Source organism: Kitasatospora sp. NPDC018058 (genome assembly GCF_044327205.1).
Taxonomy (GTDB): Bacteria; Actinomycetota; Actinomycetes; order Streptomycetales; family Streptomycetaceae; genus Kitasatospora.
Genome location: NZ_JBIRFA010000003.1, coordinates 1 through 56,123, shown reverse-complemented (window position 1 = coordinate 56,123; position 56,123 = coordinate 1). Strand labels below are relative to the sequence as shown.

The window sequence follows — 56,123 nt, the reverse complement described above, 5'->3', positions numbered from 1 at the left end:
CGCCCCGGGGGGCCCGGGGGGGGGGGGGCGGGGGGGCGGGCGGGGGGGGGGGGGGGGGCCCCCCCCCGGGGGGGGGGGGCCCCGGGGGGGGGGGGGGGGGCGGGGGGGGGGCCCCCCCCCCCACTCCCCGGGAGACACCGCGTCAGAGCTCGGTCCGGCGGCGCCGGATGACCACCACGAGATCGACGGCGGCGAACAGGGTGAGCAGGCCGAGGGCCACGGCGAAGCCGGTGAGGGTGCCCCGGCTGGGGGCGCCGTCGACGGGCGAGAAGGCCGCCCAGACGGCGAAGCCCGCGGTGGCCAGCGCGAACAGCGGGGTGAAGGTGAGCGAAAGCAGGTACCGGAGCTTGAGGTCGCTGCGGGCGGTGGCCGGCTCGGTGCCGCTGCGCCACCGCCGCGGGGTGGTGGTGCCCATGGCGGATCACCTCCGGGCCGCGCGGGTGGGGGCTACGATTCCAGCGTACGTCCGAGGGGGCGAGCCGGGGGAGGCACGATGACGGGGTCGGACACCGTGGGGGCGGGTGCGATGGGGGAGGACGCCGAGGGGTACGCGGGGCTGCGGATCGAGCGGGCCCGGGAGCTGGCCCGGCGGCACGGCTGGGCCTCGGTCCGGGTACTGGAGCCGGAGCAGATGATCACCATGGAGTACCGGCAGGGGCGGCTCAACCTCTTGGTGCGGGACGGTGTGGTCGAGCGCAGCTGGGAGGGGTAGCACTCCTGTCCGGCAGGGCGCGCGGGCCGGGCTCAGCGTGCGAACCGGCGGTGCAGACGCTGCTCGGCGGCGGCGACCAGCGGTTCCAGCAGCGGCAGCGAGAGCAGCACCAGCAGTCCGGCGGCCCAGCCGGCCAGGACGTCGGTGACCCAGTGGGTGCCCAGGTAGATCGTGGTCAGGCCGATCGAGCAGGCGGTGGCGGCGGCGATCACCGCGCCGGTGCGCCGCCAGCGGACAGCGAGGTAGGCGAGCACGCCCCAGGTGACCACGGCGTTGGCGGTGTGGCCGGAGGGGAAGATGGTGCCGCCGGAGAACAACTCGGGTGAGCCGACGTACTGGGCGTAGTGCGGGCCGAGCCGGCCGGTGACGATCTTGACCGCGCCGACCGTGATGTTGAGCAGCAGCAGCGCGATGCCCATGACCAGCAGCGGGCGCAGCCGGCCGAGGCGGTGGGCGCGCCAGGCGAGCCAGACGAAGGCGGCGATCGCGCTGGGCCCGCGCTGCCCGGCGACCACCCAGGTGGCGAGCAGTGGCTCCAGGCTGGGCCACCGGTCGTAGGGGCGGAGCAGGCGGACCGACCAGTCGAGGTCGACCAGGCCGGTGTTGAGCAGCACACCGGCCAGCACCAGCAGGTAGACGCCGCAGGTGGCGGCGAGCAGGGCGGCCCGGCGGCGGCTCATCGGGGGCCAGCCGACCTCGCCGCCGTGGGGGGTGGCGGGCGCGGGGGCGCGGGCGGGGCCCCGGAGGTCCCGGGGGTCGGCGGTGCGGCGTTCCGGCTCCTGTCGCGGAATGCGGGCGGGGGTACTTCTGGATTGCACGGGGGTGACCTTACCCATCCGACCGGGGCCATTCCGGAGGGAATTGTCATCTTCCCGGGAAATCGACAATTGAGTCGCCCCGGGGTGGCCCGGGGAGTGATTTCCAGTATTCCGGAGTCGAATGCCAGTGTGGTCTTCGAATGATTCTCCAAAAGCCCCGGTAAAGAAAACGGAGCGGGATGCCGGTCCGGCCGGCCTCCCACTCCGTGGTCACCCTGTGTAGGTCCGGTGCTCAGTCGAGGGGGCCGCCCGCCACGTAGATCACCTGTCCGGAGACGAAGCCGGCTCCCTCGCTGGCGAGGAACGAGATGGTGTGGGCGACGTCCTCGGGCTCACCGACCCGCTGGACCGGGATCTGAGAGGCCGCAGCCCGCTTGAAGTCTTCGAAGTCCATGCCGACCCGGGCCGCGGTGGCGGCTGTCATGTCCGTGGCGATGAAACCGGGGGCGACCGCGTTGGCGGTGATGCCGAACTTGCCCAGCTCAATGGCCAAAGTCTTGGTGAAGCCCTGCAGGCCGGCCTTGGCGGCGGAGTAGTTGGCCTGGCCGCGGTTGCCCTGGGCCGACGAAGAGGACAGGTTGACGATGCGGCCGAATCCGGCGTCGACCATGTGCTTCTGCACCGCGCGGGTCATCAGGAAGGCGCCGCGCAGGTGGACGTTCATGACCGTGTCCCAGTCGGACTCCGACATCTTGAAGAGGAGGTTGTCGCGGAGCACGCCGGCGTTGTTGACCAGCACGACCGGCGCGCCGAGCTCGGCGACCACGCGGTCGACGGCGGCCTGGACCTGCTCGGCGTCCGAGACGTCGGCGCCGACGGCCAGTGCCCGGCCGCCCGCGGCGGTGATGAGGTCGACGGTGTCCTTGCCGGCGGTCTCGTCCAGGTCCAGCACGGCGACCGCGTAGCCGTCGGCGGCCAGCCGGACGGCGGTGGCGGCGCCCAGGCCGCGGGCGGCGCCGGTGACGACGGCGACCCGGGGGGCGGTGCTCTGCTCGGTCATGCTCGCTCTCGTCTCTCTCGGGGATGCCTCCGGGGGAGTGCCCCCGGAGAGGGTGCCCACACCCTACCGGCGGGTAGGGGAGGCGGCCAGGGCGGAGAGGCGCAGGTGACGGTCGGTAAGGACCGACCGGTCGGCTTTCTGCTGAGAACGGGTTACCGCAAGGGCTCGGCGGCGCGTAAATATGCCAATGTTGCCGAACCTGCGTCTACTATCCGCCCCTGCCTGCCAGCGAGGGCCCGCCGTTTGTATAGTGTCCGCCAGCAGCCACCGGCTGCACGGCTGGAGCGCCCTCCCTCATAGCTGGACGCCCACTCGCCGTTACTGCCCCACCCGGGTGTCCCACACACACCGGGTGTGACATCGGGACGGATACATGGTGCTGGGGGAGATCCCGACAACCCGCGTGTCCGCGCGACTGCAGCAGTCGCCCGGACACCTGATTCGCGTTGCGCAGCAGGTTCACACCCGGCTGTGGTCCGAGCACGTCGGAGCCGATCTCACGGCTCCGCAGTTCGCGGTCCTGCTGGTGCTCGCCCTGGAACCGGGCGCGGACCAGCGCACGGTGGGCGAGCGTGCCTCGCTCGACAAGGCCACGATGGCGGAGATGGTCGCGCGGCTGGTCCGCCGCGGCCTCGTGCTGCGAAGGCGCGACCCGGCCGACGGTCGGCGCAAGCTGCTCGCGCTCTCGCAGAGCGGTGCCCAGGCGGTGCGCGAGGCCACCGGTGGTGTGGTCCGCGTGCAGCGGGTGCTGTTCGAGCCGCTCACTCCGGACGAGCAGATCGAGATCGTCCGGGTGATGGCCAAGATAGCCAGGCTGGAGCCCGCCGCGGTCGCCGTCTTCACGGACGCGCGGCCGATACTGGACGCCCAGCGGGCGATCGGTTACCTGATCAGGGTCGGCCAGCAGGTGCACACCAAGCTCTGGTCGGAGCACGTCGGCGCGGAGCTGACGGCCCCGCAGTACGCCGTGCTGGACGCGCTGGAGCTGGAGCCGGGCGCGGACCAGCGTACGGTCGGCGAGCTGGCCTCGCTGGACAAGGCCACGATGGCCGAGATGGTCAGCCGACTGGTGCGCCGCGGTCTGGTGCAGCGCCGGCGCGACCCCTCGGACGGTCGCCGCAACCTGCTCTCGCTCTCACCGGCGGGCCAGGACCTGCTGCACCGCTCGGCTGCCGGGGTGGCCGAGGTTCAGCGGCTGCTGCTCGCACCGCTGGCGGAGGAGGAGCACGAGGCCGCGCTCACGCTCATCGCCAAGGCCGCCAGGCTCTAGGCAAAGCCTCTGTAACTCCAGCCAAAACGATTCGCCAACACACCGAAGACCCGTGGCTTTTCGCGTGGTGAATCACGGCATGCCGAAGTGCCGCCCGTCCCTGGCCGGGGCGGGCGGTTCTTCGACGTGACTGGCGGTCAGCCAGTGATCGCCCTGACGGGGCGCGGCGCCGTGGGTGCCGGCGCCCCCGGGGCGGGCGTCAGTTCCAGTCGAACCCCTGCGGGTCCGGGCCGATCCGCTTGCCGGTGGCCACGGCGGCGATCGCCGCGAGGTCCTCGGCGTCGAGCTCGAAGCCGGTGACGTCCAGGTTCTCCCGGATGCGGGACGGGGTGACGGACTTCGGGATGGCGATCACGCCGCTCTGGAGGTGCCAGCGCAGTACCACCTGGGCGACCGTGCGGCCGTGCTTCTCGGCGATCTTCACCAGTGCCGGCTCGGCCAGCAGCTCACCGCCCTGGCCCAGCGGGCTCCACGCCTCGGTGGCGATGCCGTGCTGGGCGTGGAAGGCGCGCAGCTCCTCCTGCGGGAAGTACGGGTGCAGCTCGACCTGGTTCAGCACCGGGACGATCGAGGCCTCGTCCAGCACCCGGGTCAGCTGCTCGGTGCCGAAGTTGGAGACGCCGATCGACTTGACCCGGCCGTCCGCCTTCAGCTGCTCCAGGGCCTTCCAGACGTTCAGGTAGCTGCCGTGCATCGGGCGCGGCCAATGGATCAGGTACAGGTCGATGTAGTCGAGGCCGAGCTTGGCCAGCGAGGCGTCGAACTCGCGCAGCACCGCGTCCCGGCCCTGCTCGCCCGACCAGTCACGTGTGCCCGAGTTCCAGAGCTTGGTGGTGATGTAGAGGTCCTCGCGGGCGACGCCGCCCGCCAGGGCCTCGGCGATCGCCGCGCCGGTGCCGGCCTCGTTCTCGTAGATCGCCGCGGTGTCGATGGAGCGGTAGCCCGCCTCGATCGCGGTGCGGACGGCGGCGGTGGCCTCGCTGTCCGGGACCTGCCACACGCCGAAGCCGAGCTGCGGGATGGTAGCGCCGTCGTTCAGGGTGACGCTGGGGATGTTGCTCACGGGAAGGGATGCCCTCCTGGTCGTCCGCTGGTTCCAGTGGGGGCAACTGGTGCCCCGACATGATTGTTCCCGCCGTCCGGGCGAATCTTTGGCGAAGCTTTACGGCGGCGTGGCGTACTCCTCGGGCCGTCGGTGGCGGCCCGCGGCCGTCCGGGGTGGGGTACCGGGGCCGGGGCGGCGAAAAACCTGTTGCGTGGATCACATCGGGCTTGGCAGGCTCGCTGGCATGACCTCCTGAGATCCGGGCGCTTCGTGCCCAACCCTCGTCCGTCCGGCCCCTCCCTCCGGACGTGTGGACGTTGCCGCGCCGCTGTGCCGCGCGTCCTTCGCCCGTCCCGTCGTGTCCGTGCCCGTGGGCCCTCTCGGCCCTCCGCGCGCGCTCGCGGCCTCGCACCCTCGCACCCCCGTACCTCCGCGCCTTCCGTATCGGAGTGTCATGCCGCTCACCCCCCTGCCGTTGGCCGACCCCGGCAGTCCCGACCTGTCCTCACCCCTGGCCTTCCTGCGCTGGCTGCAACGCGCCCAGCGGCGCGGGCAGGTGCGAGCCACCTGCTGGGCGCTGGTGGAGATGGGCGCCCAGGCCGCGTTGCCGATACCGCTCGGGCGCGGCGTGCAGGCCGCCGTCGACGGCGACGCCGCCGGGATCTGGCAGGCCGGCGCGCTCGCGCTGCTGCTGGCCGCGACCGCCTCGCTCGGCACCGTGCTGTTGCACCGGCAGGCGGTCTGGAACTGGATCCACGCCGCCTGCCACGTACGGCAGTTGGTCGCCGGGCAGGCCTCCCGCCTGGGAGCCGGGCTGTCCCGACGGATCGCCACCGGTGAGGTGGTCGCGGTCGGCAGTGGGGACGTCGAGCGGATCGGCTGGTACGTCGAGCTGGTCGCCCGGGTCCGGGCCGCGGTGATCGTCTGGTTGGCCGTCAGCTCGGTGGTGCTGGTGGTCGAACCGGTGCTCGGGATCGGGGTGCTGCTCGGCGTCCCGGTGCTGGCCGCCTCGGTCTGGCCGCTGATCGGGCCGTTCGAGCGGCGCTACGAGAGGCAGCGCGCGCTCGGTGGCAAGGCCACCGAGCTGGCCGCCGACACGGTGGCCGGGCTGCGGGTGCTGCGCGGCATCGGCGGCGAGGAGCTGTTCCTGGAGCGGTACCGGGCGGCCTCCCAGAAGGTCCGGGCGGCCGCGGTGCGCTCGGCCCGGGTCTGGTCGCTGATGCAGGCCCAACAGGTCCTGCTGCCAGGCCTGTTCGTGGTCGGGGTGACCTGGTACGGCGCCCGGTTGGCGGCCTCCGGCGAGCTCGCCGTGGGCACTCTGATCGCGGTGTACGGCGCGACCGCCTTCCTGGCCGCGCCGCTGCGGATCCTCGGTGAGGCGGCGCACGCCTGGAGCGTCGCCCGGGTCTCCGCCGGGCGGGCCGTGCGGGTGCTCTCGCTCAGCCGGACCAGTGGAGCGGCCGAGGCCGCGCTGGCCCGGCCCGGCAAGTCCGACCTGCACGACCCGGCGACCGGGTTGACCGCCCGGGCCGGCGAGCTGACCGCGGTGGTCTGCGGGGACCCGGACTTCGCCGGGGCGCTCGCCGAGCGGCTCGGCGGGCACGTCCCGCTGGCCGAGGGCGAGGAGCCGCTTCCCTACGTCCGCCTCGGCGGCACCGAGTTGGACGCGGTGCCGCTGGCCGAGGCCCGGGCGGCGGTGCTGGTCCACGACAAGGAGCCGGTGCTGCTCTCCGGCACCCTCGCCGAGCTGTTGGACATCCCGTCCTCGGGCCGGGTTCCGGCGGCCGAGGCGCTGGCCGCGGCCCGCTGCGAGGACGTGCTGGAGGCGCTGGCGGACGGCTCGCCGGACTGCGGGGGCGACGCGATGCTCGCCCGCGTCACCGAGCGCGGGCGCTCGCTCTCGGGTGGCCAGCGCCAGCGGCTGGCCCTGGCCCGCGCGCTGCTGGCGGACCCGCCGGTCCTGGTGCTGGACGAGCCGACCAGCGCGGTGGACGCCCACACCGAGTCCCGGATCGCCACCGGGCTGCGGGAGACCCGGGCGGGGCGCACCACCGTGGTGTTCGCGACCAGCCCGCTGCTGCTCGACCAGGCGGACCGGGTGGTGCTGTTGCAAGGCGGCCGGGTGGTCGCGGCCGGGCGGCACCGCGAGCTGATGCGCACCGAGCCGGCGTACCGGGCCGTGGTCACCCGGGACGAGGAGAGCGCCCCGGTCCCGCCCCGAGTCGCAGGGCGCGCCGGTGCCGAGAGCGAGGGGCGGCAGGCGACCGACGAAAGAGGGAGCGCCGGTGCGAAGGGCGTCGGCACCGGACCGGAAGCGCCCGGAGACGAGCGGGCGAGTCACGGAGCCGATGTGACCGCCCGCGTCGACTGCCCGGTACCGCACGTGAGGAGTACGCCATGAAACCCCCCGTCCATCAGGAGCAGGGGCCGGCCACCACCCTGCCGGTCGGCTCCCCGGCCGCCGTGCGCGGGTACCTGCGGCTGCTCGCGGAGCGGCACCGGGGCGGGTTCGCCGGGGTGGTGGCGCTGCACTCGGTGGCCACCCTGGCCGGACTGGTCGGGCCCTGGGTGCTCGGCAGCCTGGTCGAGTCGCTGGTCACCGGCACGGCCGGGGCCACCATCGCGGTGGCGGTCGGCTGGTACCTGCTGGCGCTGGTGGTGCAGTCCGCGTTCACCGGCTGGTCGCGGATGCGCGGCGCCGTCCTGGGCGAACGCGTGCTGGCCGACCTGCGGGAGGACTTCCTGGTCCGCTCGGTCGCGCTGCCCACCGGCGTGCTGGAGCGGGCCGGCACCGGGGACCTGGTCTCCCGGGGCACCACCGACATCGACCGGCTGGACAAGTCGGTGCGCGAGGCCGTGCCCGAACTCGCCGTCGCCGTCGTGTCGTTGCTGCTGGTGCTCGGCGCCCTGCTGGTCACCTCGCCCTTGCTCGCGCTGACCTCGCTGGTCGGACTGCCGCTGCTGCTGGTCAGCTCCCGCTGGTACTTCCGGCGTGCGCCGCAGTCCTACCGCAACGAGTCGGCCGGGTACGCCGCGGTGAGCAACGTGCTGGCCGAGACGGTGGACGCCGGGCGGACGGTCGAGGCGCTGCGGCTGGGCGAGCAGCGGGTCCGGCTGACCGACCGCAAGCTGAGCGAGTGGCTGGCCTGGGAGCGGTACACCCTGTGGCTGCGCTCGGTCTGGTTCCCGACCATCGACGCGGTCTACACCGCGGCGGTGCTGGCCACCCTGGTGGTCGGCGGGCTGTTCACCCTCCAGGGCTGGCTCACCGTCGGCCAGCTGACCACCGGTGTGCTGTACGCGCAGATGCTCACCGGCCCGGTGGACCTGATCCTGCGCTGGTACGACGAGCTGCAGATCGGGCAGGCCTCGCTGGCCAGGCTGGTCGGCGTGCACGAGGTGCCGGAGCACGAGGGGGACGAGTCCGTCCAGCCGGACGGCCGGAGGGTCGAGGCCCGGGACGTCCGCTTCGGCTACCGCGAGGGCGCCGACGTCCTGCACGGGATCAGCCTGGACGTCGCCCCGGGCAGCCGGGTCGCGCTGGTCGGTCCGTCCGGGGCGGGCAAGTCCACCCTCGGGCGGCTGCTGGCCGGGATCTACGCGCCCGGCCGGGGCAGCGTCACTCTGGGCGGGGCGGCGCTGTCCCGGATGCCGGCCGAGCGGGTGCGCGCCCAGGTCGCGTTGGTCAACCAGGAGCACCACGTGTTCGTCGGCACCCTGCGGGACAACCTGCGGCTGGCCGCACCCGAGGCGGACGACACCGAACTGCGGGCCGCGCTGGACGCGGTGGATGCCGGGGCCTGGGTGGACGCCCTGCCGGAGGGGCTGGACACCGAGGTCGGCTCCGGCGGCAGCTCGCTGACCCCGCCGCAGGCCCAGCAACTGGCCCTGGCCCGGCTGGTGTTGGCCGATCCGCACACCCTGGTGCTGGACGAGGCCACCTCGCTGCTGGACCCGCGCGCCGCCCGGCACCTGGAGCGTTCGCTCTCCCGGGTACTGGAGGGGCGGACGGTCATCGCCATCGCGCACCGGCTGCACACCGCGCACGACGCGGACGTGATCGCGGTGGTCGAGGGCGGTCGGATCAGCGAGTACGGCAGCCACCCGGAACTGGTCGCGGCCGGCGGCCCGTACGCGGCGCTCTGGCGCTCCTGGCGGGACGAGCGGTAGCGGCCGGAGGAGTCGACGCCCCAGGAGACCGGTAAACCCGCACGGGGTCGGATTGCCCCGTGCGGGTTACTCCCTCACCCGTAAGGGCGCGTAACCGGGCAAATCACCGTCCAGGACAGCAGACTGCTCCGGTGACCAAGATTTCAGACGGCTCGTCCCGCTCCCGGCGCAGCGAGATCGGCGGGATCCCCACGCGGTACATCGGGATCGGCGTCATCGTGATCCTCGCGGTGTGGTTCCTGTTCGCCAACCTCGACAAGGTCGAGATCCAGTTCTGGGTGTTCACCGTCACCGCGCCGCTCTGGATCGCACTGCTGGCCACGTTGGTCGCCGGCGCTGTGCTGGGCTGGTTGATGAAGGGGCGGCGCGGCCGGTGACCACCGCCCCCGGGCCGGCCCCGACCGGCGCCTCGGCCTTCACGCCGTTGATCGAGATGCGCGAGGTCAACAAGCACTTCGGGGACCTGCACGTGCTGCAGGACATCGAGCTGACGGTCGGCCGCGGCGAGGTCGTCGTGGTGATCGGCCCGTCCGGCTCCGGCAAGTCCACGCTCTGCCGGGCGATCAACCGGCTGGAGCCGATCGAGGGCGGCACCATCCTGATCGACGGCCAGCCGCTGCCCGAGGAGGGCAAGGGCCTGGCCAAGCTGCGCGCCGAGGTCGGCATGGTGTTCCAGTCCTTCAACCTGTTCGCGCACAAGACCGTGCTGCAGAACGTCTCACTCGCCCAGATCAAGGTCCGCGGCCGCCCCAAGGCCGAGGCGGACGCCAAGTCCCGCTCACTGCTGGAGCGGGTCGGCCTCGCGGCGCACGCCGACAAGTACCCGGCCCAGCTGTCCGGAGGCCAGCAGCAGCGCGTGGCGATCGCCCGCGCGCTGGCGATGGAGCCCAAGGCGCTGCTGTTCGACGAGCCGACCTCGGCGCTCGACCCCGAGATGATCAACGAGGTGCTGGACGTCATGCGCCAACTCGCCAGCGAGGGCATGACGATGGTGGTGGTCACTCACGAGATGGGCTTCGCCCGGGCCTCCGCGAACCGGGTGGTGTTCATGGCCGACGGCCGGATCGTCGAGGACCGCGCCCCGGAGGAGTTCTTCAGCGCCCCCGAGAGCGAGCGCGCCCGGGACTTCCTGTCCAAGATCCTGAAGCACTGAGGCGGCGCCGTGACCCGTAAGAGGACGCCCGTCGCGCGGGCGCGCCACCGAGTGCTCGCCGCCGTCCTGCTGCTCACCGCGCTGGTGGCCGGCTGCGGCAAACCCGGCACCCCGCCGCCCAAGGGCCCGCAGCCCAGCGCGCTGCCCAGCTACCAGGTGCAGGACGCCTCCTCGATCGCCGGCTCGCCGACCCTGGACGCCGCCCGCAGCCGGGGCTACCTGGTGGTCGGCGTCAAGGAGGACCAGCCGTACCTGGGCCAGAAGAACCCGGCCACCGGCGTGTACTCCGGCTTCGACATCGAGATCGCCAAGATGCTCGGTGCCTCCCTCGGCTTCGGACCGGACAAGATCCAGTTCAAGACCATCGCCTCGGCCAACCGCGAGACCGCGCTGCAGAACGGCCAGGTGGACTACTACGTCGGCACGTACACCATCAACGACAACCGGAAGAAGCTGGTGGGCTTCGCCGGGCCGTACTTCGTCGCCGGACAGTCGCTGCTGGTGCGCAAGAACGACAACAGCATCCACGGGCCGCAGGACCTCGACGGCAAGAAGGTCTGCTCGGCGGCCGGCTCGACCCCGTACCAGCGGATCCAGTCGCAGTTCCCCAAGGCGCACCTGATCGGCTACGACACCTACTCGGCCTGCGTGGACAATCTGATCACCGGCCAGGTCGACGCCGTCACCACGGACAACGCGATCCTGCTGGGCTACGCGGCCAAGGTGCCGGACGAGCTCAAGGTGGTCGGCCCGCTGTTCTCGACCGAGCCGTACGGGATCGGGACGCCGAAGAACGACACCGTGCTGCGCATGGCGCTGAACGACGCACTGGCCCACCACGAGCAGAACGGCGACTGGAAGAAGGCCTTCGACGCGACCCTCGGCCTGTCCGGGGAGCCCGCGCCCGCCCCGCCGCCGATCAACCGGTACTGAGAGGGCCGCCCTGTGAAAACGCTGATCGACAACTGGTCGACCTACTGGGAGGGCTTCCTCGGCACGCTCGCGCTGTTCGTGGTGAGCGCCGTGCTGTCGTTGGTGCTGGGTGTGCTGGTCGCGGGCTTCCGGGTCTCGCCGGTGAGGCCGCTGCGGGTGTTCGGGACGGTCTGGGTGACGGTGCTGCGCAACACGCCGCTGACCCTGCTGTTCTTCATCGTGGTGCTGGGCCTGCCCCGGTTCAACATCATCCTGCCCTTCTACACCTTCGCGGTGCTGGCGCTCGGCTGCTACACCTCGGCCTTCGTCTGTGAGGCGATGCGCTCAGGCATCAACACCGTGCCGTCCGGGCAGGGCGAGGCGGCCCGCAGCCTGGGTATGAGCTTCGGGCAGACGATGAGCCTGGTGGTGCTGCCGCAGGCGTACCGCTCGGTGGTGGCGCCGATCGGCAGTGTGATGATCGCGCTGGCGAAGAACACGGCGATCGCCGGCTCCTTCAGCGTCACCGAACTGCTGGGCACCTACCGGACCATCAACGAGCTGGGCTACAGCATCGTCTGGACCTTCGTATGGATCGCCGTCGGCTACCTGATCATCACCCTGGCCATCAGCGCCGTCTTCAACCTGCTGGAGCGACGAGTGGCGGTGTCCCGATGACCGTTGAATCCTCGGCGCTGTACGACATCCCCGGCCCGAAGGCGTTGGCCCGGCACCGACTGTACGGCGGGATCGCGCTGGTGGTGATCGCGGCGCTGATCGGCTGGGTCGTCTACATGCTCTTCCACACCGGCCAGTTCACCTACGCCAAATGGGAGCCCTTCGAGTACCGCGGCGTGCAGGAGCTGCTGCTGCGGGGGCTGGGCAACACCCTGAAGGCCTTCGGCTGGACGGCGCTGTTCGCGCTGCCCTTCGGCGCGCTGTTCGCGGTCGGACGGCTGTCCGACCACCGGGTGGTGCGCTGGTTCGCCACGCTGGTGGTGGAGTTCTTCCGGGCCATGCCGGTGCTGGTGATGATCTTCTTCGTCTTCGTCGCGCTCAAGGCGCAGCCGCTCTGGGCACTGGTCGCCGGGCTGGTGCTCTACAACGGCTCGGTGCTGGCCGAGGTGTTCCGGGCCGGTGTGCTCGCGGTGCCCAAGGGGCAGCGCGAGGCGGCGTACGCACTGGGCATGCGCAAGACCCAGGTGATGGCGTACGTGCTGGTGCCGCAGGCCAACCGGGCGATGCTGCCGGCCATCATCAGCCAGCTGGTGGTCGCCCTCAAGGACACCTCGCTCGGGTTCCTGATCACCTACGAGGAGTTCCTGCACGCGGGCAAGCTGATCGCCACCAACCTGGACTACGACCTGCCGTTCATCCCGGTGGTGATGGTGATCGCGCCGATCTACATCGGCATGTGTCTGCTGCTGTCCTGGCTTGCCCGCTGGGTCGAGCGGCGCAGCCGGCGCAGCCCGAGCATGCGCGGCGGGGCGCCGGTGGTGAAGGCCGAGGTCGCGATGGGGTTGCCGCCCTCGGTGCAGTGAGCCCGCAGTGGTGGGAGGCTTGGTTCGGGACTGAACCATAGGTGCGGGTGAGGCCTGGGTCGATACCTCCAAATTCCTCTTATGATTGCGGGGAAGGCGACGACGACCGGGCGGAGGGGCCATGGAGCCGGTGTTCGACTCACGGCACATCAGGACGTTCCACGAGGTGGTCCGGGCCGGTTCGTACTCGGCCGCGGCCCGGGAACTCGGCTACACCCAGCCCGCCATCACCCAGCAGATGAAGGCGCTCGAACGCAGCGTCGGCGTTCCGCTGTTCACCCGCGCCGGGCGCGGTCTGCGGCTCACCGAGGCGGGCGAGGCGCTCTCCCGGCACGCGGAGCTGATCCTCGGCAGCCTCTCCGCCGCCCAGCAGCAGCTCGCCGCGCTCGCCCGGCTGCGCGCCGGGCGGGTGCGGGTCTGCGCCTTCCCCAGCGCCAACGCCACCCTGATACCCGAGGCGATGGCCCGGCTGCTCGCCGAGCACCCCGGCGTCCGGGTCGAACTGCTGGAGGCCGAGCCGCCGGACTCCGTCCAGCGGCTGCTGCGTGGCGAGTGCGACATCGCGCTGGCCTTCCGGTATCCGGGCGGGGCGACCGAGGTGCCGGACGGCCTGGACGAGATCCCGTTGATGGAGGACCTGCTCACCGTGCTGCTGCCGGTCGGGCACCCGCTCGGCCGCCGACACGCCGTACGGCTCGCCGACCTGGACGGCGAGCGCTGGATCGCCGGCTGTCCGCGCTGTCGGGCCAACCTGCTGCACGTCTGCGCGGAGGAGGGCTTCGCGCCGGACATCGTGTTCTCCACCGACGACAACCTCGCGGTGCAGAGCCTGGTCGCCGCCGGGGTCGGGATCGCGCTGATGCCCGCGCTGGTGCTCTCCTTCATGTGCCACCGAAAGGTCACCGGGCGGGCCGTCGAACCCCACCTGCGCCGGCAGGTGAGCGCGTATGTGCTGAGCGAGCACCGGCGGATCCCGGCCACCGGGCTGGTGCTGGACCACCTGCGGCAGGCGGCGGCGAGCCGGGTCGGGTGCTGACCCATAAGCACTAGTGGAGGGATCGCTTAAGAACCCTCCTTGGACGTGATAGGTCGGTAGGTCCGAACCTGCTGACATGACACCCCCAGCCACGGTCGGCACTGACCGGCTCACCGAGCGGATGACCGCGCTGATCAGTGAGATCCGCGCCGTCGTGGACCGCGGACTCCCCCCGGAGCTCACCGCCTACCTGGTCGGCGAGCGCCTCGCCCCGCACCTGCTCGCCGACCCCGACGGGCCGGACGCGCTGCTCACCCCCGCCCAGCGCGAGGGCGACCCGCAGTGCTACCGCCAGCACGTCGTGCACGCCGAGGAGGACGGCGGCTTCTCCGTCGTCGCCCTGGTCTGGCTGCCCGGGCAGCAGACCCCGATCCACGACCACGTCTCCTGGTGCGTGGCCGGCGTCCACCAGGGCCAGGAGAGCGAGACCCGCTACCGACTGGTCTCCGACGGGCGCAGCGCGCGGCTGGTCGAGACCGAGCACGTGGCGGGCCCGGCCGGGACGGTCGCCGCCTTCGCCCCGCCCGGCGACATCCACCTGGTCCGCAACTCCTGTAGCAGCACGGCGATCTCCATCCACGTGTACGGCGCCGATATCTCGCGGCTCGGCACCAGCATCCGGCGGGTCTACCGGCTCCCCGCCGACCAGGAGCGGTGAGCGGCGGCGTGGCACTGACCCTCCGGGAGCGGGCCACCCGCACCCGTTCACTTCCCCCGCTCGGCGGGGACGCCCCCGGCCTGCTGCTCGCCGCGGTCGGCGTGGCGGCCGCCCTGGGCGTCCACGCGGTCGTCCCCGCCGTGCCCAAGCTCACCGCCGCCGTCGTGCTCGGCATGGCGGCGGCCCACCTGCCCGGGCTGCGCACGGTGGTGCGCGGGGTCGCCCGGCCGGGACTGTCCACGGCCGGGAAGCGGCTGATGCGGCTCGGCATCGTGCTGCTCGGGCTCAAGCTCAGCCTGGACGACGTGCTCGGCCTCGGCTGGGCCACCGTCGCCATGGTGCTCACGGTGGTCGCGGCCACCTTCGCCGGCACGATGTGGCTCGGCCGCAAGCTCGGACTGCCCGGCGACCAGCCGCTGCTGGTCGCCACCGGGTACTCGATCTGCGGGGCCTCGGCGATCGGCGCGGTCAGCCAGGCGGCCGGCAGCGAGGAGGAGGACGTCGCCTCCTCGGTCGCGCTGGTCACCCTCTGCGGGACGCTGGCGATCGCCGTGCTGCCGCTGCTCCAGCACCCGCTGGGGCTCGGCGAGGTGGAGTTCGGGCGCTGGGTCGGTGCCAGCGTGCACGACGTCGGGCAGGTGGTCGCCACCGCGCAGACCGGCGGGGCGGCGGCGCTGCGCGAGGCCGTGCTGGTCAAGCTGATGCGGGTGGTGCTGCTGGCGCCGCTGGTCGCGGGCGTGGCCGTGATGGTGCGGCGCAACGCGCGCGGGGCCGCTGCGACGGGTGAGGCGAAGAGCGGCAGCCGGCCGCCGATCGTGCCGCTGTTCGTGGCCGGGTTCCTCGCGATGATCGTGCTGCGGACCATCGGAGTGCTGCCCGAGCGGGCGCTCACCCTGGCCGGCGACGCGCAGGAACTGCTGCTGGCCGCCGCGCTGTTCGGCCTCGGCAGTGCGGTGCACCTGCCGACGATGGTGCGCACGGGCGGGCGGATCGCGCTGCTCGGGCTCGGGTCGTGGGTGGTGGTCGCGGGCGTGTCGTACGCGGGGGTGCTGGTCACGACCTGACGGGCGCGGCCTTGCGGGCCGGGCCGCGCGGGCCGGGCCGCGCGGGCTGGGCTCCGCGGGCTGGGCTCCGCGGGCTGGGCTTCGCGGGCTGGGCTTCGCGGGCCTCGCTGCTCGCCGGACCCGGTGGCGGGGAGGACTCGGCTATTGTCGGGCGGATGATCGCCCGCACCGGTACGGTCCTGTTGCCGAGTACGTCGAGGAGGACGCATGACCACCGCACTGCCCGAACGGGACGGCCGCGAGGCCGTCGTCACGCTCGACCGACGGGAGGGACCGTTCGGCGAGGTGGTGCTGCGGCAGCGCGGGCGGCACTACGAGATCATCGCCAACGGCTGCTTCCTGATGGACACCGCGGACGGCCGTTCCGAGCGGCTGCTGATCCAGGCGGCACTGGACGAATTGGACCGGACGGGCGATGGGGGTGACGGCGCGGGCAGCGGCTCGAACGGGCCGTCGGTGCTGATCGGCGGGCTCGGGGTCGGATTCTCGCTCGCGTACGCGGTGGCCGAACCGCGCTGGGGGCGGATCGCGATCGTCGAGCGGGAGAACGCGATCATCGACTGGCACCGCAACGGCCCGCTCGGCGCCTTCTCCGGCGGCGCACTGGAGGACGAGCGGGTCGAGGTGCTCCACGCCGATCTGCTGGAGTACCTCGCGGCGGCCGACGGGGAGCGCTACCACGCGCTGTGCCTGGACATCGACAACGGGCCGGACTGGACCGTCACCGACTCCAACAGCGGGCTCTACGGTGCGGACGGGCTCGCGGCGCTGTGGCACCGGCTGCAGCCTGGCGGGGTGTTGGCGGTGTGGAGCGCGCAGCCCTCCCCGGCCTTCGAGGAGGCGCTGCGGGCGGCGGGCTTCTCGGATGTCGCCACCCATGAGGTCCCGGTCAGCCGGGGTGTGCCGGATGTGGTGCACCTGGCGCGACGGGCCGGCTGAGGCGAACTGGGCGGCCGGGCGCGGCCGTTGTCCGTGGGGACTGTCAACTGGCCGGAGGGTCGTGCCGGTTGGGTCCCGCCCGGGCCGGTGGTCGACTGCTAGCGTGTGTGGTTTCGGTGCACTAGTGCGGTGGTCGAGCGGGCGGTGGTGGGTGTGGTGGTGAGCGGAACGCCGTCGGAGCGGATCGCGGCCGAGCTGCGGCGGCGGATCGCGGTGGGGGAGTTGAAGCCGGGCTCCCGGGTGCCGTCGACTCGGCGGATCACCCAGGAGTGGGGGGTGGCGATGGCCACCGCGACCAAGGTGCTCAACCGGCTGCGGGAGGAGGGGCTGGTCCGGGCCGTTCCGGGGGTGGGGACTGTGGTGGCGGCTCCTGCGGCTCCTGCAGCTCGTGAGGCTCCCGCGGTTTCGGCTCCGGTGGCGGCTCCTGTCGCTCCCGCCGGTCCCGCTGTCGCTTCGGCGCCGGTTCGGGAGGCCGGGCGGGCGGCTGGTGGGCCGGGTGCGTCGGGGGCGCGGCGGCCTCGGGGCGGGGAGCGGGAGCTGGGGCGGGAGCGGATCGTCGCGACGGCGATCCAGGTGGCCGACGAGGAGGGGCTGACGGCGCTGTCGATGCGCCGGGTCGCCACCGAACTGGGGGTCGCGACCATGTCGCTCTACCGTCATGTGCCCGGTAAGGACGAGCTGTTGCGGCTGATGATGGACACCGTCTTCGGTGAGCAGCCGCTGCCTGACCCGCCGGCGCCGGGTTGGCGGGCGGGGCTGGAGGAGGTCTCGCGGCTGCAGTGGCGGATCTACCGGCGGCACCCGTGGCTGGCGTCCACGATGTCCTTCACCCGGCCGGTGCTCGCGCCGGACGCGGCGCTGCACACCGAACGGGCGATGGCCGCGCTGGCCGGGCTGGGGCTGACCTGGGAGGAGATGGCCCAGGCCGCAGTGACGCTGGCGGCCTACACCTGCGGGCTGGCCGTCCACTTCGAGCGGGAGGCGCAGGCCGAGCAGGACAGCGGGATGTCCGCGGACGAGTGGATGGACCGGCTGGGCGACGAGGACCACGACCAGCTGATGTCCGATCCGGAGCGCTTCCCGATGTTCGACGCGCTGAACCGGGGGCCGGAGATCGACCTGAGCCTGGACGCGCTGTTCGATTTCGGGATGGTGCGGATGTTGGACGGGGTGGCGGCGCTGATCGAGGCGCGCGGGGGAGGGGTGGTGGATGGTGGGAGCGGTGGCGGGGGTCGAAACGAGTAACAGCTGACAACTAACGGATTTCAGCGAACAACATCTGAAATCTGTTAGTTGTCAGCTGTCGTCTGTCAGCCGTCAGCCGTCGTTCCCCGTCCGTCAGCCGAACGGCCGGTGCTCCGGCTGTGCGTCGGCCTCGTCCTTCGCCTCCGGTTCCTGCGTGGGCTCGTTGGAGAAGCCCATCATGCCGAAGGGGTCGAAGTCCGGCGGCGGGATCAGCACCGGGGTGGCCTTGCCCGGACCAGACTCCGCCGCGTTCGCCGCCGGGGTGTCCGCTGCGGGCGCTGCCTGGGCCGGGATGATCGGCGGCGCCGAGGGCGGCGGCGGGACGGCCGGGCCCTGGGCGGCGACGGTGGTGCCGAACGGGTCGCTCTTCTGCTCGGAGGCGATCGTCGTGCCGAAGGGGTCGGGAGCCGCAGCACCCCCGACAGGCTGCGCGGCCGGTTCCTGCGTGGGCTCGTTGGAGAAGCCCATCATGCCGAAGGGGTCGAAGTCCGGCGGCGGGATCAGCACCGGCGTGCCCTTCGGCAGCTCGTCGTCCACCGCGACGGCCCCGGCCTCGGCGGTCGGCTCCGCCGCCTCCGGCGCGAAGGGGTTGAAGTCCGCGGGCGGGATGCGCACCGGAGTGCCACGCAGGTGCACCGGCTTCTCCGCCGGCTCCTCCGCCACGGGGGCGGCAGTCGGCGGAGCGGCCGGAACGGCGGGCGCCGACACCGGCACGGCCGGGGCAATCGGGACGGCCGGGGCAACCGGCGCGGACGCGGCCGCAGCCGCCTCGCCGTCCCAGCCGAACCGGATGCTCTTCAGCAGCTCCGCGAACGCCTCCGTGTACAGCTCCCAGTCCTCCGGCCGCGCCGTGGACAGCTGGGCACACAGCACCGATCCGCCGCCCGGCAGCGGGACGAAGGCCTGGACGACCGAGGTGACCACCCAGCGCCGCTGCCCGTCGGCGGCCAGCGGTCCGGGCACCGGGACGGTCCGCCCCTCGACCAGGACGGCGGCCGGTCCGGCCGGCAGCAGCACCGTCCACACCTCGGCGTGCCGCCGGACGGTGGCCAGCTCGGTGGCGAGCTCGCTGATCGGCAGCGGGTGCCGGGCGAGCGAGACGACCAGGGAGGCGTCCGAGCGGCGTCCGTCCGACTCCAGCGCGCACACGCCCGCGTAGCAGACGCCCGCGTCCTGGATCAGGTCGGTCAGGGTCGCGGAGATCACCGCGAAGTCGCGGCGCGGCTCCGGGCCGGTGGCGCTGAACAGCTCCTCGGCCACCTCGGCCAGGTGCTCGGTCAGTTCGGCGGCCGCCGCCGCGGCGGCCCGATCGGCGCCGTCGCCGCCGTCCGGAAGCGCGGGCACCGTACGGGCGGAGACCCCGGCGGGCCCGCCGGGGGAGGTCAGCGGGTGGAAGCCAGGCGGGACGACCAGTCGGACCTCGGTGCCCGCGCCGGTGGCCAGTTCGACCGGCTGCCGGGTCTGCTGCCCGGCCGCGAGCGCGGCCAGCGCCGGGGCGAACGGCGGGCGCAGCTTGGCGTCGGCGAACTCACCGGTGACCGGCAGCTGGAACAGCGCGGCCGAGGTGGTGCCCCGGTCCGCGATGGCGCCGCGCACCGCTCCGCCGCCGTAGCGGTTCTGCAGCGCGGTGGTCACCCGGTCGGCGACCGGGACGCCGGTGCCCGGGCGGGCGGTTCCGACGGTGATCACCGTGCCGAGCCGGTCGAGGGCCTCGTACACCGGCCCGTTGGGGGCCAGCGGCAGGCCGAACAGCGCCTCGGCGGCGGGGTGCCCGGCCGTCCGCAGGGCGCTCAGCGAGGCCGCCGGGTGGCGCGAGGTGTGCTCGTCGAAGAGGGCGTCGGTGAGTGTGCCGAGGGTCGCGCAGACCTGCTCGGCCGCCGCGAAGGGGTTGGCCTCCGCGCTGAACTGGACGTCCTGGGTCAACTGGTGAGCCCCCCGCTCTGCTCCGTCTGCCGTCGGTGGTTTCGGGTGGGACCGGGCCCGCCCGGGCGGCGTGCCGTCAGATCCCCGCCCATTCCTATCAGAGCCCACCGTCGTCGCCGAACCGCAGGATCACCCGATGATCATTCGTCGGAGGCCGCGGCCCAGCCCTCGGTGGCCTGCGCGGACGGTTCGTCCACGGGCGCGGAGGCCGGTCCGCCGGTGGCCGGTCCGTCGGTGGCCGGTGCTTCAGTGGTCGGTGCTCCGGTGGTCAGCGCGGTGACGGCGTCGAGGATGCCGGGGACGGCGAACAGCCCGGCGAGGTCCTGGACCAGGCGCCCGGTCGGCCCGTCGGGGCGCTCGTCTGTGAAGAAGGAGGACAGTTCGGCGGCGAGGGCCGGCTCCCGGGCGGCGGTGAGGGTGAGCGAGGCGACGAACTCCTGCACCAGGTGCAGCTGCAGCTCCTCCAGCGGCACCGAGCGCTCGGCCAACCACTCCAACGAGGTGATCTCGGCGTTGGCGATCCAGGCCCGGACGGTCAGCCGCAGCCCGGGGCTCGGTGCCGGGATCGCCAGGTGGGCGAGGATCTGGTCGTGCGCGGCCCGGCGCACGTCGTCGATCACCGCCGAGGTGCCCGCGCTGGCCGCCACCGAGCCGCCCCGCAGCAGCGCGGCGAAGCCCGGCCCGTGGCTCTGCACGAAGTCCAGGTAGCGGCCCATCACCCGGTACAGCCGCTCGGACAGCGGCCCCTCCATCGGCTCCTCGAAGCGCGCCGAAAGCTCCCGCCCGGCCCGCCGCAGCGAGGCCTCGTACAGCGCCTGCTTGCCCGGGAAGTAGTGGTACACCAGCGGCCGGGAGGCGCCCGCGGCGGCGGCGATGTCGTCGATCGACACCTCCTCCGGCGGGCGCCGGCTGAACAGCTCCAGTGCCACGGCGATCAGCTGCTCCCGCCGCTCGTCCACGCTCAGCCGGCGGCGCGGCCGCTCACCCGCCGCCGCCCGGCCGGATGCTGCGGCGGCGGTCCGTGCTGTGCGGTCGGCCGTCGGCGACGGCGTACGGGAGGCCATGCGCGTCAGCCTATCCGGCGGCGGCCCGGGGGCCCATGCGGCCTGGGCGGCCGGTCTACCCGGCCCGGAGCTCCAGGTAGCGGCGGTAGGCCTCGCGGCCGTCGGTGACGAAGGTGTCGCGGGCGAGGCGCTCCGCCAGTTCCTCGGGGGTGAGCCAGGCGTGCCAGGCGACCTCGGACTCCTGCGGGGAGACCGGGCCGCTCCACTCGGCCTCGTACATGTCGCACCACCAGGAGAGCTTGCCGCCGTCGGGCTCCCGGAAGAGGAACTTGAACAGCGGGCGCGGGGTGATGCCGCGGACGCCGAGCTCCTCCTCTGCCTCGCGGACGGCGGCCTCGGCGTAGGTCTCGCCGGAGCCGACCACGCCGCCGACCCACATGTCGTACGCGCCGGGGGCGAACAGCTTGGTGTCGGTGCGGCGGTGGACGAAGATCCGGCCGGCCGGGTCGCGGACCATGATGAAGACGCAGCGGTGGGTCAGCCCCTGGCGGTACACCTCCCCGCGCAGGGCGGTCCCGATCACCCGGTCGTGCTCGTCGACGATGTCCAGCAGTTCTTCGGCAGGGTTGGTCATGTCCGACAGGTTAGGGTTTCCGGGCCCGCTTCGAACGCGGGATCGAGGAATCGGATGGCGGCGAACGACCTGAGGGCGGCACGCGGTGGTGGAGATCTGGGGCGGGACGGCCGAGGGGTTCGAGCCCGTACGGGCGGCCTTCGCGCGGAACTTCGTCGAGTACGGCGAGCTCGGCGCGGCCTTCGCGCTGTACGTGCGTGGCCGCAAGGTGGTCGACCTGTGGGGCGGCGATGCCCGGCCCGAGGTCGGCGGGCGGCCCGCGCCAGCGGTGCCGTGGACGGCGGACACCGCCCAGGTGCTGCGCTCGGTCACCAAGGGCCTGACCGCGACCACCGCGCTGCTGCTGGCCGAGCGGGGCCTGCTCGACCTGGACGCGCCGACGGCCTCGTACTGGCCGGAGTTCGCGGCGCAGGGCAAGGGCGACGTGCCGGTGCGCTGGCTGCTGTCGCACCAGGTCGGGGTGCCCGCGTTGGACGTGCCGCTGCGCCTGGAGGACGTGCTGACCTGGGAGCGCGCGGCCGCCGCCGTGGCCGCGCAGGCGCCCGCCTGGGAGCCCGGCACCGCGCACGGCTACCACCCGTACACCTTCGGCTGGCTGGTCGGCGAGGTGGTGCGGCGGGTGAGCGGTCGGACGATCGGACAGTACTTCGCCGAGGAGGTCGCCCGGCCGCTCGGGCTGGACCTGTGGATCGGGCTGCCGGCCGGAGCCGCGCCCCGGGTCGGCAAGCTGGTGGACCTGCCCGCCCCGGAGGCGGCCCGGACCGGCCCGAGCGGGCTGCGGCTGCGGCCCAAGCAGTCCGTCCGGGACGCCTACCAGGACCCGACCTCGCTGACCGCCCGCTCCTTCGCCTCGGTGCGCCCCGGGGTGGACCTCAACGACCCGGCGGTGCAGGCCGCCGAGATCCCCGGCGCGGGCGGCATCGGCACCGCCCGTTCACTGGCCCGGTTCTACGCGGCGCTGATCGGCGCGGCCGACCGACCGGACGGCTCCGGCGCGCTGCTGCCTCCGCTGCTCGGCCCGGAGGTGCTGGCCCACGCGGTCGGGCCGACGGTGAACGGCCCGGACCGGGTGCTGATCGTCAACTCCACCTTCGGCCTGGGCTTCTGGCGGCACGGCCCGACCGCGCCGATGGCCTCCCCGGCGAGCTTCGGCCACCCCGGCCGGGGCGGTTCGCTGGGCTTCGCCGACCCGGACCTCGGGCTGGGTTTCGGGTACGTCACCAACAGCATGCAGCCGGGCGTGACGGGGGACGTGCGTTCGCGCAACCTGATCCGCGCGGTGCGGGGGTGCCTGGGGCTCTCCTGAGGGCGGTCGGCTACGCCTGGCCGGTCTCGAAGCGGCTGATCTTCCCGCCGTCGACGGTGAAGCGCCAGGCGGTGCGCATCTCACCCCAGGTCTCGTTGGTGAAGTTGGCGACCAGGGCGTGGCCCCCGCTCGCCTCGCTCTGGACGTCCATCCGGCCGTTCGGGCCGAAGATCTCCCGGTCGACCCAGTCCGCCAGACTGCGCTCCGACCCGTCGTCGGACATGGTCGCGTCCGGGGCGAGCAGGGCGAAGAAGGCGTCGCGGTCGCCCGCGTTGACCGCGGTGACGAAGGCGCGGACAGCGGGGTCGGTGAGCTTGGCGGGGGCGATGGTCATCGGCCGGGACTCCCAACGGGGATGAGCGGACTGGGGAGTCCTGTCTACGGCGTTCGCGCGGGGCGTCCGGGCATGTCGGCGGCGCGTCGGCAAAATCGGGGGATTCTTGTGCTTGGATCCCGGAACAGGCGATTTGCCGGCCAAGCCCGCCACGGGGAGTGGCGGTGGAGCGGGAGGCCCGGCCCGGGCTTCCCGCTCCACTCCTGTCCAGGGGCGGCCTAGAAGAAGCCGACCGCGTCGGGGGAGTAGCTGACCAGCAGGTTCTTGGTCTGCTGGTAGTGCTCCAGCAGCGCCTTGTGGTTCTCCCGGCCGATACCGGAGTTCTTGTAGCCGCCGAAGGCCGCGTGGGCCGGGTAGGCGTGGTAGCAGTTCGTCCAGACCCGGCCCGCCTGGATGGCGCGTCCGGCCCGGTGGGCGGTGTTGATGTCGCGGGTCCACACGCCCGCGCCGAGCCCGTACTGGGTGTCGTTGGCGAGCGTGACGGCCTCGTCGAAGCCGTCGAAGCGGGTGACCGAGACGACCGGGCCGAAGATCTCCTCCTGGAAGACCCGCATGCTGTTGACGCCCTCGAAGACCGTCGGCGTCACGTAGTACCCGCCGGCCAGCGAGCCGCCGAGGTCGGCCCGCTCGCCGCCGACCAGGACCTTGGCGCCCTCGGCCTGGCCGATCTCGAAGTAGGAGAGGATCTTCTTCAGCTGTTCGACGCTGGCCTGCGCGCCGATCTGGGTGTCGGTGTCCAGCGGGTTGCCCTGGCGCATCGTGCGCACCCGCTCCAGGCCGTCGCCGAGCAGTCGCTCGTAGACCGAGGACTCGATCAGCGCGCGGCTGGGGCAGGTGCAGACCTCGCCCTGGTTGAGGGCGAACATCGCGAAGCCCTCGACGGCCTTGTCGTAGAAGGCGTCGTCGGCAGCGGCGACGTCCGCGAAGAACAGGTTGGGGCTCTTGCCGCCGAGCTCCAGGGTGACCGGGATCAGGTTGTCGGCGGCGGCGCGGGAGATCAGCCGGCCGGTGCCGGTCTCGCCGGTGAAGGCGAGCTTGCGCACCCGCTTGCTGGCGGCCAGCGGGGCGCCGGCCTCCTCGCCGAAACCGGTGACGATGTTGACCACGCCGGGCGGCAGGAGGTCGGCGGTCAGCTCGGCCAGCAGCAGCACCGAGGCCGGGGTCTGCTCGGCGGGCTTGAGCACCACCGCGTTGCCGGCCGCCAGTGCCGGGGCCAGCTTCCACACCGCCATGAGGATCGGGAAGTTCCACGGGATGATCTGGCCGATCACGCCCAGCGGCTCGTGGAAGTGGTACGCCACGGTGTCCTCGTCCAGCTGGGAGAGGGTGCCCTCCTGGGCCCGCAGCGCACCGGCGAAGTAGCGCAGGTGGTCGACGGCGAGCGGGAGGTCGGCGGCCAGCGTCTCGCGCACCGGCTTGCCGTTCTCCCAGCTCTCCGCGACGGCCAGCTGCTCCAGGTTGGCCTCCATCCGGTCGGCCATCCGCAGCAGCACCTGCGCCCGGTCGGCGGCGGAGGTGCGGCCCCAGGCCGGCGCGGCGGCGTGGGCCGCGTCCAGGGCTGCCTCGATGTCCTCGGCGGTGCCGCGGGCCACCTCGGTGAACACCTCGCCGGTGACCGGGGTCGGGTCGCCGAAGTACTCGCCGCGCACCGGGGGCGTCCAGGCGCCGTTGATCCAGTGCTCGTACCGGGAGCGGTAGGCGACGATGCTGCCGGGCGCGCCGGGGGGCTGGTAGACCGTCATCTGATACCTCCGAGTGATCACTTGGCGTGATGATCTGGTTGCGTCCGGCCGGAGCGGGAACCAAGCCCCGGCCCCACCTGCCGCCGGGCCGGCGGGAAGTCGGGTCCGTGGAGCCGATGTACGACCGATGGGCGGCGCGCCGCCCCTCTGCCGGCAACCCCGGGTCGGCGACCGGCCGTGAAGCGGAAGGTCCCACCCGAGAGGGTTGGACTTCTCCGGGTTCGACCGGAGGGGGACGTCAAGCTCTGTGTCTCCTCGCGACGTCGGGCGCCGCCCGATCGTGGCCGGGGTGGCGTGCCGGACCTCCCCTCCGGGGGGGGGGGGGCGGTCCGGCCGGAGCGTGTGGAGTGCCCGTACGGGTCGGGCGCCCCGCCGGGGGCGTCCACCGTGAGCACGATAGCCGCCGAACGCGGGCGCGGCTACGGTCTGTTCGCTCGCATCATACGGAGGGTGTGCGTTCCGGTCGTCGTGGCGCCTGCCGGGGGCGTGCGTCAGACCACGTGGTACCGGCCGGTGCGGGCCTCCCAACTCAGGTAGCCCGCCAGCCAGGTGAGCAGTCCTTCCGCGTACCGCTGGGCGATCGCGCACTCGATCCGGGACAGGCTCAGCTCGCGGTAGACGTCCGGCAGCCGCTCGTGCAGCTCGGCGCAGCGCTCGACCATCAGCTGGGCCTCCGCCATCACCACCGCACAGGCCTCCTCGGCCGAGCAGCGGCGCTCACGCTGGACGATCATGACCAGGTTGTTGACGTCCCCGCGCGGCGCCTCCAGCGGGAAGGACCGCACGTCGTTGCTGAGCGACGGTATGTCGGCTGCCAGCTGCCGGAGTTGACGCAGCACCGGGTGGTGCAGGACGGCGGCGGGGACCTCGAACTGGCCGAGCCGCTCGACCATGTCGAAGATGGTCTCCATCGCCGCGGTGCCCCGTCTGAGTTCGAGGTAGCCGGCCCGGTCCGGCGGCCGCGCCGAGATCCGGCCCGCCGCCTCGGCCGGGTGGCTGGCGAAGTAGTACTCCCAGTTGTAGGCCGCGCGGGCCTGCCAGCGGGCCGGCATGCCGTGCACGCTGCGGTTCCACAGGTCTGCGAAGGCGGCCTCGACGGCGGAGTCCGGGTCGGGGCGCGCGCCGTGCAGGACGGCGATCAACCGCTCGCAGATCGGGGCGACCTCGGTGGGCCGACGGCCGAGCGGGCCGTCGAACTGGTCGTCGAAGAGGAAGTAGAAGCCCATCAGGTCGGCCGCCAGGACGAGTTCGTCCGGGCCGGCGTCCGGGTAGCCGAGTGCGGCGAGGTCGACCACCTCCCAGTGGGCGTAGCCGGGGTGGTCGGCGTCGGGGAGCAGCGGGTGGCGGATCAGCCAGTCCCGGTGCAGCTTGGTGGCGTACGGGCCGTGCGGACTGCGGCGGTACGGGAACGGAATCTGAAGTGAGGTGTCGTCAGACATCGGACTCCCGGTGCAGCGGAGGGTGGGGGGCGCTTGTGGTTCGATCATTGGCCGTGGGGGGAGTTGACGCGGCGAGGCTGGGAAGGTGAGGGTGGCTGTGCAAGATCATCAGCGCCTCGCGGGCCGTAGGGTATCTGATGCAATGATCGGACGTTAGGGATATAGGGCAATTGCCCTTGGCAAGCCCTCCGAACCCTCACCGTCCGCGCCAGCCTGGGCGAATGCCGCACAGCGAGCCACGCACGGCGCTAACCTCGGCTCCACGAACAGTGACGGAGCGGCTCCCACGAGCAGTGGTCGAGCCGCGCCGCTGGCGGGTGAGGCGGAGGCGCGACGGTGACCGAGCAGGACAACGAACTTCGGACGGGAACCGGTTCCGGCCGGGACGGCGACGGCGCCGCGCCCCGGGTCAGGCTGCGCGACCGCGACGCCGAACTGCGGTCGGTGGAAGCGGCCATCGACCGGCTCTGCCGCGAATTCGCCACCGGCGGCACCGAGATCGGCGACCTGCTGGCATTCTCCGGCCGCCCGGGCATCGGCAAGACCAGTCTGCTGCACGAGGTCCGACGGATCGCCAAACTCCGCGAGGGCACCTGCGTGCTGTTCGCCCGAGGCGGTGAACGGCAGTTCAAGGAGCCGTACCACGTGCTGCGCCAGCTGCTCCAGCCCGTGCTCAGCGATCTGAGCGCGGACGAGTTCCGCCAGGTCATGGGTACCTGGGAGGAGGTCGTCGGACCGGCCATGGGCCTCAAGCAGCCCAAGGCCGGTGCCCGCCGGCTCGACCCCCAGGGCGTGCGCGACGGCCTCGACTACGTGCTGACCCAGCTCGCACCACGCCGTGCGCCGATGGTGATGATCGTCGACGACCTGCACTGGGCCGACGCCGAATCCCTCTCCTGGCTCGCCAAGTTCGCCGTCCGCTCCGGCGAACTGCCCGTCCTGCTCGTCTTCGCCTTCCGCGAGGACGAGAACGACTGGCCCACCGAGACCCAGGACCTCCGACGGGACATCCTCGGCCTCAAGGGGCGCAAGCACGAACTCAACCGGCTCAACCTCAGCTCCGTCACCGACATGATCCGCGCCGAACTCGGCGACAAGGCCGAGGACGCCTTCTGCTACGAGTTCTGGAACGTCGTCAACGGCAACCCCTTCGAGGTCGTCGCCCTGCTCGACCAGGTCCGCGACCAGGACCTCGAACCGGTCGAGGAGAACTCCCGACAGCTGCGCGAACTCGCCGTCGACGCCGCCGGGATGACCCTCAAGAGCTGGCTGGACCGGCTCGGCGCCAGCACCCTGCGCTTCGCCTGGGCCTGCGCCATGCTGGGCACCGACATCCGGGTCGACCTCGCCACCCGGATCTCCACCCAGAGCACCGAGGGCGCGCGCGACTCCATCAAGCAACTGCGCAAGCAGCGCGTGCTCACCCAGGCCCCCAGCGGGAACCTGGAGTTCGTCCACCCGCTGATCGCCAGCTCCATCTACAACACCATGCCGGAGGCCACCCGCCTCGGCATGCACGGCATCGCCGCCGCCGAGATCGAGAACGCCGGACTCGGCCTGCTCGCCGCCTCCCGCCACCTGGTCGAGACCCACTCCGGCGAGGGCGACGACCGGATCGTCAAGAAGCTGCGCCGCGCCGCCGTCGAACACCAGCTGATCGGCGCCCCCGAGGCCGCCCAGCGCTGTCTGCACCGCGCGCTCAACGAGCCGCCCGCCGACGCGATCAAGGCCGAGGTGCTGTACGAACTCGGCTGCTCCGCACTGCTCACCGACCCGGTCGCCACCGTCAACCAGCTCAAGCTCGCGCTCGACCCCGACGAGGTGCCGCTGCGTCCCGAACTGCGGGTGGACGCCACCTTCCGGCTCTCCGAGGTGCTCGCCCACAGCGGCGAGCTGGGCCAGGCCGCGCTGGTCTGCCAGCAGGAGGCCGGGCAGACCGACGACCCGGCCGGGCAGCAGCGCCTCCAGGCCGCCTCGTTCATGTGGCACGCCTTCCGCAAGTCCGAGGAGGACGGCCCCGGCCGTTCCGCCCGGCTGGGCGAGATGTGCCGGAGCCTGGCCGGCCGCGAGGCCGCCGACCGGGCGGTACTCGCCATGCGCGCCTGGGACCTGACCCTGCGCGGCGAGCCCTCCTCCGAGGCGCTCGCGCTCGCCGACGAGGTCCTCGAAGGCGGCCGGCTGCCCAAGGGCCTCGGCTGGACCGACACCACCTGGGGCTTCGAACTGCCCTCGATGCTCGGCCTCACCTACATCTACAACGACCGCATCGCCCAGGCCGAGCGGCTGTTCGCGGACGCCATCATCCAGTTCGAGATCGCCGGTTGGAGCGGCGCCCACCGGGGCTTCGCGTACTTCCTGATGGGCCTGGCCCGGTTCCGCCGCGGCCTGCTCGCCGAGGCCGAGGACTTCCTGCGCCGGGCCCACCGCATCTCCGAGCGGGTCGGCAAGAAGCTGCCGCTGGCCTGGGACGCGGTCGGCGTGCTGGTGGACACCCTGATCGCCCGCGGCCGGGTCGAGGAGGCCTGGACGCTGGCCAACGAGTTCGGCTTCCACCCGCCGTACCACGCCACCGCGATGGTGCTGCCGGACGCGGCCTCGCTGTACGGCAAGCTGCTGATCGCCAAGAAGCGCCACGCGGGCGCGGCCGCCGCGCTCACCGAGGCCGGCGCCCAGCTGGAGATCCGCGGCTGGCACAACACCGTCTGGGCGCCCTGGGCCGGGCACCTGGCCATCGCGATCTCGGACGACGAGCCCGAGCGCGCCCGTGGTTACGCCCAGAAAGCCGTTCAGGACGCGCGCGGCTTCGGCACCGCCTCGGCGATCGGCGGCGCGCTGCGGCTGCAGGCGCAGGTCGAGAACGGCGAGCAGGCGGTCGAGCTGCTGGAGCAGGCCGTGGAGCACCTGGGGCAGTCCCCGGCCGCCTACGAGCACGCCGTCGCGCTGGTCGACCTGGGCGCTGCGCTGCGCCGGGTCGGGCGGCTGGAGGATGCCCAGGAGTACCTGTACCAGGGCATCGAGCTGGCCCAGCACTGTTCGGCGGAGAAGCTGGTCGACCAGGCCCGGCGGGAGCTGGCCAACTACGGCCTGCGGCCCAACCGGCTGGAGAAGCGCGATTTCCGGGACACGCTCAGCGGGCCCGAGTGGGAGGTCGCCAAGCGCGCCGCGCAGGGCGTGCCGCCGCAGCGGATCGCCGACGAGCTGGGGGTGCAGCTGAGCCTGGTCAACCGGCGGCTGGCAGCGGTCTACCGCAAGGCGGGCAGCGGACCGGACGGCCTCGCCTCGGCGTTGGGGATGCCGGCCCAGCCGCGCGAGGAACAGGGGGAGTAGCGGCGGCCCGGCGAGGGGGGCGGCTGACAGTGGCGTCCGGGCGGCGCGCGGAGGCGTGGGAGCGCCCCCGCTACCGCCTCCCTCGCTAGGCTGACGGACACCACGGGGGCTGCGGCAGCGCCTCCTGACGGATGGACGGACCCGGAACCGGGCGGAGGCGGCGGCGCGGTCGCCAGTGAGGAGCAGGCATGGCGAGCGAAGCCACCGGCGTGCGGCGGGAACCCCTCGAACCCTCGGGCGCGGGCGCCGCGATCCAGCGCTGGACGCTCACCGCCGGTCCGTACGAGGCGAGCGTGCTCACCCTCGGCGCCACCCTGCACACCCTGAGCGCGCCGGACCGCACCGGCCGCACGGCCCAACTGCTGCTGTCCACCGATCAGTTGGGTCAGATCCTGGGCCCGGCGCGGCACTACGGCACGGTGGTCGGCCGGTACGCCAACCGGATCGACGGCTCCGAGGTCACCATCGACGGCGAGGAGCACCCGCTCGCCCCGACCGGCGGCGGGCTCACCATCCACGGCGGACCGGACGGCTTCGCCCAGCGGATGTGGGCGGCCGAACCGATCGAGGGCGGGGTGCGGCTGCGGCTGCACAGCCCGGACGGCGACCAGGGCTTCCCGGGCGGGCTGGACGTCACGGTCTCCTACACCCTGGACGCGGGCGGCGAGCTGGTGATCGCGTACCACGCGGTGACCAGCAAGCCGACAGTCGTCAACCTGACCAACCACGCCTACTTCAACCTCGCCGGTGAGGGCAGCGGCGACGTCCTGGGCCACCTGCTCACCCTGGACGCCGACGAGTACACCCCGGCCGACGAGCGGCAGATCCCGTACGGGCGGACCGAGCCGGTGGCCGGCACCCCCTTCGACTTCACCGTGGCCACGCCGATCGGCAAGTCGGTGCACGACGAGCACCCGCAGCTGGCCGGGCCCGGCGGCTACGACCACAACTGGGTGCTGCGGGCCCGTCCGGCGGACGGCGGACCGGCGCGGGCCGCGCTGCTGGAGGACCCGGTCAGCGGCCGCACCCTGGAGGTGCTGACCACCGAGCCGGGCATCCAGGTCTACACGGCGAACAAGTTCCAGGGCGCGGTCACCGGCGCGAGCGGGGTCCCGTACGGGCCGTTCGCCGGGATCGCGCTGGAGACCCAGCACTTCCCGGACTCCCCGCACCACCCGGCGTTCCCGAGCACCGTGCTGCGGCCGGGGGAGGAGTTCCGCTCGACCACGGTGCTGCGGCTGGGTACCAACTAGGCGTCCGCGCCGCGACTAACTGTCCGCACCGCGACTAGGCGTCCGCGCCGCCGGGCAGGTCCCGGCGCATGCAGAGCCGGGGCCAGCGGTCCAGCCCGTGCTCGGCCTCCCCGCGGCGGATCTCGCGCAGGCCCGGGGTGAGCTCCGCGTCGGCCAGCGGGCGGAAACCGCAGCGGGCGTAGTAGGGGCCGTTCCAGGGGACGTCCGCGAAGGTGGTCAGGGTGAGCGCGGGGGCGTCGGCGCCCTGCTGCCCGGCGAGGTGCTCGATCAGCGTCCGACCGATGCCCCGGCGGGCGTGGTCGGGGTGCACCGACACCTGCTCGATGTGCAGGGCGCCGTCCACCGGCTCGGCCAGCAGGTAGCCGGTGATCGTCCCGTCGGGGGCCTGTGCGACCAGGGCGATGCCGTGGTTGAGGTAGTGGGCGAGTTCCTCGGGCGTGCCCGGGTCGTCCTCGGCGATCTCCGGCATGCCGATCGCGGCGAAGGGTGCTCCGGCGGCCCGCTCCAGCTCGACCAGCAGTGGCAGTTCATCCCTGGTGACGGCTCTGATGCGCATGCGCCCAGTCTGCTGCAAGCGCCATTCGGCCACGCACGGTGGAACTGTCGGTCACCCGGGACCGGGGTGAATCGGGCGAAGTGGGGCATTGGCCGTAGCCGTCAACTACCGTGCGGCTACGTCCAGGACACGCGGCTGTAACGATCGCCATTTCTTGCAGAAACTTGCTGCAAGGACTTTCCGTCGATCTTTCACCGCTGTTAACTTCCTTCCGAGCCCGACGGCAGCAACGGTGCGGTCGGCACGAGGCAGCCATTATGCGCCTGTCTCCGAACATCTCGGGCACCCCCACCCTCCCAAGGAGTTCTCATGCGGCGTGGCATCGCGGCCTCTGCCCTCGTTGTGGCCCTCGCGGCCTCGATGGCTGCCTGTGGCAGCAGCGGCGGCTCCGGTTCGGACAGCAAGGCCGACGGCCCGGTCACCCTCACGTACTGGGACACGTCGAACGCCACCAACGAGGCTCCGAACTACCAGGAGCTGGCCAAGAAGTTCGAGGCGGCCAACCCGAACATCAAGGTCAACTTCGTCAACGTGCCGTTCGACCAGGCGCAGAACAAGCTGCAGACCGCCATGGGGGCCAAGGGCGCTCCGGACGTGTTCCGCTCCGAGGTCGGCTGGACCGCCGCCTTCGCCAAGGCCGGCTTCCTGGAGCCGCTGGACGGCACTCCGGCCGCCGCCGACACCTCCACCTTCCAGCCCAGCCTGATCCAGCAGGCCAAGTACGACGGCAAGCTGTACGGCGTCCCGCTGGTCACCGACACCCTCGGCTTCCTCTACAACAAGGACCTGTTCGCCAAGGCCGGCATCACCGACGCCCCCAAGACCTGGGACGAGCTGAAGACCGACGCCGCCACCCTCAAGGACAAGGCCGGTGTGGACGGGTTCTGGCTGAAGGCCGCGGACGGCTACTACGCGATGCCGTTCCTGTTCGGCGAGGGCACCGACACCGTCGACGCCGCCGGCAAGAAGATCACCGTCACCTCGCCCGAGGCCGTCAAGGGCATCGAGACCTACAAGTCGATGTTCACCGCGCCCGGCATGGCCAAGGCCGACGTCACCACCGACGCCTACGCCCACATGATGGACGCCTTCAACAGCGGCAAGGTCGCGGCGATCATCCAGGGCCCCTGGGAGATCACCAACATCTACAAGGGCGCCGCGTTCGCCGACAAGAAGAACCTCGGCATCGCCCCCGTCCCGGCCGGCTCCAGTGGCAAGGCCGGCGCCCCCACCGGCGGCCACAACATCTCGGTCTACGCCGGTGCGGACAAGGCCCACAAGGCCGCCGCCGAGAAGTTCGCCGCCTTCATGACCTCGGCCGAGAGCCAGGCGTTCATCGCGCAGAAGAACTCCACCCTGCCGACCCGCTCCGACGCCTTCACCGCCGACGTCAAGGCCGACCCGGGCATCGCCGGCTTCCAGAGCATCCTCACCAGCGCCAAGCCCCGCCCCGAACTGCCCGAGTACAGCTCGCTGTTCGCCTCTCTCGGCGAGAACCTGGGCAAGACCCTCCAGGGCACCAGCACCCAGGACGCGCTGAACACCGTCTCCACCGACTACGCCAAGCTCCTGCCGGGCTTCGCCAAGTAGTCCCCGCGCCCGGCCTGCCGACCGAACGGCAGGCCGGGCCGTCGGCTCCCCCGAGAATCCCCCCGAGAAGGTGCAAACGATGTCAGTCGCCGTGCAGGGCGCCACCGGCAAGGGCAGCCGGGAGCGCGAGCAGCGTCCGGGCCTGCTGGAACGCCTCAAGCGCTCCTACGCCAAGCACTGGTACGCCTATGCGATGATCGCTCCGGTCGTGCTGGTGCTCGGCGTGTTGGTGCTCTACCCGCTGGTCCAAGGCATCTGGCTGACCCTCACCGACGCCAACAGCCTCAACGTCGCCCGCAAGATCGGCGTCAACGAGATCCCGGCCAGCTACCAGTACATCGGCTTCCACAACTACGCCGACATCCTCTGGGGCCCCGGTTCGTACGACCGCTTCTGGTCCCACTTCGTCTGGACCATCGCCTGGACGGCGATCTGCGTCTGCCTGCACTACACCCTCGGCCTCGGCCTCGCCGTACTGCTCAACAAGAAGCTGCGCGGACGCGCCGCCTACCGGATGCTGCTCATCCTTCCGTGGGCCGTCCCGACCTTCGTCACCGTCTTCTCCTGGCGCCTGATGCTCTCCGACGGCGGCGTCGTCAACAGCGCGCTCTCCGCCCTCCACCTGCCCGAGCCCGGCTGGCTCACCGACCCGTGGGCGCAGAAGGCGGCCGCGATCCTGGTGAACACCTGGGCCGGCGTGCCGTTCATGATGATCTCGCTGCTCGGCGGCCTGCAGGCGATCCCGGCCGAGCTGTACGAGGCCGCCGAGATGGACGGCGCCACCCGGTGGCAGCAGTTCCGCCACATCACCCTGCCCGGGCTGCGCAGCGTCTCCTCCACCGTCGTCCTGCTCGGTGTGATCTGGACGTTCAACCAGTTCAACGTCATCTTCCTGCTGTTCGGCAAGGGTGCTCCCGACGCCCAGCTGCTGGTCACCTGGGCCTACCGCCTCGGCTTCGGCCAGATCCCCGCGGACTACGCGCAGTCCGCCGCCTACGGCGTGATCCTGCTGTCCATCCTGATCGTCTTCACCGCCTTCTACCGGCGCTGGCTCGCCCGCAACGAGCAGGCCAACGGCTGAGGCCCCGGACCCAGTTGACCCACGAAGGCAGGTAACCCCGATGAGCACCAGCACCACCACCGAACGCCCCGCCGCCGCGGCGACCGCGACCTCGGCCGCCCGGCCGGCCAAGTTCCGTCCGCGCGGCGAGAGCAGCCCGCTGGCCAAGGCGCTGTCCCACGGCGTCCTGATCATGGCCAGCCTGATCGCGCTGTTCCCGGTCGCGTGGATCCTCTTCGTCTCGCTCGGGCCGGACAAGACCGACTACCTCCACCCCGGCCAGATCCTCGACAAGGCGACGCTGTCGAACTACCAGCACGTGCTGTTCGACACCGACTTCTTCACCTGGTTCGGCAATGCCCTGCTGGTCTCCGGCATCACCACCGTGTTCGGCGTCCTGCTCGCCGCCACCACCGGCTACGCCGTCTCCCGGATGAAGTTCCCCGGTCACAAGCCGCTGATGTGGTCGCTGCTGGTCACCCAGATGTTCCCGATCGCGGTGCTGATCGTGCCGATGTACACGATGCTCTCCGAACTCGGCCTGCTGGACAGCTACACCGGCCTGATCCTGGTCTACTCGACCACCACCGTGCCGTACTGCGCCTGGCTGCTGAAGGGCTACTTCGACACCATCCCGGTGGAGATCGACGAGGCCGGCCGGGTCGACGGGCTCAGCCCGTTCGGCACCTTCTGGCGGCTGGTGCTGCCGCTCGCCCGCCCGGGCCTGGCGGTGGCCGCCTTCTACTCCTTCCTCACCTACTGGGCCGAGGTGCCGTTCGCCTCCACCTTCATGCTCAGCTCCGACAAGTACACGCTGGCCGTCGGCCTGCAGACCTTCGTCAGCGAGCACGACGCCCAGTGGAACCTGATGGCCGCCACGGCGGTGCTGATCGCGATCCCGTCCGCGGCCTTCTTCTACCTGGTGCAGCGCAACCTGGTCACCGGCCTGACCGCCGGTGCCTCCAAGTCGTAACGCTCGCCTACGCCTCAGCGCGTGTCTCAGCGCTCCCCGCTCCTCTAGTCCCCAAGGGATACCGTCCATGACCCAGAACCTGGCCGACACCTCCCGGCCTGCCGCCGACATCGCTCACGAGGCGAACGTCAGCGCGTCCAGAGGCTGGTGGCGGGACGCGGTCATCTACCAGGTGTACCCGCGCAGCTTCGCCGACTCCAACGGGGACGGCATGGGCGACCTGCCGGGCATCCGCAGCCGCCTGCCGTACCTGCGCGACCTCGGCGTGGACGCCGTCTGGCTCTCCCCGTTCTACGCCTCGCCGCAGGCGGACGCGGGCTACGACGTCGCCGACTACCGCGCCGTGGACCCGATGTTCGGGACCCTGCTGGACGCCGACGCCCTGATCCGGGACGCCCACGAGCTGGGGCTGCGGATCATCGTCGACCTCGTCCCCAACCACTCCTCGGACCAGCACGAGTGGTTCCAGCGCGCCCTGCGCGAGGGCCCCGAGTCCCCGTTGCGCGAGCGCTACCACTTCCGCGCCGGCAAGGGCGAGAACGGCGAACTACCGCCCAACGACTGGGAGTCCATCTTCGGCGGCCCGGCCTGGACCCGCACCGAGAACCCGGACGGCACCCCCGGCGACTGGTACCTGCACCTGTTCGCCCCCGAGCAGCCCGACTTCAACTGGGACAGCCCGGCCGTCGCCGACGAGTTCCGCTCGATCCTGCGGTTCTGGCTCGACATGGGCGTGGACGGCTTCCGCATCGACGTCGCCCACGGCCTGGTCAAGGCCCCCGGCCTGCCCGACATCGGCGGCGCCGACCAGCTCAAGCTGCTCGGCAACGACGTCATGCCGTTCTTCGACCAGGACGGGGTGCACGAGATCTACCGCAGCTGGCGCGGGATCCTCGACGAGTACCCGGGCCAGCGGATCGGCGTCGCCGAGGCCTGGACCCCGACCGTCCAGCGCACCGCCAACTACGTCCGCCCCGATGAGCTGCACCAGGCCTTCAACTTCCAGTACCTGGGTACCGATTGGGACGCCACCGCGCTGCGCGAGGTGATCGACCTGTCGCTCGACTCGATGCGCCCGGTCGACGCCCCCACCACCTGGGTGCTGTCCAACCACGACGTCACCCGGCACGCCACCCGCTTCGCCAACGAGCCCGGCCTCGGCACCCAGATCCGCACCCCCGGCGACCGTTCGCTGGGGCTGCGGAGGGCCCGCGCCGCCACCCTGCTGATGCTCGCGCTGCCCGGCTCCGCGTACGTCTACCAGGGCGAGGAGCTCGGCCTGCCGGACGTCACGGACCTGCCGGACGAGGTCCGCCAGGACCCGTCGTTCTTCCGCCAGGCCGGTCAGGACGGCTACCGCGACGGCTGCCGCGTCCCGATCCCGTGGTCCGACACCGAGGCCCCGTACGGTTTCGGACCGGCGGCGGGCGGGCCGTCCTGGCTGCCGCAGCCGGCCGAGTGGGCCGCTCTGAGCGTCGAGGCGCAGACCGGCGACCCGACGTCCACCCTGGAGCTCTACCGCAGCGCGCTGGCCGTCCGCCGGTCGCAGCCCGACCTGGGCGCGGGGACGGACGTCGAGTGGCTGGAGGCGCCCGAGGGCACCCTGGCCTTCCGGCGCGGGTCCTTCGTCTGCACCGTGAACACCACCGGCGAGCCGGTGCGGATAGCGGCGCCCGGTCGACTGCTGCTCGGTTCGACCGAACTCGTGGTGGACGGCGGCGAGACGGTGCTCGCTCCGGACAGCACCGGCTGGTGGGCGGTCTGACGTGGGTGCAATAGGCTCTGGGCCCGTGACTACGGCGCGACTCTCAGACATCGCGGCGCAGGCGGGGGTCAGCGAAGCCACCGTCTCCCGCGTACTCAACGGCAAGGCGAACGTCTCCGCCGCGACCCGGCAGACCGTGCTGGCCGCGCTGGACGTGCTCGGCTACGAGCGGCCGACCCGGCTGCGCCAGCGCAGCGCCGGGCTGATCGGGCTGATCACGCCGGAGCTGAGCAACCCGATCTTCCCCGCGCTGGCGCAGGTGATCGAGCAGGTGCTCAGCCGGCACGGCTACACGCCGGTGCTGTGCACCCAGACGCCGGGCGGGTCCACCGAGGACGAACTGGTGGAGATGCTGGTCGACCGGGGCGTGGCGGGCATCGTCTTCGTCTCCGGGCTGCACGCCGACTCCACCGCCGACCACGACCGGTACGCCCGGCTGGCCGGGCGCGGGGTGCCGTTCGTGCTGATCAACGGGTACAGCGAGCGGATCGACGCGCCGTTCATCTCGCCGGACGACCGGGCCGCGATGTGGATGGCCGTCCAGCACCTGGCCGAGCTCGGGCACGAGCGGATCGGGCTGGCGGTCGGGCAGCGGCGGTACGTGCCGGTGCTGCGCAAGATCGAGGGCTTCACCGCCGCGATGCGCGAGGTGCTCGGGCGTAGCCGGGAGGAGGCCGAGGAGCTCGTCCACCACACGCTGTTCAGCGTGGAGGGCGGGCACGCGGCGGCCGGCGCGCTGCTCGACAAGGGCTGCACGGCGATCGTCTGCGGGAGCGACATGATGGCGCTCGGGGCGATCCGGGCGGTGCGGCAGCGCGGGCTGTCGGTGCCGCAGGACGTCTCGGTGGTCGGCTTCGACGACTCGCCGCTGATCGCCTTCACCGAACCGCCGTTGACCACGATCCGCCAGCCGGTCGAGGCGATGGCCACGGCCGCGGTGGACGCGCTGCTGGAGGAGGTCGGTGGGAACGCCGCCCAGCGCGGGGAGTTCATGTTCCAGCCGGAGCTGGTGATGCGCGGGTCCACCGGGGCCTGCGCGCGCTGAGCAACGGGGCCGGACGGTCAATTGAAGGGCCCCGGAGGGCAGTTGCTCTCCGGGGCCCTTCGGCGTCCGCCCGCTCGATCGCTCCGGACGGTCAGCCTTCCTGGACGGCCGGGCGGTCGGCGGTGAGTCGGTGGCCGTCGGCCGCGTCGGCGGTCCGGGTCTCGGTGCGGCGGCCGCGGGCCAGGTAGTCGCGCAGGACCAGTTCGACGGCGTCCTGCGGGTTCTTGGTGCCGGAGAGCAGCATCGCATCGATCGCGAGGTTCGCATCGAGTGTGATGGTGACCTGGGCCATGGTGACTCCTCCTCGGGTGCAGAGCAGCAGCATGCCCGGCGGGGAGGGCTTTCACCATGCGAATGCGCGAACCCCGGGGAGGAGTGACCAGACTCTCCCCGGGGGTGGCGGGTGACGGCGGAGGGACGACGGATGTCGGAATCCGTCATCCGCTATCCGTCATCCGTCCGCTGTCATCTGTTGCACGTCAGCTGTCAGCCGGCGGCTGCCGGTTCGCCGTTGCTCAGACCCGGCCGGCGAAGTCCGGGGCCCAGTTGGCGATGGTCTGCTCGCGGACGCCCGCGCTCGGGTTGGCCGCCTCGACGTACTTGCCGCCGCCGATGTAGATCGCGACGTGGTAGACGCCGGAGTCCTTACCGTTGTTCGACCAGAAGAGCAGGTCGCCCGGCTTCAGGCTGTCCAGCGAGACGTGGGTGCTGGCGGCGGCCTGGTCGGCGGCGATGCGCGGGATGTTGATGCCCGCGGCGCGCAGCGCGGCCTGGGTCAGGCCGGAGCAGTCCCAGCCGCCGTTGCCGGTGCCGCCGTAGACGTAGGCCTGGCCGACCTTGGACTCGGCGAAGGACACCGCGGCGGCCATGCTGCCGGTGGCGGCCTGGGCCGGGGCCTGAGCGGCCGGCTTCGCGGCCGGCTTCGCGGCCTGGGTCAGGACGGTCGGCTTGGCGTTCACGGCACCGCCGTTCGCGGCCTGGCCGGCCTTCTGGGAGCGGTTGAACCAGCTGAAGTCCGAGCCGGACCCGGTGGAGGAGGACTTGTCGGCCTGGGCCTGGTCGCCGTCACCGAAGGTCAGGTGCTGGCCGGGGTAGATGGTGTCCGGGCCCTCGGTCAGGGTGCTGCGGTTGAGGTCGTACAGCCGCTGCCAGCCGCCCTGGACGTTGTGCTTGTCGGCGATCGAGGAAAGCCAGTCGCCCGCGACGACGGTGTAGCCGGCGCTCTGGGCCGGGGCCTGGGCGGGCGCGGCCGGCTCGGCGGGCTTCGCGGCCGGGGCCTGGCTCGGCGCGGGCTTGGCGGCGGGCTTGGCGGCCGTGGCGGCGGAGGTGTCGACGGCGGCCGGGGCACCGCCCTTGGTCAGACCGGCCTGGACCGAGCAGACGGGCCAGGCGCCGGGGCCCTGCGAGGCGAGGACCTTCTCGGCGACGGCGATCTGCTGGTCCTTGGTGGCGAGGTTGGCCTGCGGGGCGTACGTGGTACCGCCGAAGGCGGCCCAGGTGCTGGAGGTGAACTGCAGGCCGCCGTAGAAGCCGTTGCCGGTGTTGATGGCCCAGTTGCCGCTGCTCTCGCACTGGGCGACCTTCTCCCAGGTGGCGACGGAGGCGGCGTTGGCGGTGCCGGTGGTGAGGCAGGGGACGGTGAGGCCGACGCCCGCGACGCCGAGGGTGGCGATCACGCGACGGGTACGGCTGGACAGGCGGGTGCCGTTGGTGGGCAGCATGAAGACGCGGTCCTCTCCCACGCCTGCGAGGTGAGCTGTCGGATTCGGGCCGGAGTTGCCCGGCCGCGCTGTGGGCGCGGCTTCACCCCTAGCCCTGGACCGTTCCGAGGAACTGCCCGGGGCGACTTACCTGTGGTTCCCCCGCTCCTGCCGTGGTGCGTTTTCGCGCTGCCAGGACATCCGACGGCAGGACTTGGCGTTGCGGATGAGCTGGGTTCGTGTGGTTACGAACGGGGAGCACGTTAATCAGACTTAAGTTCAAACTGCAAATATCTGTGATGCACGTCACGGTTTAGTGGAAATTGCCAAATCGGACACGAATCATGATCGTAAATGATCGTTTTCCGGCAATGCGGCTGTGGATTCCCGCAATTGTCTTCGCCTCAGGGGTGGGCTGACGGAGCGTGGAAGTGTGCGGCAGCGCGCCCAGCGCGGCGGGGGAGTGGTCGTGATTCGAGTGCTGGAATGCGCGCCCGGCACTCCATCCCAAAAGGCGATAAAACGGACATAGTGCGCCATTGTTCTCCTAGCTCCCGTAATTCCCGTACCGAGACAAAGCGGCAAGCGGCAGGCGTGGGGTGAGGGCGGGAGGAGCCGGGCATGCCGAAGGGCCCGGAACGAAGCCGTTCCGGGCCCTTCGATACGCGGGAGTGCGCGACGGTCGTCGCAGGCCGTCTGCTAGCCCTCCAGGGGCCCCTGGGTGGCCGCGTGGGCGCCGCGCGGGCCCTCCTCGGCCCCAGCGGCGGCCGCGGCCTCCGCCTCGGCCCGGGCCAGCTCCTCCGCCGACGGCGTCGGCAGCGCGGCCAGGTAGGTGGAGGCGATCAGCTGGCCGACGGTCGGGTAGGCGCCCAGTGGCGCCGCCGACGGGCAGCCGGTCTCCTCGGCGGCCGTGGCGAGCAGCTCCGAGTCGGCCTCGGGCCCGATCACCAGCGGGGCCAGTGCGGGGCGCTGGGCGCCGGTCTCCTTGAGGTGGTTGACGGCCCCGGCCACCGAGCCGGGCACGTCGAGCGCTGCGGCGACGACCGGGATGGCCAGTCGGGCGGCCAGCAGCACGCCGGTGATCCCGGCCGCCGCGGCCGCGTCCTCGCCGCCGACGGTGGTCAGGACCACGCCGTCCGCGGCGGTCGCGATGGCGAAGAGTCGGGCCCGGTCGGCCCGGGCCAGCCCGGCCTCGGACAGCCGCACGTGCACGGCCTCGGCCAGCAGCGGGTGCGGGCCCAGCGTGTCGGTGACGGTCGCGCCGTGCTCGGCGGCGAGGGCGTGAAGTTCGGTCAGGAAGCCGTGCGGCCCCGGCACCAGCGGCACCACGACGGGCGTGGGCTGGCCGGCCTCGGCGGCCATGGCCAGCAACTCGGCAACGGTGCGGTCGTCCCCGTCCTCGCCCTCGGCGCCGTCCGCCGGGAGGTAGCCGACGGCGGCCTGGACGCCGGTGTGCTCGCTGCGGACGATCGACAGCAGTTCCTCGACGACCGAACGGGACTCGGGCCCGGCGGTCGCGGGCACGGCGAGCACCAGGGCCGGCGAACCGGTGGGGATCTCGGGGCGCTCGGGGCGACGGTGGCGCCCCCGCGCACGGGAGCCTGGAGTGCGGACGGGCAGTGGCGCGCCCGGGATGGCTGCGGTGCTCATGCCGGAGATCGTAGGACATCTGCCCGTCAGGCCTGCAGTCGGCTGCCGTACGGGTTTCGGGTGGTCGTGGTGCGGAGGTCGTGTCTCCGCCGCGCCGGTCCGGGCGGTTTGCCTACAATTCGGACATTCCTCACCCAATCCCCGCGTGGACATCGACAGTTGCCCTGACGTGTCGCACGGGGTGTCCCGTTGCACCTGTGGCGCGTGAGATGTCTCACAGCCGAAGAGTGACCTGACGGAGCGTCACGGGGGTGCGACTCCCGGCATTCGAAGATCAACATTCAGCGGGGGATCGCTCACGGCCGGTTATCGACAAACCGTCGATTCAGTCGACTATGTCCGTTTACGTACCGTCAGGGGAAGGGTCCGTGAAGAGTTCGAGTCGGCCGATAAAAGGCCTCGTGCACCTGCAATGTCCCGTGCTGATGCACGTGCACTGCGGCTATCATCGCGTCAAGTGAGGCGTTGTGCCGGGCCGGTACGGGGCCGGTCCGTTCGTTCGGCGGTGCCGGGGCGCCGCGCTGGACGACAACTCCGGAGCTCTTCGGGAGACTTCTATGCACGACTCGCAGGACATGCACGGCTCGAACCACACCTTCAACGGGATGGCCGCCGCCGACCTCAAGGGGGTGGTCTGGCAGAAGAGCCGACACAGCAACTCCCAGGGCAACTGCGTCGAGTTCGCGGCCCTGCCGGGCGGCGACGTGGCGATGCGCAACTCGCGCTTCCCGGACGGTCCGGCGCTCATCTACACCCGGGCGGAGATCGCCGCCCTGCTGCTGGGGGCCAAGGACGGGGAGTTCGACCACCTGGCGGTCTGACCGGTCGCCGCTTCACCATCGGGGGGCCGTCGTGGGTGCTGACACCGCGACGGCCTTTGTCTTTTCCTCGCGGGCTCTCCCGCGGGTCGTACGGCGGCGCGACGTCGTACGGGCCGAGGTCACAGGGTGCCGGGTCATACGGCGCCGCTTCGCGCAGGGCCTGGGCCGGGGTGCACCGGGCCGGGGTCGGCGGGTTCGACGCCGGTAACCGGAACCGGGGTCGGAGGCGGGCCGACACCGCGGGGTCCGAAGGCCTGGCTGAAGGGCCCGGGGTGTGGTCGTCCCGGGTCGTCCCTCGGCCGGCCGCGCGCCGCGCGGCGCTAGGCCGAGCGCCGGTGCCGTCCACCGATTTCGATATGTCCGTCGAGTCCGCCGCCGGCCGGCTCCGCCTCGAACATGGCCCAGACCACCTTGCCGCTGCCCAGCGGGTGCCAGCCCCAGGAGCGACTGAACGACTCCACCAGGTGGAGGCCGCGGCCGGATTCGGCGACGAAGTCCGCTTCCCGGGCGACCGGTCCGATGCTGCTCGGATCGCTCACCGCGCAGACCACCTGGGGTGCGCGGTGCACCAGGCTTATTCGGATCGGCAGCCGCCCGTCCGGGGTCGGCTGTGTGGGAAAGTCGTACTCGCCCAGGGCGCCGCCCGACGGGTCGGGCCGTGCGCCGATCGCATGCCGGAGCGCGTTGGTCACGAGTTCCGAGGCCACCAGCGCGACATCGTCGAACAGCTCCATCAGGCCCCAGCACTGAAGAGCGGTCCGGGCGAAGTCGCGCGCGGTTCTGACGGCTTCGAAGCGAGGAGCGAGCGTACAGGTGACCACATGGGGGTCAACCGCCAAAGCCGTACCGGTGCTCATGAAGAGCTCCTCCCATAAGGGGGCGGACACGGCTGGACCCGCCGGGGTCATGCCGGTCACCTCCGACTCGCTCGGCCGCTCGGCCGCCCCCTCGACCAGGCGCGCGCGCACTCGAACGCCCGATGGCGCGGGGGGCGTCGCCGGGTCGGTGCACGGAGTCGCGCGTGGGGTCGACGCGGAGCCCGCGGGATTGCCAGGGATGTGCAGGTGCACGTGCACCATGGTGGTGTGCGCTCACTGCAGATGCAAGAGTCGATTCACGTGCAGTCGCACTATTGGCATATGCAAGCGCCGGATGCACGTGCATCCTGGTGTGCGGAGTGTAGAACTGATAGGAACATCCGTCAGTATCGGCACCGTGAGCGCTCAACTGATGGCAGACTGTGCGCTGTTTGCCCTAGGTGGAGGTTTCGACCGCATGACCACAGTTCAGCCGGGCGGCGGCTCGATGGTCCGCCGGATCCTCCTCGGCTCGCAGCTTCGTCGCTTGCGCGAGGCGCGCGGCATCACCCGTGAGGACGCGGGTTATGCGATCCGCGCCTCCGAGTCCAAGATCAGCCGTATGGAGCTCGGCCGCGTCAGCTTCAAGGAGCGCGACGTCGCCGACCTGCTCAGTCTGTACGGCGTGGACGACGGCCTGGAGCGGGAGGCCCTGCTCGGCCTGGTCCGCGAGGCCAACAAGTCCGGCTGGTGGCACAGCTTCAACGACGTGCTGCCGGGCTGGTTCCAGACCTACGTCGGCCTGGAGGAGGCCGCCCAGCTGATCCGCACCTACGAGGTGCAGTTCATCCCCGGACTGCTGCAGTCCGAGGAGTACGCACGGGCGGTTTTCGGCCAGAGTCGGCCGGTCATCAGCGAGGAGGAGGTCGAGCGGCGGGTCAGCCTCCGCCTGCGCCGCCAGAAGCTGCTGACCGAGGGCGCCAACCCGCGTCTGTGGGCGGTGATCGACGAGGCCGCGCTGCGCCGGCCGGTCGGCGGGCCCAAGGTGATGCGCGGTCAGGTGCAGTACCTGATCGACGTCGCCGAGCAGGCCAACGTGGTGATCCAGGTCATGCCGTTCCGCTTCGGTGCGCACGCCGGGGAGTCCGGTGCGTTCACCATCCTGCGCTTCCCGGAGCAGGACCTCGCGGACGTGGTCTACCTGGAGCAGCTCACCAGCGCGCTCTACCTGGACAAGCGGGACGACGTCGACGCCTACATCCAGGTCATGGAGCGGCTCTGCGTGGACAGCCTCACGCCCGAGCGCACCATAGACCTGCTGGCCTCGATCCTGAAGGAGCGCTGAGTCCCGGCCGGGCGGGGCCTCGTCGGCCCCACCGCAGCGGACCGGTCCTGCCTGGCAGGCGCATCCTCCGGAACGGTCCGAATCCTCCGCAGCAGACCGATCGGCCGCCCCCCGAGGGCCGGCCCAGCCGCCCACCCGCCGTCAACCGCGGGCCGGCGGCCGTTCGCGTTCCGGCGGCAGCGGCTGCGGCGGGCGCCCGAGTTCCCAGTCCAGGTCGTAGCGGCGGAACAGGTCCGACCGGATCGGCGCCAACGGGATCTCCGCCCCCGGCAGCAGTACGCCGATGCAGCCGCCCATCAGCGCGCTGCGTAGCACCGCGTGCTCGGCGACCGGATCCGGCGCGCCCCAGTCCTGCAGCAACCCTTGGAGGATGGCGCCGAGTTGCTGTTGTTCCGGGTCCTGGACGAAGGCACCGGTGTCCGGGTCGAGGATCAGTGCCAGGTGGGAGCGCATCACCCGCGGGTGGTCCAGCGCGAGTCCGAGCACGGCGTCGATGGCGCGGGCCAGCCGAGCCCCGGGGGAGGCGTTCGGCGGCAGCTCGGCCAGGGCGCCCGACAGCGTTTGGTGCATCATCCGGTGTGTCGCGGACTGCATCAGCAGCCGTTTGCCGTCGAAGTAGTACGAGACCAGGCCGCGGGCGAGTCCGGCCCGCTCGGCGATGTCGGTCAGCGTGGTGCCCGCGTAACCGTGCTGGTCAACCAGTTCGACGGTGGCCCGCATGATGCGTCGGCGGGAGCGCTGCCGCATCTCCTCATTGACCGAATCCCCGCGAGGTGCCATCGTGTCTGCTCCGAACGTTCGTTGGCTCCGAGTCAATATACTTACGGAGCCGGCAGCCGCGCCGTGGAACCGTGCCCTGCCGGGCGCCGCCCGTGCGGCCGGATGCGAAGACGGCCGGCTCCACCAATACGGGGGTTTGGTGGAGCCGGCGCCGACGGCTGACGACCAGGGGTCGGTCGTGGGTGAGGCCGGTGCGGGTCAGTGCTCGGTCAGGACTTCGGCCCGGGCCGTGGTCGACCCGACAGGCGGATAATCATAATCCGGCACCGACACGGGAGTTGAATTCCGTCGCCGGTCCACCAGTGCGCCCACCGCGGCGACCAGCAGGCCGACCAGTGCGACCGCGGTGACGAAGACCAGCGCCGGCCGGTAGCCGTCCAGCTGGGCCTGCGGGCTGTCACCGCCCGCACTGCCGGCCGTGATCATCGCGGTCGCCCCGGCCAGCACCACGGCGGTGCCGACCTGGATCGCGGTGTTCACCAGGCCCGAGGCCAGGCCCTGCTCCTCGTCCGCCACGCCGTCGGTGGCGGCGATGTTCACCGACGGGAAGGCCAGCGCGAAGCCCACGCCGAGCAGCAGCATCGAGGGCAGCACCAGCACCGGGTAGGAGCTGTGCTCGTCCAGGCGCAGGAACAGGGCGAAGGCGGCGACCAGCGCCAGCACGCCGATCGGCAGCAGTCGGCCGGTGCCGAAGCGGTCCACGATCGGGCCCATGAACGGCGCCGAGAGCGCGATGAACGCGCCGGCCGGGAGCAGTCCGAGGGCCATCTGCAGGGCCGACCAGCCGAGCAGGTGCTGCAGATAGAGCGTGACGACGAACTGGAAGCCGCCGTAGGCGCCGGTCATTGCGAATGCGACCACGTTGGCCCGGGCGACCGAGCCGTTGCGGAAGATGCCGAGCCGGACCAGCGGATGGGCGGTACGGCTCTCGATCAGCAGGAAGGCGGCGGCCAGCGCGATGACCACGGCCAGCGAGCCGAGGGTGCGCAGGCTCAGCCAGCCGGCGCCCTGGGCCTCGGTGACGGTGAACACCAGCAGCAGGACGGTCGCGGTGCCGGTGATCGCGCCGAGCGCGTCGTAGCCGCCCTTGGCGGGCTCCTCGACCGGGCGGGGGAGCAGGCGGACGGCGAATGCCAGGGCGAGCAGCGCGACCGGGACGGGCATCAGGAAGGTCCAGCGCCAGCCGACCGAGGTGAGCAGGCCGCTGAGCACCAGGCCGAGCGAGAAGCCGCTGGCGCCGCAGGTGGTGTAGATCGACAGCGCCCGGTTGCGGGCGGGGCCCTCGGCGAAGGTCGTGGTGATGATCGACAGGCCTGCCGGGGCGGTGAAGGCGGCGCTGACGCCCTTGAGGAAGCGGGCCGCGATCAGCAGGCCGCCGTCGTCGACCAGGCCGCCGACCAGCGAGGCGGCGGCGAAGGCGGACAGGGCGATCAGGAAGACCCGGCGGCGGCCGAGCAGGTCGGCGGCGCGTCCGCCGAGCAGGAGGAGGCCGCCGTAGCCGAGCACGTAGCCGGAGACCACCCATTGCAGGGCGGAGGTCGACAGGTGCAGCTCGGAGCCGATGGAGGGGAGGGCGACGCCCACCATCGAGACGTCCAGGGCGTCCAGGAACATGGCGGCGCAGAGCACGATCAGGGTGCCCCAGAGGCGGGGAGTCCAGTTCAGCCCGTTGGTTGACGGGGCGTCGGGTGACGTGACGGTCGCGGTGGTCATGGAGAGGACAGTACATGCGTATGCATTCAATGCAAATGAATTAGATGTGAACGCATAAATTGACGATGCACGTGCTAGGGTGGCGGTGTGGCTGAACTCGACTCCTCGGCGCTCGACTCCCCGGCAGAGGCCGGTCTCGTCGCGGAATGGCGCGAGCTGCTGGCCCGCCATGCTGCCGCCGTCTGCATGCTCGACCGCGAGCTGGGCGACAAGTGCGGGCTCGGTATGAGCGAGTTCGAGGTGCTGGAGCGTCTTGTGGAGGGGTGCGAGGCGGGCGGCCGCCCCGCGCTGCGGGTGGCCGAGCTGGCGCCCACCGTCCATCTGAGCCAGAGCGCGCTGTCCCGGCTGATCGCTCGGCTGGAGAAGGGCGGACTGGTCACCCGGGCCATGTGTGAGAGCGACCGGCGGGGCATCATGCTCGCCCTGACCGAGGCCGGGCGGGAGCGCTACGAGCAGGCCCGGCCGCTCCACCGCGAAGTGCTCGGGCTGACCCTCGGCGGGGCGCCCGGACCGGTCTGCGGGGAGCCGGACGCCGACTGACCCGGCGTCAAGTGCTTCGCTCAGAGTAGTGAGTTGAGCCCTGGGGCTACGGCCAGCAGGACGGCCGCGGCGGGCGCGGCGAGGGCGAGCAGGGTGAGCCGCAGCCGGCGCGGCACGGAGAGTCGCGGACGGCCCGCGAGCAGCCGGTCGACCCGCTTCGGGGACTGCGCCAGGCCGGGCGGGCAGGAGCCGAACACCCCACGGTCCAGGTTGAGTTCGGCCAGCGCGAGGGCGGTGGTGTGCCGGCCGTGGCGGCGTGCGGCCCGGTCGTCGGCGGCCAGCTCGATCAGTTCCGCCACCTGGTCCCGGAAGGCGCTGAACACGCCGACACCGGGGAAGCCGGAGGCGAGCGCCTGGGCGAACTGTTGCAGCAGGTGGTGCCGGGCCCGGACGTGCCCGCGCTCATGACTCAGCACGGCCGCCAACTCCCGGTCGGTGAGCTGCTGGAGGGCGCCGGTGGTGACCACCAGGCGGGAGTTCGGGCCGGGCAGCGACCAGGCCTCGGGGCGGACGTTCTCCAGCACCACCAGTCGCTCCCGGCGGTTTCGGGCGGCCGCGATCGCCTCGGGCAACTCCGGCGCGCGGGTCGCGAGTTGGGCGTGCCGACGGTCGCGCAGGGCCTTGGCCGTACGGGCCTCGCGGGTGATCGCCAGCACCGTCTGGAGCGCGCCCGCCGCCAGCACCACGGCGCACAGCCGGCCCCAGCCCTCGGCGTCCTGCAGGCCGTACGCGGCCTCCACGCCGTGCGGGGCGCCCGTGAACACCAGGGCGCGCAGTTCGGGTAGGGCGGCGGAGGCGGCGAGGACCAGACTCAGTGCGCAGCACAGCAGCACGGCCACGACCAGGCACTGCCACACCAGCAGTGCCAGCACGGGTTCACGCTCCACCCAGCGGGCCCGGGCCAGCCGTCGGGGCGCGACGGTCGAGAGCAGCAGTCCGAGCAGCAGCAGGCCGATCAGGGCAGTCATCCCATGGGCTCCCCGAGTACGCACGGAACGCGACAACGCGCTCGCTGCCAACCTATGCGCTGTCGACGCCCGGTGGAACGGCTTTCGGCCGGCCAGTGACCAACGCCACGCGAGGGTGCGGCGCTTGGTTCGCGGGGGAGGGCGGTTGCGTGGACGTCACATCGTCAGGAGCATGGCGAACATGCCGATGCCCATGGCGAGTCGGCAGGCCTGCGGCAGGCCGGTGGTGCCGAGCGCGAGGGTGCCGGCAGGGGTGCGCAGCAGCCGGGCGCCGGCCCAGAGGGCGTAGCCGCCGAAGTAGAGCAACAGGGCGCCGGTCAGCGGGGGTGTGCCGAGGGTGGCGGCGTGGTGGTGTCCGCCGGGGGAGGCCGTCATCGCGAGCGCCATGTACGTCATGGCGAGCGCGCCGACCGCGTGGTGCAGCCGGTGGGCCCGGCCGGTGGGGGCGTAGAGAGCGGCGAACAGGAAGGCGGCGGCGGGCGCGCCGAACAGACCGGCCCAGACGGCGGCCGGGACGGTGGCGCCGGTGACGGCCATCACCGCCATGCCGAGCCCCATCAGGGCCTCGGCGGCGTCGGACTCCCGGGCGAGCCGGCGGCCGGCGTGACCGGGGCCGGCGGCGCCGGCCGGGGTGCAGGGGGAATGCCGCAGGCGGGTCAGGCAGTAGACGCCGGCGGTGGCGGTGAGGAGGGCGAGGAGCCAGTTGACCAGGGTGGGGCCGTGCAACGGCAGCCTCCCGGGGCGCGGGCGGCGAACAGCGGACGGCGAACAGATGACAGCTGACGGATGACAGATGACAGATGACAGATGACAGCTAACGAAATCTGTTATCCGTCATCCGTTATCCGTCATCCGTTGTCCGTCAGCCGTTCGCCGTCATCCGCCCACCGACACCCGTCCGCAGCGACGGTCGTTCCGTCCACGATCACCGCTCCGTCCCCGGCGCGGCCAGGGCGCGTACGGGGGCGCATAGTGGTGCCCACTGTGGCGCGGCCCTCCCCATGCCACCCGCTCTGCCCCACGCCACCCGCTCCGCCTCACCGGCGGCTCAGCCCTGGAGCCGCCCCGAGGCGACCACCCGGCTGAGGAACTGCCGGGTCCGCTCCTCCCGAGGATCGCCGAACACCTGCTCCGGAGGCCCCTGTTCGAGGACCACCCCGCCGTCCAGGAAGCAGACCTGGTCGGCGACCTCCCGGGCGAAGCCCATCTCATGGGTGGAGAGGACCATCGTCATCCCCTGCTCCTTGAGGTCGCGCACCACCGACAGCACCTCCCCGACCAGCACCGGGTCGAGCGCCGCGGTGATCTCGTCGAGCAGCAGCAACCGGGGCCCGGTCGCCAGCGCCCGCACGATGGCGACGCGCTGCTGCTGTCCGCCGGAGAGCCGGTCCGGGTACTCCTTCGCCTTCGTCGCCAGCCCGAGCCGGTCCAGCAGCTCCAGCGCCTTCGCCTCGGCGTCCGCCCGTCCGACCCGGTGCACCCGGCGCGGCGCGAGGGTGATGTTCTCCAGCACCGTCATGTGCGGGAACAGGTTGTACGACTGGAACACCACCCCGATCCGGCGCCGTACGGAGTCCTCGTCCGTGCGCGGGTCGGTGATCTCCTCGCCGTCCAGGAAGATCGCCCCGTCATCGATCCCCTCCAAGAGGTTGACGCAGCGCATCAGCGTGGACTTCCCGGAGCCGGACGCCCCGATCAGCGCCGTCACCGAGTGCTCGGGCACGGCGAGGTCCACCTCGCGCAGCACCACCTGGCCGTCGAAGGTCTTGCGCACCGACTCCAGCCGGAGCACCTCAGGCCCGCTCATGCGCCCACCTCGCTGCGCTCGGCAGCCGCTTCGCGCAACGCGCACCTCTTGACGGTTCGCTCGCTCGCTCACGTGACCCCTCCCTGCAACTGCCGACGGTTCATCCGGGTGGTCAGCCAGTCGGCGAACCGGGTCAGCGGAACGGTCAGCACGATGAACACCAGCCCCGCCACCAGGTACGGCGTGAAGTTGAACGAGTGTGCCGCGATGATCTTCGCCGCGTACACCGCGTCGATCGCCCCGCCGATCGAGACGAGACCGGTGTCCTTCTGCAGGCTGACCAGGTTGTTGAGCAGCGGCGGCACCACCCGCCGCACCGCCTGGGGCAGCACCACGTACCGCATCGCCTGGGCGTTGGTCAGCCCCAGCGACCGCGCCGCCGCCCGCTGGCTCGGGTGCACCGACTCGATGCCCGAGCGGAACACCTCCGACACGTACGCCGAGTACGTCAGCACCAGCGCCGCCCCGCCGAGCAGCAGCGGATCGGTGGTCACCCCACTGAGCCGCAGCGCCGGGACCCCGGTGATCATCACCAGCAAGCAGATGATCATCGGCAGCCCGAGGAAGAAGTCCACGTACGCCGTGGCCAACAGCCGCACCGGCAGGAACACCGGACCGCGCAGCGTCCGCAGTACCGCGAGCAGCAGGCCGAAGACCAGGATCAGCACCCCGCAGCCGAGCATCAGCTCCAGGTTGAGCCGCAGCCCCTTGAGCACCTCCGGCAGTGCCTGCCGGGCGTAGTCCAGGTTGAAGAAGGTCCGCCGAGTCACCTCCCAGCCCGGGGAGTTGACCACCAGCAGGTACAGCGCGACCGCCGTCAGCAGGGTCGAGGCGGTGGCGATCAGTGCCGAGCGCCGGGCCCGCCCGCGCCGGTACGCCTCGTGCACCAGCCGCCGCTCGGACGGGCGGTACCCGTCCTTCTCCGCCGGGGCCTTGGTGACGGTGGCCGGTCCGGCCAGCCCCGCGTCCCCGCTCACTTCAGCACCGGTGCCGAGACGGCGTCCGACAGCCACTGCTTCTCCAGCTTCGCCAGCGTCCCGTCCGCCCGCAGCGCGTCCACCGCCCGGGACACGCAGTCGGTCAGCTTGGAGCCCTTGTCCAGCACCAGGCCGAACTGCTCACCCTGCGCGGCCGCCTCGAACTGCCCCACCACCTGGGCCTCCGGCACCTCGGCGCCGGTGATGTAGAAGGCCGTCGGCAGGTCCACCACCAGCGCCTCGACCTGACCGTTCTTCAGCGCGGCCTTCGCCAGGTCGTTGGAGTCGAACACGGCCGGCTGGGTGCTCGGCTTGATGGTGTCGGTGATGGTGTCCAGGCTCGTGGTGCCGACCTGCGCGCCCAGCTTGGTGCCCTTCAGGTCGGCGATGCTCTTCGCGTTCGCCGCCTTGGAGTTCTTCAGCGCGATGACGGCCTGGCGCACGTTGTAGTAGCCGGAGGAGAAGTCCACGGCCTGCTTGCGCTCGTCGCTGATGGACACCTGGTTGATGTCGAAGTCGAAGTCCTTGGCACCCGGTGCGGTCGCCTTGCCGAACGGCGCGACCACCCAGCCGACCTTGTCCTTCGAGTATCCCAGCTTCTCCGCCACGGCGTACGCCACCGCCGACTCGAAGCCCTTGCCGTTCTCCGGCTTGTCCTCGGCGAACCACGGGTCGTAGGCCGGCTTGTCGGTGCCGACGGTCAGCTTCCCGGCCGTCCGCGTCGCCAGCGCCCCCGGCGCGCAGCCCGCCGACGCACCGGCCGTGCCCGAGGCGGCGGCCCCGTCGGGCTCGGCGCCCTGCGGGGCGCACGCGGTCAGCGCGGCGGCGGCGACCACCAGCGCGGCGAGGGGCAGTACGGCGGACGGCTTGCGGAGGGTCATGGCAGCGCTCCAGAGGAAGGGCCGGGCAGGACGGGAGAAGGCGGGAGGGCGAGGCGGCGCGGGCCGCGTGGGCCGCGTCCCGGCGGGTCACCTCCCCCAGTGGCGGCGCCGGAACACCCGCGGCATGGTCGGCGTACGGGCCCGTGTCGACGGCGACCGTGGGCTGGACAGGCACCAGCCGGGTCAGTGGGGGCCGGTCGACCACCGCCGGATCAGCAGTGCGGCCGGGGCAGTCGTGCGGCCAGGTCAGCAGTGCGGCCGGATCGACACCAGCGGCTGGATCAACAACAGCGGTGACAGCGGCCGCCGCGGCCGCGCGTGCGGCAGCGACAGCCGGTCTGCCGACGGGAGGGCAGCCGGAACGGGCCGTCGTGGCGTTCGGCCACCGTGATCACCGCCGGGAACATGCCGGGAGGTTCGCATCAGACCAGCGCATCTGTCCAGGACATCCAGATCACCGTCCACATGTCGGACAAGCGGCGTCCCGGCGCAGGTTTTCGAGCCGCAGCGGCGGTGCGCGGAAGTTTTGCCGGTCCTGACCCCCTTGAACGGGAGAACCTCTCGTACTTATGGTGTCCCCGTTGAAATAACTCCTGTCGAAGTGAGTCCACGATGCAGAATCTTTCGCCAAGGCTCGCTGCGGCGGCCGACGCCCCGGTCTCGACCCTCGCCGCTCACCCGGCGTGGCTGCGCCTGAAGGAGGCCGTCGAGACGCTGCGCCCGCTGCAGTCCAAGGACGGCTCGATCGACCTGTCCACCGTCCAGCGGCACGCCGTCGACCCGCTGGTGGCCACGGTCCGGGCCGCCGTCGAGGAGCTCGCCCCGAACTTTCCGCACGACGCCGCCTACCTGGCCGCCGTCGACGCCGACCTCGCCAAGTGGGCCGACACCGGCTACCGGCAGCCCGACTTCCTGGACTCGCTGCTCGCCTTCCAGCCCGCCGACCAGCGCGAGGACGGCCTGGAGCACCTGGTCGTCTTCCCGATGTACACCCAGAACGGCAACCCGAATCGCAACCTGGAAGCCGTCCTGCTGCAGGTCGTGTGGCCCGACTGGCTCGCGGAGCTGGAGCGCACCCGCTTCGACAACCCGATGTTCGTGCCGATCACCTTCACGGACTTCACGGCCGGCTACGACACCAACTCCGCCGTCCTCTTCCCCGAGACGGTCGCCGTCCGCAAGGCGCCGGAACGTTTCACCTGGGGTGGCATCTTCTGCGACCGCGAGGCCGCCCGCTTCCGCGCCGTCTCCACCAGTGCCGTCCAGCAGCTCGGCCTGGCGATCCCGGCCGACGCCGAGGGCCTGCTCAAGGACCAGCACCGCGCGCAGGAGACCTTCGTCCTGTGGGACCTCGTCCACGACCGCACCCACAGCCACGGCGACCTGCCGTTCGACCCCTTCATGATCAAGCAGCGCAGCCCGTTCTGGATGTACGGCCTTGAGGAGCTCCGCTGCGACCTCACCACCTTCAAGGAGGCGGTGAAGCTGGAGGGCGAAGGCAACGCGCACGCCCGCGACGTCCAGTACGCGATCCTGTTCGACCGCCTGTTCCGCTTCCCGGTCAGCGGCGACCGCGTCCGCAACTACGACGGCCTCGGCGGCCAGCTGCTCTTCGCGTACCTGCACAAGCACGACGCGCTGCGCTGGCGCGACAACCGCCTGAGCATCGACTGGGACCGCGCCCAGCAGGTCACCAACGCGCTCTGCGGCGAGATCGAGACCCTGTACCGCGACGGCATCGACCGGCCCAAGCCGGCCCACTGGATCGCCGCCTACGAGCTGGTCTCCCGCTACCTCACCCCGCACCCGGCCTCCACCTGGGCCAAGGGCCCCGAGGCGCTGCCGCTCGACATCACCGACGGCAAGGCCCTCAACAAGGCGCTGTGCGACGCCGTGCTCCCGGACGAGTTCCCGCTGAGCATGTTCTACGAGGCCCTGTCCAAGAAGCTCGGCGGCGTCATCGCCGCCACCGCCGGCATCACCGGCGCCGGTATCCAGGGAGTTGCCGCGTGACCACCACCCCCGACACCAAGCTGGCCGGCAAGGTCATCGCCGTCGCCGGGGCCAGCGGCCCGGCCGGCCAGGCGGTGCTGCGCCGCCTGGCCACTGACGGCGCCACTGTGATCGGTGCCGACATCGACGCCCAGCGGCTGGACTCCGCCCTGGACGCCACCCGCATCGCGGTGCGCGGCGCCAAGGTCAGCGGCCAGGTGATCGACCTGCTCGACCCGCAGGAGGTCCACGACTGGGCCGACCACCTGGAGGCCGAGCACGGTCACGTCGACGGCCTGTTCCACCTGGTCGGCGGCTGGCGCGGAAGCAAGACCTTCTTCGACACCCGCCTGGACGACTGGGACTTCCTGCACGACACCGTCGTGCGCACCCTCCAGCACACCTCGCTGGCCTTCCAGCCCGCGCTGGTCCGCAGCCAGGCCGGCCGCTACGCGATGATCTCCGCCGCGGCCGCCCACAAGCCCACCGCGGGGGGCGCCGCCTACGCGGCCGCCAAGGCGGCCACGGAGGCCTGGACCCTCGCCATGGCCGACTCCTTCAAGAAGGAGACCACCTCCCCGGACGGGGAGCCGACCGCGGCGGCTGCCATCCTGGTGATCAAGGCGTTGGTCAGTCCCGAGATGCGGGCCGAGAAGCCGGAGGCGAAGTTTGCCGGCTTCACCGACACCGCCGACCTCGCCGGCCACCTGGCGGGCCTCTGGGACCGCCCCGCAGCAGAACTGAACGGACAGCACCTGTGGCTGACAGCCCGATGACCGACCTCACCCGTACGGACGCGGTACGGCGACACGACCCCGCCGTCCGTGGGTTCGCCAGCGACAACTACGCCGGCGTGCACCCCGAGATCCTCGCCGCGATCGCCCTCGCCAACGGCGGCCACCAGGTCGCCTACGGCGAGGACGACTACACGGCGCACCTGCAGGACGTCTTCCGCCGCCACTTCGGCGACAAGGCCGAGGCGTACCCCGTTTTCAACGGCACCGGCGCCAACGTGGTCGCCCTCCAGTCGCTGCTGCCGCGCTGGGGTGCCGTGGTCTGCGCCGACACCGCCCACATCCACGTGGACGAGGGCGGCGCCCCGGAGAAGATGGGTGGCATCAAGCTCCACCTCATCCCGACCCCGGACGGCAAGCTCACCCCCGAGCTGCTCGACCAGCAGGCCTGGGGCTTCGGTGACGAGCACCGCGCGCAGCCGCTCGCGGTCTCCATCACCCAGAGCACCGAGCTCGGGACCCTCTACACCGCCGACGAGATCCGCGCGATCACCGAGCACGCCCACCAGCTCGGCATGCTCGTCCACGTCGACGGCTCCCGCCTGGCCAACGCGGCCGCCTCGCTCGGCCAGCCGCTGCGCGCCTTCACCACGGACGCGGGCGTCGACGTGATCTCCTTCGGCGGGACGAAGAACGGCCTGCTGTTCGGTGAGGTCGTGGTGGTGCTCAACCCGGAGCGGGTCCGCAACATCAAGTACCTGCGCAAGACCTCGATGCAGCTCGCCTCGAAGATGCGCTTCCTCTCCGTCCAGTTCGAGGCGCTGCTCTCCGGCGACCTCTACCTGCGCAACGCCGGCCACGCCAACGCGATGGCCAGCCGGCTGGAGGCGGCGGTCCGGAAGATCGACGGCGTCGAGGTCGTCCGCCCGGTCCAGGCGAACGCGGTGTTCGCGATCCTCCCGCGCGAGGTGAGCGAGCGACTGCAGAAGCGTTACCGCTTCTACTTCTGGAACGAGCACACCGGCGAGGTCCGCTGGATGTGTGCTTACGACACCACGGAGGCCGACATCGACGCCTTCGCGGCGGCCATCGCCGAGGAGATGGGCCGCGCCTAACGGTGTTCGAACTGCGGATCGTCCCGTCCTGCGACAGCAGGGCGGGACGATTTGCATGTGGCGGGTCGGCCCCCGTACAGTTCCGGAGTCGCCGCGGGAGACCGGGGCGGCAAAGCGGAAAGCGAATCCGATGAATGAAACTCCGGAAAACGGAGCGGAAAACATCTGATAAGCTGGAAACACGAAAGAACGAAGCGCCCGGAGGGCCCGCTGAAAGGCGGTCCGAAGGAAGCGTCCGTTCCTTGAGAACTCAACAGCGTGCCAAAAGTCAACGCCAGATATGTTGACATCCCCGGCCTCAGGTTTCCTGGGGTTGGAGATTCCTTTTGAAATAACACTAGCGAGGACGCAGTGCGCGGGGCCGCCCTATTCCGGTGGTTGCCGTGCCGCTCAACGCGGGTGTGAACCGGCCCTGCTTGATTGTCGGGGCTGAGTAAACATTCACGGAGAGTTTGATCCTGGCTCAGGACGAACGCTGGCGGCGTGCTTAACACATGCAAGTCGAACGGTGAAGCCCTTCGGGGTGGATCAGTGGCGAACGGGTGAGTAACACGTGGGCAATCTGCCCTGCACTCTGGGACAAGCCCTGGAAACGGGGTCTAATACCGGATATGACCTTCCTCTGCATGGGGGTTGGTGGAAAGCTCCGGCGGTGCAGGATGAGCCCGCGGCCTATCAGCTTGTTGGTGGGGTAATGGCCTACCAAGGCGACGACGGGTAGCCGGCCTGAGAGGGCGACCGGCCACACTGGGACTGAGACACGGCCCAGACTCCTACGGGAGGCAGCAG

At 71.9% G+C, this 56,123-nt stretch carries 51 protein-coding genes, 1 rRNA gene and 1 riboswitch; of the genes, 29 read left to right on the top strand and 23 right to left on the bottom strand.

The genetic code is table 11. From position 1 onward, the window contains the following. Positions 1-142: 142 nt before the first annotated feature. Positions 143-415 (bottom strand): DUF6343 family protein, encoded by a 273-nt coding sequence (locus ACH4E7_RS05175; RefSeq protein ID WP_396247619.1) that lies wholly within the window; start codon positions 413-415, stop codon positions 143-145. A gap of 78 nt (positions 416-493) precedes the next feature. Between ACH4E7_RS05175 and ACH4E7_RS05170 the strand changes: the two genes are divergently transcribed. Then, a complete protein-coding gene (locus ACH4E7_RS05170; RefSeq protein ID WP_396247618.1) occupies positions 494-712 on the top strand; it encodes an I78 family peptidase inhibitor in 219 nt (72 codons plus the stop codon). A gap of 32 nt (positions 713-744) precedes the next feature. Here the strand turns inward: ACH4E7_RS05170 and ACH4E7_RS05165 are convergent, their stop codons facing one another. Continuing rightward, complete coding sequence (locus ACH4E7_RS05165) at positions 745-1,530, bottom strand: phosphatase PAP2 family protein (RefSeq protein WP_396247617.1); 786 nt, start codon at positions 1,528-1,530, stop codon at positions 745-747. A 232-nt stretch (positions 1,531-1,762) separates the two neighbouring features. Beyond that, the gene (gene fabG, locus ACH4E7_RS05160) at positions 1,763-2,530 is read right to left on the bottom strand and encodes a 3-oxoacyl-ACP reductase FabG (RefSeq protein WP_396247616.1); all 768 of its coding nucleotides are present in this window, start codon (positions 2,528-2,530) and stop codon (positions 1,763-1,765) included. A gap of 403 nt (positions 2,531-2,933) precedes the next feature. On the opposite strand from fabG, the gene ACH4E7_RS05155 reads away from it, so the two are divergent. After that, a complete protein-coding gene (locus ACH4E7_RS05155) occupies positions 2,934-3,800 on the top strand; it encodes a MarR family winged helix-turn-helix transcriptional regulator (RefSeq protein ID WP_396247615.1) in 867 nt (288 codons plus the stop codon). Positions 3,801-3,999: 199 nt separating this feature from the next. Here ACH4E7_RS05155 and ACH4E7_RS05150 read toward each other — a convergent pair whose 3' ends face one another. Continuing rightward, a complete protein-coding gene (locus ACH4E7_RS05150) occupies positions 4,000-4,863 on the bottom strand; it encodes an aldo/keto reductase (RefSeq protein ID WP_355670563.1) in 864 nt (287 codons plus the stop codon). Positions 4,864-5,299: 436 nt separating this feature from the next. Between ACH4E7_RS05150 and ACH4E7_RS05145 the strand changes: the two genes are divergently transcribed. From ACH4E7_RS05145 to ACH4E7_RS05095, 11 genes are all read left to right on the top strand, one after another. Further along, on the top strand, positions 5,300-7,246 hold the full coding sequence (locus ACH4E7_RS05145) for an ABC transporter transmembrane domain-containing protein (RefSeq protein ID WP_396247614.1): 1,947 nt from the start codon (positions 5,300-5,302) through the stop codon (positions 7,244-7,246). Beyond that, on the top strand, positions 7,243-9,015 hold the full coding sequence (locus ACH4E7_RS05140; RefSeq protein WP_396247613.1) for an ABC transporter ATP-binding protein: 1,773 nt from the start codon (positions 7,243-7,245) through the stop codon (positions 9,013-9,015). The genes ACH4E7_RS05145 and ACH4E7_RS05140 overlap by 4 nt, the downstream gene beginning before the upstream one ends. A gap of 131 nt (positions 9,016-9,146) precedes the next feature. Continuing rightward, positions 9,147-9,392 carry a lipopolysaccharide assembly protein LapA domain-containing protein gene (locus ACH4E7_RS05135; RefSeq protein WP_396247612.1) on the top strand — a complete coding sequence of 82 codons (246 nt, stop codon included), beginning with the start codon at positions 9,147-9,149 and terminating at the stop codon, positions 9,390-9,392. Positions 9,393-9,439: 47 nt separating this feature from the next. Beyond that, entirely contained in the window at positions 9,440-10,168 is a 729-nt protein-coding gene (locus ACH4E7_RS05130) for an amino acid ABC transporter ATP-binding protein (protein ID WP_396247884.1), read from the top strand. A gap of 9 nt (positions 10,169-10,177) precedes the next feature. Then, positions 10,178-11,101, top strand: a complete 924-nt coding sequence (locus ACH4E7_RS05125) for a glutamate ABC transporter substrate-binding protein (protein ID WP_396247611.1) — start codon at positions 10,178-10,180, stop codon at positions 11,099-11,101. A 12-nt stretch (positions 11,102-11,113) separates the two neighbouring features. Continuing rightward, positions 11,114-11,758, top strand: coding sequence for an amino acid ABC transporter permease (locus ACH4E7_RS05120; protein ID WP_396247610.1), 645 nt, complete (start codon positions 11,114-11,116; stop codon positions 11,756-11,758). Then, positions 11,755-12,621: an amino acid ABC transporter permease gene (locus ACH4E7_RS05115; protein ID WP_396247609.1), complete on the top strand. Its 867-nt coding sequence runs from the start codon at positions 11,755-11,757 to the stop codon at positions 12,619-12,621. The genes ACH4E7_RS05120 and ACH4E7_RS05115 overlap by 4 nt, the downstream gene beginning before the upstream one ends. A 130-nt stretch (positions 12,622-12,751) precedes the next feature. Further along, positions 12,752-13,657, top strand: coding sequence for a LysR family transcriptional regulator (locus ACH4E7_RS05110; protein WP_355670711.1), 906 nt, complete (start codon positions 12,752-12,754; stop codon positions 13,655-13,657). Between the two features lie 76 nt (positions 13,658-13,733). Then, positions 13,734-14,315, top strand: coding sequence for a cysteine dioxygenase (locus ACH4E7_RS05105; RefSeq protein ID WP_396247607.1), 582 nt, complete (start codon positions 13,734-13,736; stop codon positions 14,313-14,315). 14 nt (positions 14,316-14,329) lie between these two features. Continuing rightward, entirely contained in the window at positions 14,330-15,379 is a 1,050-nt protein-coding gene (locus ACH4E7_RS05100) for a YeiH family protein (protein WP_396247883.1), read from the top strand. 207 nt (positions 15,380-15,586) lie between these two features. Continuing rightward, positions 15,587-16,318 carry a spermidine synthase gene (locus tag ACH4E7_RS05095; protein ID WP_396247606.1) on the top strand — a complete coding sequence of 244 codons (732 nt, stop codon included), beginning with the start codon at positions 15,587-15,589 and terminating at the stop codon, positions 16,316-16,318. A gap of 98 nt (positions 16,319-16,416) precedes the next feature. Here ACH4E7_RS05095 and ACH4E7_RS05090 read toward each other — a convergent pair whose 3' ends face one another. After that, positions 16,417-16,626, bottom strand: a complete 210-nt coding sequence (locus ACH4E7_RS05090) for a hypothetical protein (RefSeq protein WP_396247903.1) — start codon at positions 16,624-16,626, stop codon at positions 16,417-16,419. Here ACH4E7_RS05090 and ACH4E7_RS05085 point away from each other — a divergent pair. Next, positions 16,532-17,563: a TetR/AcrR family transcriptional regulator C-terminal domain-containing protein gene (locus ACH4E7_RS05085; protein WP_396247882.1), complete on the top strand. Its 1,032-nt coding sequence runs from the start codon at positions 16,532-16,534 to the stop codon at positions 17,561-17,563. The two genes, ACH4E7_RS05090 and ACH4E7_RS05085, sit on opposite strands and share 95 nt — an antisense overlap. Before the next feature lie 93 nt (positions 17,564-17,656). Here ACH4E7_RS05085 and ACH4E7_RS05080 read toward each other — a convergent pair whose 3' ends face one another. From ACH4E7_RS05080 to ACH4E7_RS05070, 3 genes are all read right to left on the bottom strand, one after another. Then, positions 17,657-19,486: a hypothetical protein gene (locus ACH4E7_RS05080; protein ID WP_396247605.1), complete on the bottom strand. Its 1,830-nt coding sequence runs from the start codon at positions 19,484-19,486 to the stop codon at positions 17,657-17,659. Between the two features lie 140 nt (positions 19,487-19,626). Continuing rightward, positions 19,627-20,550, bottom strand: coding sequence for a TetR/AcrR family transcriptional regulator (locus ACH4E7_RS05075; protein ID WP_396247604.1), 924 nt, complete (start codon positions 20,548-20,550; stop codon positions 19,627-19,629). A 55-nt stretch (positions 20,551-20,605) separates the two neighbouring features. Beyond that, positions 20,606-21,124, bottom strand: a complete 519-nt coding sequence (locus ACH4E7_RS05070) for an NUDIX hydrolase (protein WP_396247603.1) — start codon at positions 21,122-21,124, stop codon at positions 20,606-20,608. A gap of 85 nt (positions 21,125-21,209) precedes the next feature. Between ACH4E7_RS05070 and ACH4E7_RS05065 the strand changes: the two genes are divergently transcribed. Then, positions 21,210-22,430, top strand: coding sequence for a serine hydrolase domain-containing protein (locus ACH4E7_RS05065; RefSeq protein WP_396247602.1), 1,221 nt, complete (start codon positions 21,210-21,212; stop codon positions 22,428-22,430). Positions 22,431-22,440: 10 nt separating this feature from the next. Here ACH4E7_RS05065 and ACH4E7_RS05060 read toward each other — a convergent pair whose 3' ends face one another. The 3 genes from ACH4E7_RS05060 to ACH4E7_RS05050 all read right to left on the bottom strand — a co-directional run bounded on the left by ACH4E7_RS05060 (position 22,441) and on the right by ACH4E7_RS05050 (position 25,945). Continuing rightward, positions 22,441-22,764 carry a nuclear transport factor 2 family protein gene (locus ACH4E7_RS05060; RefSeq protein ID WP_396247601.1) on the bottom strand — a complete coding sequence of 108 codons (324 nt, stop codon included), beginning with the start codon at positions 22,762-22,764 and terminating at the stop codon, positions 22,441-22,443. A gap of 218 nt (positions 22,765-22,982) precedes the next feature. Beyond that, on the bottom strand, positions 22,983-24,506 hold the full coding sequence (locus ACH4E7_RS05055; RefSeq protein ID WP_396247600.1) for an aldehyde dehydrogenase family protein: 1,524 nt from the start codon (positions 24,504-24,506) through the stop codon (positions 22,983-22,985). A 491-nt stretch (positions 24,507-24,997) separates the two neighbouring features. Beyond that, positions 24,998-25,945, bottom strand: a complete 948-nt coding sequence (locus ACH4E7_RS05050; RefSeq protein ID WP_396247599.1) for a terpene cyclase — start codon at positions 25,943-25,945, stop codon at positions 24,998-25,000. Between the two features lie 336 nt (positions 25,946-26,281). On the opposite strand from ACH4E7_RS05050, the gene ACH4E7_RS05045 reads away from it, so the two are divergent. Together ACH4E7_RS05045 and ACH4E7_RS05040 are read left to right on the top strand one after the other, a co-directional pair. Further along, positions 26,282-29,272 carry an ATP-binding protein gene (locus tag ACH4E7_RS05045; RefSeq protein WP_396247598.1) on the top strand — a complete coding sequence of 997 codons (2,991 nt, stop codon included), beginning with the start codon at positions 26,282-26,284 and terminating at the stop codon, positions 29,270-29,272. Positions 29,273-29,460: 188 nt separating this feature from the next. Next, on the top strand, positions 29,461-30,525 hold the full coding sequence (locus ACH4E7_RS05040; protein WP_396247597.1) for an aldose epimerase family protein: 1,065 nt from the start codon (positions 29,461-29,463) through the stop codon (positions 30,523-30,525). A gap of 34 nt (positions 30,526-30,559) precedes the next feature. Here the strand turns inward: ACH4E7_RS05040 and ACH4E7_RS05035 are convergent, their stop codons facing one another. Then, complete coding sequence (locus ACH4E7_RS05035; RefSeq protein ID WP_396247596.1) at positions 30,560-31,081, bottom strand: GNAT family N-acetyltransferase; 522 nt, start codon at positions 31,079-31,081, stop codon at positions 30,560-30,562. Between the two features lie 309 nt (positions 31,082-31,390). On the opposite strand from ACH4E7_RS05035, the gene ACH4E7_RS05030 reads away from it, so the two are divergent. The 5 genes from ACH4E7_RS05030 (at position 31,391) to ACH4E7_RS05010 (ending at position 37,514) form a co-directional block, all read left to right on the top strand. Further along, positions 31,391-32,671 carry an extracellular solute-binding protein gene (locus ACH4E7_RS05030; protein ID WP_396247595.1) on the top strand — a complete coding sequence of 427 codons (1,281 nt, stop codon included), beginning with the start codon at positions 31,391-31,393 and terminating at the stop codon, positions 32,669-32,671. A 79-nt stretch (positions 32,672-32,750) separates the two neighbouring features. Then, a complete protein-coding gene (locus ACH4E7_RS05025; RefSeq protein WP_396247594.1) occupies positions 32,751-33,752 on the top strand; it encodes a carbohydrate ABC transporter permease in 1,002 nt (333 codons plus the stop codon). Between the two features lie 40 nt (positions 33,753-33,792). After that, a complete protein-coding gene (locus tag ACH4E7_RS05020) occupies positions 33,793-34,704 on the top strand; it encodes a sugar ABC transporter permease (RefSeq protein WP_396247593.1) in 912 nt (303 codons plus the stop codon). 67 nt (positions 34,705-34,771) lie between these two features. Continuing rightward, entirely contained in the window at positions 34,772-36,469 is a 1,698-nt protein-coding gene (locus tag ACH4E7_RS05015; protein WP_396247592.1) for a glycoside hydrolase family 13 protein, read from the top strand. A 25-nt stretch (positions 36,470-36,494) separates the two neighbouring features. Beyond that, the gene (locus ACH4E7_RS05010) at positions 36,495-37,514 is read left to right on the top strand and encodes a LacI family DNA-binding transcriptional regulator (protein ID WP_396247591.1); all 1,020 of its coding nucleotides are present in this window, start codon (positions 36,495-36,497) and stop codon (positions 37,512-37,514) included. Between the two features lie 91 nt (positions 37,515-37,605). Here the strand turns inward: ACH4E7_RS05010 and ACH4E7_RS05005 are convergent, their stop codons facing one another. From ACH4E7_RS05005 to ACH4E7_RS04995, 3 genes are all read right to left on the bottom strand, one after another. Next, positions 37,606-37,806 carry a hypothetical protein gene (locus tag ACH4E7_RS05005; protein WP_396247590.1) on the bottom strand — a complete coding sequence of 67 codons (201 nt, stop codon included), beginning with the start codon at positions 37,804-37,806 and terminating at the stop codon, positions 37,606-37,608. A 223-nt stretch (positions 37,807-38,029) separates the two neighbouring features. Beyond that, a complete protein-coding gene (locus tag ACH4E7_RS05000; protein WP_396247589.1) occupies positions 38,030-39,256 on the bottom strand; it encodes a transglycosylase family protein in 1,227 nt (408 codons plus the stop codon). Continuing rightward, positions 39,243-39,403, bottom strand: a riboswitch (cyclic di-AMP (ydaO/yuaA leader). Its footprint overlaps the gene before it by 14 nt. A gap of 510 nt (positions 39,404-39,913) precedes the next feature. Next, positions 39,914-40,864: a hypothetical protein gene (locus tag ACH4E7_RS04995; protein ID WP_396247588.1), complete on the bottom strand. Its 951-nt coding sequence runs from the start codon at positions 40,862-40,864 to the stop codon at positions 39,914-39,916. Positions 40,865-41,421: 557 nt separating this feature from the next. On the opposite strand from ACH4E7_RS04995, the gene ACH4E7_RS04990 reads away from it, so the two are divergent. After that, entirely contained in the window at positions 41,422-41,685 is a 264-nt protein-coding gene (locus tag ACH4E7_RS04990; protein ID WP_355676240.1) for a DUF397 domain-containing protein, read from the top strand. A 320-nt stretch (positions 41,686-42,005) separates the two neighbouring features. Here the strand turns inward: ACH4E7_RS04990 and ACH4E7_RS04985 are convergent, their stop codons facing one another. Beyond that, a complete protein-coding gene (locus ACH4E7_RS04985) occupies positions 42,006-42,542 on the bottom strand; it encodes an ATP-binding protein (RefSeq protein WP_396247881.1) in 537 nt (178 codons plus the stop codon). A 418-nt stretch (positions 42,543-42,960) separates the two neighbouring features. On the opposite strand from ACH4E7_RS04985, the gene ACH4E7_RS04980 reads away from it, so the two are divergent. Then, positions 42,961-43,827, top strand: coding sequence for a helix-turn-helix transcriptional regulator (locus tag ACH4E7_RS04980; RefSeq protein WP_355676238.1), 867 nt, complete (start codon positions 42,961-42,963; stop codon positions 43,825-43,827). Positions 43,828-43,968: 141 nt separating this feature from the next. On the opposite strand, the gene ACH4E7_RS04975 is transcribed toward ACH4E7_RS04980, so the two are convergent. Continuing rightward, a complete protein-coding gene (locus tag ACH4E7_RS04975) occupies positions 43,969-44,574 on the bottom strand; it encodes a TetR/AcrR family transcriptional regulator (RefSeq protein WP_396247587.1) in 606 nt (201 codons plus the stop codon). 231 nt (positions 44,575-44,805) lie between these two features. Beyond that, positions 44,806-46,320, bottom strand: a complete 1,515-nt coding sequence (locus ACH4E7_RS04970) for an MFS transporter (protein ID WP_396247586.1) — start codon at positions 46,318-46,320, stop codon at positions 44,806-44,808. A gap of 87 nt (positions 46,321-46,407) precedes the next feature. Here ACH4E7_RS04970 and ACH4E7_RS04965 point away from each other — a divergent pair, with 87 nt between their 5' ends. Beyond that, on the top strand, positions 46,408-46,860 hold the full coding sequence (locus ACH4E7_RS04965; RefSeq protein WP_396247585.1) for a MarR family winged helix-turn-helix transcriptional regulator: 453 nt from the start codon (positions 46,408-46,410) through the stop codon (positions 46,858-46,860). 20 nt (positions 46,861-46,880) lie between these two features. Here ACH4E7_RS04965 and ACH4E7_RS04960 read toward each other — a convergent pair whose 3' ends face one another. The 5 genes from ACH4E7_RS04960 to ACH4E7_RS04940 form a co-directional block, all read right to left on the bottom strand. Next, on the bottom strand, positions 46,881-47,828 hold the full coding sequence (locus tag ACH4E7_RS04960; protein WP_396247584.1) for a M56 family metallopeptidase: 948 nt from the start codon (positions 47,826-47,828) through the stop codon (positions 46,881-46,883). Positions 47,829-47,984: 156 nt separating this feature from the next. Further along, the gene (locus ACH4E7_RS04955; protein ID WP_396247583.1) at positions 47,985-48,554 is read right to left on the bottom strand and encodes a DUF5134 domain-containing protein; all 570 of its coding nucleotides are present in this window, start codon (positions 48,552-48,554) and stop codon (positions 47,985-47,987) included. Positions 48,555-48,876: 322 nt separating this feature from the next. Continuing rightward, on the bottom strand, positions 48,877-49,635 hold the full coding sequence (locus ACH4E7_RS04950) for an amino acid ABC transporter ATP-binding protein (protein WP_396247582.1): 759 nt from the start codon (positions 49,633-49,635) through the stop codon (positions 48,877-48,879). Between the two features lie 68 nt (positions 49,636-49,703). Then, a complete protein-coding gene (locus ACH4E7_RS04945) occupies positions 49,704-50,612 on the bottom strand; it encodes an amino acid ABC transporter permease (protein WP_396247581.1) in 909 nt (302 codons plus the stop codon). Then, positions 50,609-51,493, bottom strand: coding sequence for an ABC transporter substrate-binding protein (locus ACH4E7_RS04940; RefSeq protein ID WP_396247580.1), 885 nt, complete (start codon positions 51,491-51,493; stop codon positions 50,609-50,611). The genes ACH4E7_RS04945 and ACH4E7_RS04940 overlap by 4 nt, the downstream gene beginning before the upstream one ends. Positions 51,494-52,105: 612 nt before the next feature. Between ACH4E7_RS04940 and ACH4E7_RS04935 the strand changes: the two genes are divergently transcribed. The 4 genes from ACH4E7_RS04935 to ACH4E7_RS04920 form a co-directional block, all read left to right on the top strand. After that, the gene (locus ACH4E7_RS04935) at positions 52,106-53,506 is read left to right on the top strand and encodes a DUF6421 family protein (protein ID WP_396247579.1); all 1,401 of its coding nucleotides are present in this window, start codon (positions 52,106-52,108) and stop codon (positions 53,504-53,506) included. Beyond that, positions 53,503-54,261 (top strand): SDR family NAD(P)-dependent oxidoreductase, encoded by a 759-nt coding sequence (locus ACH4E7_RS04930; protein WP_396247578.1) that lies wholly within the window; start codon positions 53,503-53,505, stop codon positions 54,259-54,261. Before ACH4E7_RS04935 ends, ACH4E7_RS04930 begins: the two co-directional genes overlap by 4 nt. After that, positions 54,258-55,334: a threonine aldolase family protein gene (locus ACH4E7_RS04925; protein WP_396247880.1), complete on the top strand. Its 1,077-nt coding sequence runs from the start codon at positions 54,258-54,260 to the stop codon at positions 55,332-55,334. The genes ACH4E7_RS04930 and ACH4E7_RS04925 overlap by 4 nt, the downstream gene beginning before the upstream one ends. A 440-nt stretch (positions 55,335-55,774) precedes the next feature. Continuing rightward, positions 55,775-56,123, top strand: a 16S ribosomal RNA gene (locus ACH4E7_RS04920); the annotation flags it as partial.

Bases quoted from the DNA above. Each gene is read 5' to 3' on its own strand.
- ACH4E7_RS05175 (WP_396247619.1), bottom strand. From the start codon at position 415: ATGGGCACCACCACCCCGCGGCGGTGGCGCAGCGGCACCGAGCCGGCC.
- ACH4E7_RS05170 (WP_396247618.1), top strand. From the start codon at position 494: ATGACGGGGTCGGACACCGTGGGGGCGGGTGCGATGGGGGAGGACGCC.
- fabG (WP_396247616.1), bottom strand. From the start codon at position 2,530: ATGACCGAGCAGAGCACCGCCCCCCGGGTCGCCGTCGTCACCGGCGCC.
- ACH4E7_RS05145 (WP_396247614.1), top strand. From the start codon at position 5,300: ATGCCGCTCACCCCCCTGCCGTTGGCCGACCCCGGCAGTCCCGACCTG.
- ACH4E7_RS05140 (WP_396247613.1), top strand. From the start codon at position 7,243: ATGAAACCCCCCGTCCATCAGGAGCAGGGGCCGGCCACCACCCTGCCG.
- ACH4E7_RS05115 (WP_396247609.1), top strand. From the start codon at position 11,755: ATGACCGTTGAATCCTCGGCGCTGTACGACATCCCCGGCCCGAAGGCG.
- ACH4E7_RS05105 (WP_396247607.1), top strand. From the start codon at position 13,734: ATGACACCCCCAGCCACGGTCGGCACTGACCGGCTCACCGAGCGGATG.
- ACH4E7_RS05095 (WP_396247606.1), top strand. From the start codon at position 15,587: ATGACCACCGCACTGCCCGAACGGGACGGCCGCGAGGCCGTCGTCACG.
- ACH4E7_RS05075 (WP_396247604.1), bottom strand. From the start codon at position 20,550: ATGGCCTCCCGTACGCCGTCGCCGACGGCCGACCGCACAGCACGGACC.
- ACH4E7_RS05070 (WP_396247603.1), bottom strand. From the start codon at position 21,124: ATGACCAACCCTGCCGAAGAACTGCTGGACATCGTCGACGAGCACGAC.
- ACH4E7_RS05060 (WP_396247601.1), bottom strand. From the start codon at position 22,764: ATGACCATCGCCCCCGCCAAGCTCACCGACCCCGCTGTCCGCGCCTTC.
- ACH4E7_RS05055 (WP_396247600.1), bottom strand. From the start codon at position 24,506: ATGACGGTCTACCAGCCCCCCGGCGCGCCCGGCAGCATCGTCGCCTAC.
- ACH4E7_RS05050 (WP_396247599.1), bottom strand. From the start codon at position 25,945: ATGTCTGACGACACCTCACTTCAGATTCCGTTCCCGTACCGCCGCAGT.
- ACH4E7_RS05040 (WP_396247597.1), top strand. From the start codon at position 29,461: ATGGCGAGCGAAGCCACCGGCGTGCGGCGGGAACCCCTCGAACCCTCG.
- ACH4E7_RS05035 (WP_396247596.1), bottom strand. From the start codon at position 31,081: ATGCGCATCAGAGCCGTCACCAGGGATGAACTGCCACTGCTGGTCGAG.
- ACH4E7_RS05030 (WP_396247595.1), top strand. From the start codon at position 31,391: ATGCGGCGTGGCATCGCGGCCTCTGCCCTCGTTGTGGCCCTCGCGGCC.
- ACH4E7_RS05025 (WP_396247594.1), top strand. From the start codon at position 32,751: ATGTCAGTCGCCGTGCAGGGCGCCACCGGCAAGGGCAGCCGGGAGCGC.
- ACH4E7_RS05020 (WP_396247593.1), top strand. From the start codon at position 33,793: ATGAGCACCAGCACCACCACCGAACGCCCCGCCGCCGCGGCGACCGCG.
- ACH4E7_RS05015 (WP_396247592.1), top strand. From the start codon at position 34,772: ATGACCCAGAACCTGGCCGACACCTCCCGGCCTGCCGCCGACATCGCT.
- ACH4E7_RS05005 (WP_396247590.1), bottom strand. From the start codon at position 37,806: ATGGCCCAGGTCACCATCACACTCGATGCGAACCTCGCGATCGATGCG.
- ACH4E7_RS04995 (WP_396247588.1), bottom strand. From the start codon at position 40,864: ATGAGCACCGCAGCCATCCCGGGCGCGCCACTGCCCGTCCGCACTCCA.
- ACH4E7_RS04990 (WP_355676240.1), top strand. From the start codon at position 41,422: ATGCACGACTCGCAGGACATGCACGGCTCGAACCACACCTTCAACGGG.
- ACH4E7_RS04985 (WP_396247881.1), bottom strand. From the start codon at position 42,542: ATGAGCACCGGTACGGCTTTGGCGGTTGACCCCCATGTGGTCACCTGT.
- ACH4E7_RS04980 (WP_355676238.1), top strand. From the start codon at position 42,961: ATGACCACAGTTCAGCCGGGCGGCGGCTCGATGGTCCGCCGGATCCTC.
- ACH4E7_RS04975 (WP_396247587.1), bottom strand. From the start codon at position 44,574: ATGCGGCAGCGCTCCCGCCGACGCATCATGCGGGCCACCGTCGAACTG.
- ACH4E7_RS04970 (WP_396247586.1), bottom strand. From the start codon at position 46,320: ATGACCACCGCGACCGTCACGTCACCCGACGCCCCGTCAACCAACGGG.
- ACH4E7_RS04960 (WP_396247584.1), bottom strand. From the start codon at position 47,828: ATGACTGCCCTGATCGGCCTGCTGCTGCTCGGACTGCTGCTCTCGACC.
- ACH4E7_RS04950 (WP_396247582.1), bottom strand. From the start codon at position 49,635: ATGAGCGGGCCTGAGGTGCTCCGGCTGGAGTCGGTGCGCAAGACCTTC.
- ACH4E7_RS04940 (WP_396247580.1), bottom strand. From the start codon at position 51,493: ATGACCCTCCGCAAGCCGTCCGCCGTACTGCCCCTCGCCGCGCTGGTG.
- ACH4E7_RS04935 (WP_396247579.1), top strand. From the start codon at position 52,106: ATGCAGAATCTTTCGCCAAGGCTCGCTGCGGCGGCCGACGCCCCGGTC.
- ACH4E7_RS04925 (WP_396247880.1), top strand. From the start codon at position 54,258: ATGACCGACCTCACCCGTACGGACGCGGTACGGCGACACGACCCCGCC.